This window comes from Acidocella aquatica, assembly GCF_030160635.1.
Taxonomy (GTDB): Bacteria; Pseudomonadota; Alphaproteobacteria; order Acetobacterales; family Acetobacteraceae; genus Acidocella; species Acidocella aquatica.
In genome coordinates, this window is the sequence record NZ_BSOS01000065.1 from 225075 (window position 1) to 273929 (window position 48855).

At 64.8% G+C, this 48855-nt stretch carries 42 protein-coding genes (1 of these 42 cut by a window edge); 31 read left to right on the forward strand and 11 right to left on the reverse strand.

All coding sequences use genetic code 11. From position 1 onward, the window contains the following. Window positions 1–383, reverse strand: partial view of a circularly permuted type 2 ATP-grasp protein gene (locus QQJ84_RS10450; RefSeq protein WP_284258121.1) — the 5' end (the start) only. It extends 1828 nt beyond the left edge of the window; only the first 383 of its 2211 coding nucleotides appear in the window; it begins with the start codon at window positions 381–383; the stop codon falls past the left edge of the window. A 333-nt stretch (window positions 384–716) separates the two neighbouring features. Here QQJ84_RS10450 and QQJ84_RS10455 point away from each other — a divergent pair, with 333 nt between their 5' ends. Genes QQJ84_RS10455 through QQJ84_RS10465 form a run of 3 tightly spaced genes read left to right on the forward strand, consistent with a single transcriptional unit; the run spans window position 717 to window position 4743 of the window. Then, on the forward strand, window positions 717–2192 hold the full coding sequence (locus QQJ84_RS10455) for a circularly permuted type 2 ATP-grasp protein (protein WP_284258122.1): 1476 nt from the start codon (window positions 717–719) through the stop codon (window positions 2190–2192). Continuing rightward, a complete protein-coding gene (locus QQJ84_RS10460) occupies window positions 2189–3223 on the forward strand; it encodes an alpha-E domain-containing protein (RefSeq protein ID WP_284258123.1) in 1035 nt (344 codons plus the stop codon). Before QQJ84_RS10455 ends, QQJ84_RS10460 begins: the two co-directional genes overlap by 4 nt. Then, window positions 3220–4743, forward strand: a complete 1524-nt coding sequence (locus tag QQJ84_RS10465) for a glycosyltransferase family 39 protein (RefSeq protein ID WP_284258124.1) — start codon at window positions 3220–3222, stop codon at window positions 4741–4743. Before QQJ84_RS10460 ends, QQJ84_RS10465 begins: the two co-directional genes overlap by 4 nt. A 114-nt stretch (window positions 4744–4857) precedes the next feature. On the opposite strand, the gene lpxB is transcribed toward QQJ84_RS10465, so the two are convergent. From lpxB to ppk2, 6 genes are read right to left on the reverse strand one after another with little or no spacing between them, the layout of a single operon-like run. Then, a complete protein-coding gene (gene lpxB, locus QQJ84_RS10470) occupies window positions 4858–6018 on the reverse strand; it encodes a lipid-A-disaccharide synthase (RefSeq protein ID WP_284258125.1) in 1161 nt (386 codons plus the stop codon). After that, on the reverse strand, window positions 6015–6881 hold the full coding sequence (locus QQJ84_RS10475; RefSeq protein ID WP_284258126.1) for a carbon-nitrogen hydrolase family protein: 867 nt from the start codon (window positions 6879–6881) through the stop codon (window positions 6015–6017). Before QQJ84_RS10475 ends, lpxB begins: the two co-directional genes overlap by 4 nt. Further along, window positions 6878–7399, reverse strand: coding sequence for a GNAT family N-acetyltransferase (locus QQJ84_RS10480; RefSeq protein WP_284258127.1), 522 nt, complete (start codon window positions 7397–7399; stop codon window positions 6878–6880). Before QQJ84_RS10480 ends, QQJ84_RS10475 begins: the two co-directional genes overlap by 4 nt. 55 nt (window positions 7400–7454) lie before the next feature. After that, entirely contained in the window at window positions 7455–9113 is a 1659-nt protein-coding gene (locus QQJ84_RS10485) for a c-type cytochrome (RefSeq protein ID WP_284258128.1), read from the reverse strand. 60 nt (window positions 9114–9173) lie between these two features. Beyond that, the gene (gene hisI, locus QQJ84_RS10490; protein WP_284258129.1) at window positions 9174–9554 is read right to left on the reverse strand and encodes a phosphoribosyl-AMP cyclohydrolase; all 381 of its coding nucleotides are present in this window, start codon (window positions 9552–9554) and stop codon (window positions 9174–9176) included. After that, window positions 9551–10306, reverse strand: coding sequence for a polyphosphate kinase 2 (gene ppk2 / locus QQJ84_RS10495; RefSeq protein ID WP_284258130.1), 756 nt, complete (start codon window positions 10304–10306; stop codon window positions 9551–9553). Before ppk2 ends, hisI begins: the two co-directional genes overlap by 4 nt. A gap of 107 nt (window positions 10307–10413) precedes the next feature. Here ppk2 and QQJ84_RS10500 point away from each other — a divergent pair, with 107 nt between their 5' ends. Continuing rightward, entirely contained in the window at window positions 10414–11841 is a 1428-nt protein-coding gene (locus QQJ84_RS10500) for an FMN-binding glutamate synthase family protein (protein WP_284258131.1), read from the forward strand. Beyond that, complete coding sequence (locus QQJ84_RS10505; protein WP_284258133.1) at window positions 11838–13574, forward strand: hypothetical protein; 1737 nt, start codon at window positions 11838–11840, stop codon at window positions 13572–13574. The genes QQJ84_RS10500 and QQJ84_RS10505 overlap by 4 nt, the downstream gene beginning before the upstream one ends. On the opposite strand, the gene QQJ84_RS10510 is transcribed toward QQJ84_RS10505, so the two are convergent. After that, complete coding sequence (locus QQJ84_RS10510) at window positions 13556–14623, reverse strand: anhydro-N-acetylmuramic acid kinase (RefSeq protein ID WP_284258163.1); 1068 nt, start codon at window positions 14621–14623, stop codon at window positions 13556–13558. The two genes, QQJ84_RS10505 and QQJ84_RS10510, sit on opposite strands and share 19 nt — an antisense overlap. A 59-nt stretch (window positions 14624–14682) precedes the next feature. On the opposite strand from QQJ84_RS10510, the gene QQJ84_RS10515 reads away from it, so the two are divergent. From QQJ84_RS10515 to QQJ84_RS10535, 5 genes are all read left to right on the forward strand, one after another. After that, window positions 14683–15918 (forward strand): glycosyltransferase family 87 protein, encoded by a 1236-nt coding sequence (locus tag QQJ84_RS10515; RefSeq protein ID WP_284258134.1) that lies wholly within the window; start codon window positions 14683–14685, stop codon window positions 15916–15918. Then, complete coding sequence (locus QQJ84_RS10520) at window positions 15918–16139, forward strand: hypothetical protein (protein ID WP_284258135.1); 222 nt, start codon at window positions 15918–15920, stop codon at window positions 16137–16139. Before QQJ84_RS10515 ends, QQJ84_RS10520 begins: the two co-directional genes overlap by 1 nt. Before the next feature lie 15 nt (window positions 16140–16154). Beyond that, on the forward strand, window positions 16155–17387 hold the full coding sequence (gene tyrS, locus QQJ84_RS10525; RefSeq protein ID WP_284258164.1) for a tyrosine--tRNA ligase: 1233 nt from the start codon (window positions 16155–16157) through the stop codon (window positions 17385–17387). A 163-nt stretch (window positions 17388–17550) separates the two neighbouring features. Further along, the gene (locus QQJ84_RS10530; protein ID WP_284258136.1) at window positions 17551–20871 is read left to right on the forward strand and encodes a transglutaminase family protein; all 3321 of its coding nucleotides are present in this window, start codon (window positions 17551–17553) and stop codon (window positions 20869–20871) included. After that, window positions 20864–21046 carry a hypothetical protein gene (locus QQJ84_RS10535; protein ID WP_284258137.1) on the forward strand — a complete coding sequence of 61 codons (183 nt, stop codon included), beginning with the start codon at window positions 20864–20866 and terminating at the stop codon, window positions 21044–21046. Before QQJ84_RS10530 ends, QQJ84_RS10535 begins: the two co-directional genes overlap by 8 nt. On the opposite strand, the gene QQJ84_RS10540 is transcribed toward QQJ84_RS10535, so the two are convergent. Continuing rightward, entirely contained in the window at window positions 21007–23154 is a 2148-nt protein-coding gene (locus tag QQJ84_RS10540; protein WP_284258138.1) for a glycosyltransferase, read from the reverse strand. The genes QQJ84_RS10535 and QQJ84_RS10540 overlap by 40 nt on opposite strands. A gap of 36 nt (window positions 23155–23190) precedes the next feature. On the opposite strand from QQJ84_RS10540, the gene QQJ84_RS10545 reads away from it, so the two are divergent. After that, window positions 23191–24777, forward strand: a complete 1587-nt coding sequence (locus tag QQJ84_RS10545) for an NAD(P)/FAD-dependent oxidoreductase (protein ID WP_284258139.1) — start codon at window positions 23191–23193, stop codon at window positions 24775–24777. Window positions 24778–24848: 71 nt separating this feature from the next. Then, the gene (locus QQJ84_RS10550) at window positions 24849–25289 is read left to right on the forward strand and encodes an RrF2 family transcriptional regulator (RefSeq protein WP_284258140.1); all 441 of its coding nucleotides are present in this window, start codon (window positions 24849–24851) and stop codon (window positions 25287–25289) included. Window positions 25290–25302: 13 nt separating this feature from the next. Here QQJ84_RS10550 and QQJ84_RS10555 read toward each other — a convergent pair whose 3' ends face one another. Next, entirely contained in the window at window positions 25303–26082 is a 780-nt protein-coding gene (locus tag QQJ84_RS10555) for an exodeoxyribonuclease III (RefSeq protein ID WP_284258165.1), read from the reverse strand. Beyond that, window positions 26078–26419 carry a HesB/IscA family protein gene (locus tag QQJ84_RS10560; protein ID WP_284258141.1) on the reverse strand — a complete coding sequence of 114 codons (342 nt, stop codon included), beginning with the start codon at window positions 26417–26419 and terminating at the stop codon, window positions 26078–26080. Before QQJ84_RS10560 ends, QQJ84_RS10555 begins: the two co-directional genes overlap by 5 nt. A 63-nt stretch (window positions 26420–26482) precedes the next feature. Here QQJ84_RS10560 and QQJ84_RS10565 point away from each other — a divergent pair, with 63 nt between their 5' ends. The 19 genes from QQJ84_RS10565 to QQJ84_RS10655 all read left to right on the forward strand — a co-directional run. Then, on the forward strand, window positions 26483–27625 hold the full coding sequence (locus QQJ84_RS10565; RefSeq protein WP_284258142.1) for a deoxyguanosinetriphosphate triphosphohydrolase: 1143 nt from the start codon (window positions 26483–26485) through the stop codon (window positions 27623–27625). Window positions 27626–27635: 10 nt separating this feature from the next. Next, the gene (gene argS, locus QQJ84_RS10570; protein ID WP_284258166.1) at window positions 27636–29369 is read left to right on the forward strand and encodes an arginine--tRNA ligase; all 1734 of its coding nucleotides are present in this window, start codon (window positions 27636–27638) and stop codon (window positions 29367–29369) included. 2 nt (window positions 29370–29371) lie between these two features. Continuing rightward, on the forward strand, window positions 29372–30061 hold the full coding sequence (locus QQJ84_RS10575) for an SPOR domain-containing protein (RefSeq protein ID WP_284258143.1): 690 nt from the start codon (window positions 29372–29374) through the stop codon (window positions 30059–30061). Between the two features lie 5 nt (window positions 30062–30066). Further along, window positions 30067–30912, forward strand: a complete 846-nt coding sequence (nagZ, locus tag QQJ84_RS10580; RefSeq protein WP_284258167.1) for a beta-N-acetylhexosaminidase — start codon at window positions 30067–30069, stop codon at window positions 30910–30912. Further along, window positions 30909–31595, forward strand: coding sequence for a site-2 protease family protein (locus QQJ84_RS10585; protein WP_284258144.1), 687 nt, complete (start codon window positions 30909–30911; stop codon window positions 31593–31595). The genes nagZ and QQJ84_RS10585 overlap by 4 nt, the downstream gene beginning before the upstream one ends. Beyond that, on the forward strand, window positions 31585–32334 hold the full coding sequence (locus QQJ84_RS10590; RefSeq protein WP_284258145.1) for a segregation and condensation protein A: 750 nt from the start codon (window positions 31585–31587) through the stop codon (window positions 32332–32334). Before QQJ84_RS10585 ends, QQJ84_RS10590 begins: the two co-directional genes overlap by 11 nt. Next, on the forward strand, window positions 32327–32899 hold the full coding sequence (gene scpB, locus QQJ84_RS10595) for an SMC-Scp complex subunit ScpB (protein ID WP_284258146.1): 573 nt from the start codon (window positions 32327–32329) through the stop codon (window positions 32897–32899). The genes QQJ84_RS10590 and scpB overlap by 8 nt, the downstream gene beginning before the upstream one ends. Next, window positions 32896–33567 carry a gamma-glutamylcyclotransferase gene (locus QQJ84_RS10600; RefSeq protein WP_284258147.1) on the forward strand — a complete coding sequence of 224 codons (672 nt, stop codon included), beginning with the start codon at window positions 32896–32898 and terminating at the stop codon, window positions 33565–33567. Before scpB ends, QQJ84_RS10600 begins: the two co-directional genes overlap by 4 nt. A gap of 21 nt (window positions 33568–33588) precedes the next feature. Beyond that, window positions 33589–34023: a Sec-independent protein translocase protein TatB gene (gene tatB / locus QQJ84_RS10605; RefSeq protein WP_284258148.1), complete on the forward strand. Its 435-nt coding sequence runs from the start codon at window positions 33589–33591 to the stop codon at window positions 34021–34023. 57 nt (window positions 34024–34080) lie between these two features. Beyond that, window positions 34081–34833, forward strand: a complete 753-nt coding sequence (gene tatC / locus QQJ84_RS10610) for a twin-arginine translocase subunit TatC (RefSeq protein WP_284258168.1) — start codon at window positions 34081–34083, stop codon at window positions 34831–34833. Next, window positions 34826–36121, forward strand: a complete 1296-nt coding sequence (gene serS, locus QQJ84_RS10615; RefSeq protein ID WP_284258149.1) for a serine--tRNA ligase — start codon at window positions 34826–34828, stop codon at window positions 36119–36121. Before tatC ends, serS begins: the two co-directional genes overlap by 8 nt. A 97-nt stretch (window positions 36122–36218) precedes the next feature. Next, the gene (locus QQJ84_RS10620) at window positions 36219–37367 is read left to right on the forward strand and encodes an efflux RND transporter periplasmic adaptor subunit (RefSeq protein ID WP_284258150.1); all 1149 of its coding nucleotides are present in this window, start codon (window positions 36219–36221) and stop codon (window positions 37365–37367) included. Beyond that, window positions 37364–40441 carry an efflux RND transporter permease subunit gene (locus QQJ84_RS10625; RefSeq protein WP_284258151.1) on the forward strand — a complete coding sequence of 1026 codons (3078 nt, stop codon included), beginning with the start codon at window positions 37364–37366 and terminating at the stop codon, window positions 40439–40441. Before QQJ84_RS10620 ends, QQJ84_RS10625 begins: the two co-directional genes overlap by 4 nt. Continuing rightward, window positions 40438–43734 (forward strand): efflux RND transporter permease subunit, encoded by a 3297-nt coding sequence (locus QQJ84_RS10630; RefSeq protein WP_284258152.1) that lies wholly within the window; start codon window positions 40438–40440, stop codon window positions 43732–43734. The genes QQJ84_RS10625 and QQJ84_RS10630 overlap by 4 nt, the downstream gene beginning before the upstream one ends. Beyond that, the gene (locus QQJ84_RS10635; protein WP_284258153.1) at window positions 43731–45176 is read left to right on the forward strand and encodes an efflux transporter outer membrane subunit; all 1446 of its coding nucleotides are present in this window, start codon (window positions 43731–43733) and stop codon (window positions 45174–45176) included. Before QQJ84_RS10630 ends, QQJ84_RS10635 begins: the two co-directional genes overlap by 4 nt. Before the next feature lie 166 nt (window positions 45177–45342). Beyond that, window positions 45343–45549 (forward strand): cold-shock protein, encoded by a 207-nt coding sequence (locus QQJ84_RS10640; protein WP_284258154.1) that lies wholly within the window; start codon window positions 45343–45345, stop codon window positions 45547–45549. A 250-nt stretch (window positions 45550–45799) separates the two neighbouring features. Next, window positions 45800–47005, forward strand: a complete 1206-nt coding sequence (locus QQJ84_RS10645) for an AAA family ATPase (RefSeq protein WP_284258155.1) — start codon at window positions 45800–45802, stop codon at window positions 47003–47005. Window positions 47006–47144: 139 nt separating this feature from the next. Continuing rightward, complete coding sequence (locus tag QQJ84_RS10650) at window positions 47145–47546, forward strand: bacteriohemerythrin (protein WP_284258156.1); 402 nt, start codon at window positions 47145–47147, stop codon at window positions 47544–47546. Between the two features lie 245 nt (window positions 47547–47791). Beyond that, window positions 47792–48855, forward strand: a 1064-nt coding sequence (locus QQJ84_RS10655) for a methyl-accepting chemotaxis protein (RefSeq protein ID WP_284258157.1), incomplete at its 3' end; no start/stop codon positions are given.

A 48855-nucleotide genomic window follows, 5' to 3' on the forward strand; every position in this document is an offset into this window, starting at 1 on the left:
CCGAGCTTCTCCCTGGTGTGCAAACTGCGCAGGAAATGCGGGTTGGCGAACACCAGGGCGGGCGGGAGGCTGCCATCGCGCAGCAGGGTCTGCGGGCCGTAGAGGTCCTCCAGCGCGGCGCTGAGGAGCTGGGCGCGTTGTATGAGGCCAGCCTCCAGCCAGGAGAATTCGAGCGGGGTGAGCGGCGCGGGCAACGGGTCGTAATGGCGGGTCGGCGCCGCGCCGAACGGGGCGGCGAGGCGCATCTGGCGGTTGAGCGCGGCCGAGCGGCGGGCCAGCTCGTCATGGCCGATATCGCGCACAGCCTCCATCACCGGCACCCAGGCGGTGCGGATCCGGCCGGACCGGTCGATCATTTCATCGCTGGAAGCCAACGCGCTCATTCGCCCTGGTTAACAGACTGCTCGGCGGCGGGCTATGGTGAATTCCGTTGCGCCGCAACATGAGCCACACGATCATGCGATTAGGCCGCCGGTGCGGGTGGCTTGGTCCGGGGCTTGCATGGTTTGCAATAGGGACTTGCGGCGATACCGATTTTGGATGCAGCCTGTGAGGGACCATAGCGGGAAGGTAGTGTTGGATGGTTGGCAACTGATGAATTCCTTCGCGGTTTTTTATGCTTTGGCGCCGATTTGCGCTGTTTGTGACCATGATTTGACCGTTCCGGGGGCGGCACTGTCCGCCGTCCAGGACAATTTCCGATCGGAGCCGCGGGTTTGAACGAGATATTTCGCACCACCTGGCCGGATTACGATCCGGGCCGTTATTTTTGTGAACTCACACACAAGCGCTCCGGCGCCGGCCCGGTGCCGGACTGGCTGATCCAGCGACTCGGGACGATCGGGCTGGACGCGCTGCGCGCGCGCGCCTCGGCCGCCGAGACCGAGCTGATCGACCTTGGCGTGACCTTCACCGTGTATTCCGATGCCACCGCGATCGACCGGATTTTACCGTTTGACTGTATTCCCCGCGTGCTCACGGCGGCGGAATGGAGCCTGCTGGAGCGGGCGTGCATCCAGCGGGTGGCGGCGCTGAATGCGTTTCTGGGCGACATCTATGGGCCGGGGCATATCGTGCGCGATGGGGTGATCCCCGCCGAGCTGGTCTACGGCAACGCCAACTACCGGCCGGAGATGAAGGATTTTCCGGTGCCGCACGGCACTTATGTGCATGTCTGCGGCATCGACATCATCCGCGACGAGTTCGGCGATTTCCGCGTGCTGGAGGATAATGCGCGTACGCCCTCGGGGGTGAGCTATGTCATCGAGAACCGGCATCTGATGCTGCGCACTTTCCCCGACCTGATGGCGGGAATTCGGCTGAAGCCGGTGGATGATTATGGGCGGCGGCTGCGCGCGGCGATGAGCGAGATCGCGCCGGGCGGACCGGATGATCCGCAGGTCGTGCTACTCTCGCCGGGCATTTATAATTCCGCCTATTTCGAGCATGTGTTCCTGGCGCGCGAAATGGGCGTGCCGCTGGTGGTCGGCGCGGATCTGGTGGTGGAGGATGAGCGCGTCTACATGCGCACAACCAGCGGGTTGCGCCGGGTGCATACGATTTATCGCCGTCTGAACGATGATTTTCTGGACCCGGCGGTGTTCCGGCCGGATTCCATGCTGGGCGTGCGCGGGTTGATCGGCGCGTGGAAGGCGGGGAATGTCGCGATCGCCAATGCCGTGGGCACCGGCGTTGCGGATGACAAGGCGGTGTATGCCTATATGCCGCGCATCATCAAATATTACCTCGGGCAGGAGGAGCTGGTGAAGAATGTGGAGACCCATATCTGCCGCGAGCCGGAGGGGCTGCAATATACGCTGGATAATCTGCACAAGCTCGTGACCAAGCCGGTGGGCGAGTCCGGCGGATATGGCATCACCATCGGGCCGCGCGCCAGCCAGGAGGAACTGGCGGTGGCGCGGGCCTCCATCCTGGCTGACCCGGGCAACTGGATCAGCCAGCCGATGATCGGCCTCTCCGTCGCGCCAACGCTGGCGGCCGAGGGGGTCGGGCCGCGGCATCTGGATTTGCGGCCGTTCATCATCACCGGAAAGGAAAGCTGGGTGCTGCCCGGCGGGCTGACGCGCGTGGCGATGAAGCGCGGCAGTTTGATTGTGAATTCCAGCCAGGGCGGCGGCTCCAAGGATACCTGGGTTCTGGCGGATGATTTTGCCGAAGGGGGCGGAAAATGAGCACGATGCGTTTTGATGCCGTGCTGCTCTCGCGCGATGCCGAGGGGCTGTTCTGGATGGCGCGCTACCTGGAGCGGGTGGAGAATCTGGCGCGGCTGATTGATGTGACGCAGAGTTTCGAGAGTCCGGGGTTTGAGACGGATGCCTGGTTCGGGCTGATCCGCATCAACGCGGATGAGAAGAATTTCGCGGCGCGCGGGTTCTCGCCTGATGCGGCGCATGTGAAACGGTTTTATCTGCTGGATCGCGGCAACCCGACCTCGGTGCCGGGCAATCTGGAGGACGCGCGCACCAACGCGCGCACGCTGCGCCCGCTCATGAGCACCGAGATGTGGCGCCAGATCAACATGTTTCACCGCTTTGTCGGGCAGATCACGCCCGAGGACCTGGAGGGCGACGCGCTCTCGCGGCTGTGCACCAGGCTGAAGGACGGGGTGCAGGCGCATACCGGCATCACCGAGGGGACGTTGTATCGTGACCAGGGCTGGTATTTTTATGAATTGGGCCGCCTGCTGGAACGCGCCGACCAGACCACGCGCATGCTCGATATCAAATACACCGCCATCTTGCCGCAGGGGCGCGAGGAAAAGCGGGTGGCCGAGCTGACGCAGTGGAACGCGATTTTGCGCGCCGCCGCTGGGTATCATGCCTTCAAGCGCCGCTCGCGCGCCAGCTTCTCGGCGGAGGATGTCGTGCATTTTTTGCTGCGCGATCCATCCTCGCCGCGCTCGGCCTTGTTATGCGTGCGGCGGGCGGAATCGCATCTGGACGATTTGCGGCGGATTTATGGGCTTACCGCGGCCGGAGAGGCGATCGAACTGGCGGAATATTTGCGCGAGTTGCTTCTGGAAAAGCCAATTGGCCATATTCTCGCCACGGGGCTGCACGAATATCTGGACATGGTGCAGATCCATATTCAGGCGCTTGCGGGCGCCATCGGCCGCGCCTTTTTCCGTGACTGGCAACCAGCCAGCCCCGCGCCGGTTGCCGCGCAAAGCCAGACACAGGGACCGGCGGAGGCGCTTGCGTGAACAGATTGCGTGACATCCGCTGGCCGTTTTCGGTGTTCGTGCTGGCGCTGCTGCCCCGGTTGAGCGGCCTGGGCAGCAGGCCGTTCTGGCTTGACGAGGCGTTCACCTTCCAGCGTGCGTCGCTGGCGCCGGCGGCGCTGGTGAACGACTCCTTCATCAACCACCACATGCCGAGCTTCTTCCTCATGCTCTCGCCGCTGGTGGGGCTGGGCGACCCGCAATATTGGCTGCGGCTGCCCTCGGCGGTGTTCGGCGCGCTGGCGGTGATGCTTGTGTATATGATCGCCTACCGGATCGCCGGGCGCACCGCGGGGGTTATCGCGGCGCTCATCATCGGCCTCTCGCCCACGGCGCTGGCCTTCAGCCAGGAAGCACGCTCCTACACGCTGGAAATGTGTCTCATCCTGGTGGCACTTTACGGGCTTACGCGGCTTGCCATGGATATTCCGGCCGCCTCAAAGCCGATCCGCTGGAATGGAACGGGCGCTTTCTGGGCGGCGTTTATCATTGGTTCGGCGGTGGCGCTCGATGTGCTGGGCGATGGGCTGCCCTGGCTGGTGGTCGGCAATGTGATCGGCGCCGCGCTACTCGTGCAGTCACCTGACCGCGGGCAGCTCCTGCGCAATTTCATCATCGCCGATCTGATCGTCGCGGCATGCTGCGCGCCGTTTTATTATCTGATGACGCTGCACCAGGGCCAGGGCTACATCAACAGCGTGATGTGGATTCCGCCGCTGAATTTCTCCCGCCTCTGGTATAATCTGGGCTCGGTTTATTTCATGCGGATCGCCGATTCCGTGACTTTCAGCTTCATGGATGTGCCAACGCCGGTCGCGCTGATTTGGCTGATCGATGCGACCCTGGCCCTGGCCGTGGCCAGTGCCGCCTGGGCGTTGCGCCGCCGCCCCGCGATGCTGGCCGTGCTCGGTATATCCTTTGTGTTTCTGCCGTTGATGTTCACGATTGTCTCGCTCTGGCGGCCGATTTTGCTGCCGCGCTATATTTTGTGGAGTGCCGCGCCCTTTGCCATTCTCGCCGGAATTGGCGGCGCCGCGCTGCTGGACCTCGCCGCGCCGCGCGCGCGCGCTTTGGTGGTGGCGGGCGGGGCTTTGTTGCTGCTCGTGAACCTCGCGCCCTATTACCATGCCGAGACCAAGCCGCGCTGGGATATCGCGGCGAAATTGCTGGCGCAGGATGTCAGCCCGGGGGATGTGGTGTATCTCTACGACACCGGGGCGTTGCCGATTTTGCGCATGTATCTGCCGCCGGGCGCGCGGACCGTGGTGTTGCAAGACTCTGCCGGCGACCTGAACCATGCCGAGCTGGCGATGAGCCAGGGCAAGCGCGTATGGGCCGTGTATGGCCATGCCGGGCAGAGCGCGGATAAAGTGGCGTTTTCGAAGTTTTTCGCCGGGGCGGACGCGCTGGGCAGGCCCAGCCTGACACAGGTGGCGGGCGAGCGGATTATGATCGCGCTCTATGACCCGGCAAACCCGAATGGTTCCGGCGCCGCTGAATGAGCTGACGAGGCTAGAGCGTGATTACCTCACGTCAATCACGCTCTAGATTATGTTTTACGGTCAATTTCATTGGTTTAGCTTGAGTCAGGTGATTCAAGCTAAACCAATATTGATCTAGGGAGCCTGATTGCCGGATGTTCCAAGTCTGGCGAGGACCCTGGCGGCGGCGGCGGCGGAAGGCGTTCCGGCGGGTGCGTGCAGGCTTTCCAGCGCGGCGGCGAAACCGGCGCGCTGCGTTGCGGCAGCGGCTTGGTTGGTGATGAGCCCGTGCAATGTCTCGCTCAGTTTTGCCGGTGTGCAATCCTGTTGCAGCAGCTCGGGCACCAGCTCGCCGCCGGCCAGCAGGTTGATCATGGCGACGTGTTTCACCTTTATCATGCGCCGCGCCAGCATCGCGCTGACCGGGTTGACCCGGTAGGTCACCGCCATCGGCACGCCGGCCATGGCGAGTTCCAGCGTCGAGGTGCCCGATTTGGTCAGCGCCGCCTGGGCGGCGGCAAAGGCGTCATAACGGGTGGCGACATCGCGCACGATGATGGGGGGCACCGGCCAGTCCTTGGTCTGCGCGGCCACGGCCTCGGCGACGCCGGCGGCGGCCGCGAGCACGGGTTGAAGCTTCGGGATGCGCGCGGAGAGCCGCACCATGGTCTGGCGGAACACCGGGAGCAGGCGCGAGGTTTCGGTGACGCGCGAGCCCGGCATGAGCACCACCGGCACCGCGTCCGCGCTGATGTTATGCTGGGCGCGAAACCGCGCGGCATCGCCCTTATTGGCGCCCGATTCCAGCACCGGATGGCCAACGAACACCGGATTTAGCCCGTGCGGGGCAAAAAACGCGGGCTCGAAGGGGAGCAGGCAGAGCAGCTCATCCCATAGGCCGGGGTAGTGCTTCACCCGCTCCTGCCGCCAGGCCCAGACCTGCGGCGCGACGTAGTGGATGCGCGTAATGCCCGTGCCGGAGATGCCTTTGAGCACGCGCAGGCAAAAACCGGGGCTGTCGATGGTGACGACGATATCGGGCCGGATGGCCTTGATTGTCTCGATCGTCTGGTTGATGCGCCGTTTCAGCGCGAAAATCCGGGGGAGGATTTCCGCCAGCCCCATCACCGCCAGCTCCTGCATGGGGAAGATTGATTCCAGCCCGGCTTCGGCCATGCGCGCGCCGCCGATACCTGAGAATTCCAGCCCCTCGCGTTGCGCCCGCAGTGCGGCGATCAGCCGCGCGCCCAGCACATCACCGCTGGCTTCGCCGGCGATGAGAAAAACCTTGGTCATGCCAGAGGCACCACCGGGCAGGGGGGGATTTGGTCCGGCCAGTCGCGATGGTTCAATACGGCGCCCTGGGTGCGCAGGGTATCAATGGCGCCGAAATTCACCGTGGCGAAAACCAGCCCGGTTGCGTTCATATGGCCGGCCGCCGCCACCCCGTCTTCGGGGAAACCGGCGTCGCAGGGGGTGAACAGGGCGGCCTGGCCGTGGTTTTCGTCAATGGAGGCGGACCAGGGCGCCTGGCCGGTGAGCGGGATGACGGCGCTATAGCACTGGTTCTCAATGGCGCGGGCGCGGGCGGAAAGGCGCACGCGGTTGAAGCCGGCCGGGCTGTCGGTGCAGCTGGGGATGAGGATGAGTTTGGCCCCCGCGGTCACCTGGGCGCGCACATGCAGGGGGAATTCGCTATCGTAGCAGATGGAGACGCCGATGCGCCCGAAGCTGGTCTCAAACACCTGAGGCGGGTTGCCGCCGCTGATGCCCCACCACTCGGCCTCGAAGCGGGTCATGCATTGTTTGTCCTGAAAGGCCAGCGCGCCGGAAGGCGCGATGAAGGCGGCGCGATTGTTGAGCACGGCGCCAACCCGCATGGGGATGGAGCCCGCCAGCAGGTAGATTTTATGGCGCGCGGCGGTCTCGCGCAGGGCGGCGATCAGCTCATCGGCCTGGGCGGTGACGGTTGCGAGTTCCGCCGCGAGATCAGGCGTGGTGACGCTGGCGCCGGCCAGGACCATGGAGAAATATTCGGGCAGTGCCAGCAGGTCAGCCCCGCCGAGTGCTGCTTGCGCGGCCAGGCGCTCGATGCGGGTGATGAAGGATTCGAAGCTCGGCGGCGGCGAGACGCCGAATTGCGCCAGCGCGAGTTTCATAGGGTTTTGGTCCAGAAGGTCATGGTTTTTTCACTCTCCACCGCCGCGCCGACATCCCGCCAGGACATGACGCAGGTGAGGTCAGGGCGTTTGGTGTAGCCGCGATGGTGCCAGAATTCATCCAGCGGGACATAACCCGCCGGGCGCAGCGGGTGGTCCGCAGGCCGCTGCACGGCGCAGAAGGTGGTGATGGCATGGCCGGTGGCGCGGGCCTGGGCCTCGCGCGCGTCGAAAAATTTCACGCCGATGCCCTGGCCCCGATAGGCCCGCTCCAGCACGCTCTCGCCAAAATAGAACACTTTGGAGATATCCACCCCGGCATCGAGGAAGGGTTTTTGCACGTTCGGCGTTTCAGCGGCCAGCGGCAGGCAGGTGGAGGCACCGGCGACGTGCTCGCCATCCCACGCCACCACGACTGCGGCGCCCGGGGCCTGGGCATAGGTGCGCAGATAGGTTTGCTCATAGGCGGTGTTCCCATCGTAGAGATAGGGAAACTCCCGGAAGACGCAAACCCGCAAACGGGCGAGTTCGGGCAGGAGCGGCAGAATGGCCGCTCCTTCGAGGGTCAGGATTTTAATTGGCGGCCGCGTTGATGAGCGGTTGCGCGCTGGCGATGAAGTTGATCATCGCCTGATGCTTGGCATCCTGGCTCAACCCGGCCTGGTTGGCGACCACGGGGCAATAGGCCGCGATGAGGTCGTTGGTCAGGTCGGCGTTGCTGATGGTGGCGTTACCGGCGCGGATCGCGCTGATCAGCGTGCGGGTGCGGTTGGGCATGGTTGCCGGGGTGGCATCCGCGTAGCTGTTCAAAAGATCGCTGCCCGGGTCGGCGATGGAGGTGGCGCCACCAGCGGGCGAGACACGCGGGCAGCCGAACAGGTCGGCGGCCTTGTTCGCGCTGGGCGGCACCACGGCGATGTCGCGCAGTTCCATCACATCATGCGGGGTGGCATCGGCGGTGGCGTTATTGCCCATGCTGGTGCGCACATAGTTGGTGACGGCGGCGATCTGCTCATCCGACAGGCTGGCCGCGAAGGCCGGCATGGCCGGGCCGTTGGTCCTCCAGGCGTCCAGCCCGCTCAACACGGCGCCGATGACGTTGGTGGGTTCAGAGGCGGTGACGGAGTCATTGCCCGCGAGGTTGGGAATGATCGGGGCCATGCCGCCGCCGGTCTTGCCGTGGCATCCGGCGCAGTTGGCGGTGTAGACGGTGGCGCCCAGGGCGATGGAGGCGGGCGCGTTGGCCACGGCGGGCGTGGGCGGCACATGCTGCGGCTTGGTTACGTTCTGCAGGTAGTTGGCAATGTCCACATCGTCAGACACGGGGATCTGACTGGTGGAATTGTCCACAACCTCGCCCATGGCTGCATAGGGCGAGCCTTTGACCATGTTGCCGTCGTCATGCAGGTAGGCCACGAGGTCAGACTGCGCCCAGCCGCCGACGCCGTATTGTTTGTCGGACGAGATGTTCGGGGCGAAATAGGCATCGATCGGCGCGCCGGCATAGGCTTTGTCCAGCATCATGGCGCTGAGCAGGTTGCGCGGGGTGTGGCATTCGCCGCAATGGCCGAGCGCCTCGGTGAGGTAGGCGCCGTTCTTCATGCTGTCATCCCAGCTCGGGTCCATATGCAGCGGGCCGGCGCGGAAGAACATGATGCGCCAGCCGAGCAGCACCGGGCGCTGGTTGAAGGGGAAGGCCATGGAGCTTGGCGTCGGCGCCACGCTCACCGGCGGCAGCGAGAACAGATAGGCCTTGATCGCCATCACATCCGCGTAGGAGAGCTTGGTGTAGGAGGTGTAGGGCATCGCCGGGTAGAGGAATTTGGGGAACACCAGATAGGAGCGGCCCGGCGCGTCGCCGTAATGCACGGCGTTGTAGAAATCGGCATCCGACCAGTTGCCGATGCCGGTTGCTTTGTCAGGCGTGATATTGGGGGTGGCAAGGCCGCCGAAAGGCGTGGCCATGACCAAGCCGCCGGAGAAGGGCGCGTGGTTGGGGCCGGTGTGGCAGGGCATGCAGTCCGCCGCCGCGGTGAGGTATTTGCCGCGCGCGATCAGCGCCGCCGGGTCGGTTGGCGCGGAGAGGCTGGCCGCCGGGTAATCGGCGGTGTCATCCGCGCTGGCGAAGCGGCTGAAGGCGGCGCCGCCGAGCAGCAGCGCAAGGGCCGCCAGGGCGATAACCGGGCGGGCGGGGCGGAATTTCGGCAGAGCAAGCGGCATGATCGGACCCATCAGAATTTTGCTCCTCTTCTTTCGCCAAAATTGAGAATCTATCAAGTGGAGGGGGCGTGGTTACTTGTAGAGCTGCTCCGGGGCGACGAGCGGCTTGGCGATTTCCACCAGCTCTCCGCCGCGCCAGGCAAGAAAAAAGCAGTTTCGCCGCCCGGTGTGGCAGGCAACGCCTTTTTGGTCGACCAGGAGCAACAGAGTGTCGCCGTCGCAGTCGAGTCTCAGCTCCACCAGCCTCTGTTCCTGGCCGGAGGATTCGCCCTTGCGCCAGAGTTTCCGCCGCGAGCGCGACCAATAGCAGACCTGGCCGGTCTTCAGGGTTTCCTCGATCGAGTCGCGGTTCATCCAGGCCATCATCAGCACCTCGCCCGTGTCATGCTGCTGGGCGATGGCGGGGATCAGGCCGTTGGCATCGAAGGTGAGCTTGCCGAGCAGCGTGTTCATGACGCGAGCATGCCGTTGGTGAGGCAGGTTTCATCGAACCGGCAGACGATCTCGGTATGGGTATCGTGCGGGGTGGCGTCGGCATAATCCACCCGGGTGATGAGATCGGCGATAACGGCCAGGCGGGCGGTCTTTTTGTCATTGGCGCGGACCACCATCCACGGCGCGGTGGCGCTGTCGGTCGCGCGCAGCATGATGTTGCGGGCCTTGGTGTAGTCATCAAAATGTTTCAGCGCCTTTTCGTCGATTGGGCTGATTTTCCATTGTTTCAGCGGATCGTCATGGCGGGCCTCAAGGCGCTTTTTCTGCTCCTTGCGGTCGATGTCGAGGTAATATTTGATCACCGTGATGCCGGAATCGGTCAACATGGACTCAAACACCGGCACGTTGCGCAAAAACGTATGGTAGTCATGGTCCGAGCAGAAGCCCATGACATGCTCCACCCCGGCGCGGTTGTACCAGGAGCGGTTGAACAGCACGATCTCGCCGGCGGCGGGCAGGTGGTTCACATAACGCTGGAAATACCATTGGGTGGCTTCAACGTCGGATGGTTTGGAGAGCGCCACGACGCGGATGTCCCGCGGGGAGAGATGCTCGATGATGCGCTTGATGGTGCCGTCCTTGCCCGCACCGTCGCGGCCTTCGAGGATGATGAGCACCTTCTGGCCGCGCGCGATGACATGGCGCTGCAGCTTGACCAGCTCGACTTGCAGGTGGTGCAGGGTTTTGTCGTAGCTCTTATCTTTTGTCATGCGTAATCATAAGCCCAAGCGGGTTCGGATGCCAGATCGTATCAGAACAGAGACATGCGCGCGATTCAAGGCTATGACTCCCAGGCAAAGACGCGGGGAGAGAAGGCATGGTTCTGGGATTATTGCTGGCCGGCGCCGCGGCGGGGCTGGCGGCGGTATATTGGCGCGACACGCATCAGCAAAAACATACCGTGCTGCGCAATTTCCCCGTCATCGGGCATTTCCGCTACTTTGCCGAGACCTGGGGCGAGTATATGCGCCAGTATCAATATCTGCCGGACTGGGCGGAGCGGCCGTTCAACCGGCTGGAGCGCAGCTGGGTGTATCGCTCGGCGAAAGGGGTTTCCAATCTGGTGAGCTTCGGCTCTGAGAATGTGCCAAGCTTTGTGTTCCGCAATGCCGCGTTTCCGGTGCTCGATGAAGAGGAGCGGCATTTTCCCGGCAAGCTGATCGGCATCGCGAGCGGGCCGGGGGCGTGCGCGCAGCCTTATATGGGGCAGCATTTCTTCAATATTTCCGGGATGAGCTACGGCGCGCTGAGCCATGCCGCGGTGAGCGCGCTCTCGCGCGGGGCGAAGCTTGCGGGCATATGGATGAGCACCGGCGAGGGCGGGCTCTCGAAATTCCATCTGGAGGGCGGGGCGGATATCGTCATGCAGATCGGCACCGCCAAATACGGCGTGCGCGATGCCAACGGCGCGCTTTCCGAGGCGCGGCTGCGCGAGATCGCGGCGATACCGCAGGTGAAGATGTTCGAGGTGAAACTGGCCCAGGGCGCCAAGCCGGGCAAGGGCGGCGTGCTGCCGGGCGTTAAGGTGACGGCGGAAATTGCCGCGATTCGCGGCATCCCCGAAGGGCGCGACAGCATCTCCCCCAACCGCCACCGCGACATCGCCAATATCGCCGAGCTGGGCGCGTTCATCGCGCGGGTGCGGGGGATCACCGGCAAGCCGGTGGGGGTGAAATTCGTCGTCGGCGATCCGCGCTTCCTTGATGAGTGGTTCAGCGACTGTGTGGAGAACCCCGGGCATTGCCCTGATTATATTCAGGTGGACGGCGGCGAGGGCGGCACCGGCGCGGCGCCGGAGCCGCTGGCGGATTATATGGGACTGCCGATTACCCAGGCGCTGCCCTATGCCGTGGCGCTGCGCGATGAACACGGGCTGACCGGGCGGATACGCATCATCGCGGCGGGTAAATTGATCACGCCGGACAAGGTGGCCTGGGCGCTGTGCATGGGGGCTGATTTCGTTTCCTCCGCGCGGGGCTTCATGTTTTCGCTCGGGTGCATCCAGGCGATGAAATGCGGCTCCGGGCGCTGCCCCACGGGGGTGACCGCCGCCGGCCCGCGTTTGATCGCGGGGCTGGACCCGGCGGACAAGGCGGTGCGGGTGAGCCGCTATGCGGGGCGCTTGATCGAGGAGGTGGAGATGATCGCGCATTCCTGCGGGCTGACTGACGCCAGCGGCTTGCGGCCGCGCCATGTCACCGAGATCGAGCGCGGTGTCGGCGGTTTCAGGGCGCATGCGGGATGATGTATCCGCTGCTTTTTCTCCTCGCCGCCGCGCTCAACATCGTGGCCGGGGCGCATCAATGGCCCGGTGTGCTCGCGGGCAGTTTGAACGATCCTGACAGCTACATGCGCCTGCTGCGGCTGGAGGATGGCATCCGCGCCGGGCATCTGGTGATAACGGTGGCGCGCGATGATTCCGGCGCGGGGGTGATGGTGGAGTGGTCGCGCCTGCTGGATATGGTGCTGTGGCTGCTGGCGGCACCCTTCGCGCCGTTTATCGGCTGGCACCGGGCGCTTTATGTGGCGGGGGTGGCGCTGGGGCCGCTGGGGGTTGGCGCGCTGGGGGTTGTCTGCGCCTGGGTGGCGGAACCCTTCGCCGCGCGGCGCTTTTTATGGGCGGCGGCGGTGGCGGCGGCGCTGTTGCCGGGGCTTCAGGCCTTCGCCATTCCGGGTGTCGTGCATTATCATATTTTGCTGCTGGTGCTGATCGTGCTGACGGTGGGCTGCGTGGCGCGCGCCTGGCACGATAATATCACCTACGGGCTGCTCGCCGGGGTGAGCGGCGGTTTCGCCATATGGCTTACACCCGAGACCATGCCCTTTGTGCTGATGGCGTTCGCGGTGCTGCTGCTGCGCTGGCTATATGTGCCCCTGGGCAAGACGATCACCGCCTGCGCGGCCGGATTTTTCGATGTGTTGAGCATCGCGCTGATGATCGACCCGCCCCAGGGGGGCTGGGGCGTGCCGGAGATTGACCGGCTGTCGCTGGTTTATGTGGTGCTGGGCATGTTGTTGCTGGCGGGCGCCGGGGGGTTGTGGCTGCTGGAGGCGCGCTGGCGGCTAAAACACGCCCGTCCGCTGGGGGTGGCGCTGATGGTGCTGGCGGTGGCGGCCTGGGTGGCGATGTTCCCGAAGGTGGCGATGGGGCCTTATGGCATCATGCCGGCAGCGGATGCGCGTAAGTTTTTTGGCGTTATCGCGCAGCAGCAGCCCGTGCGCGGGTTGGATCTGCTGGTGTATCTGGGGCCCGGCGCGCTGGCGCTGGCCTATGCGCTATGGCGCGTGGCGGCCCGGCCGGATGGCGGCATCGTGGCGGGCCGTGCGCGCTGGCTGTGGCTCTATATCGCGGTGTGCGATGCCGTGGCGCTGGTCCTGGGCGTTCAATTCATGCTGTTCGTCGAATTCGCGCCCGCGGCGGCTGCGGTGCTGCTCCCGGTGGCGTTGAGCGAGATGAGCCTGCGGTTCGAGGCGCGGCCAGCGCTGGCGATGGTCTCGCGCCTGGGCCTGTTGCTGGCCGTGCTGCTGGTGCCGGTGGCGGCGGCGGGGCTGAACAAGCCTCCCGCGGCGCAGGGGGCGGCCGGGGCAGATTATCCCTCCTGCAACCTGCGTGAAATTGCGCCCTTGCTGGTTCCGGCGGCTGGTCAGCCCGTGCTGGCCGGAGCGGATGCCGCGCCAGAGCTGCTCTACCGCACGCAGGTGGAGACAGTCGGCTCGCTCTACCACCATGGCCTGCAGGGCTATTTGCGTGATCGCGCGGCATGGCGCGCAACGCCGGGCGCGCAGGTGCCGGCGGCGGTGTTGGCGACCGGCGCGCGGTTCGTGCTGTTCTGCCCCACCGCGGCACGCTACCCGCTGGTCGCGGATTTGCCAAAGGTTACGCTATGGGACGTGTTGGAGGCAGGCAACCCGCCGGCCTGGCTGCAGCCTCTGGGTAGCAACGCGCAGGGCTGGCGGCTTTATAAAATAACCTTCTGAAGCCGCCCGCCGGTGAGCGGGTGCGCAACGCCGGTGGTGCCGGGCAGCGAGAGCGGCAGGCCCTTTAGCGAGCGCACGGCCAGATAGGCGAAGCATTGTGCCTCCAGCGCGTCGCCATCCCATCCGGCAGCCTCCACCGGCTGCACCGGCACGGCGAATTGCGCTTGCAGCCCGGCCATGAGCACCGGGTTTTTGCGCCCCCCGCCGCCCACGAGCACGCGCAGCGGTGACGCGGGCAACGGCGCCGCCGCGATGGCGCGGGTGCAAAAGGCGGCGAGGGTGGCGGCGGCGTTTGCGGGCGGGAGCGCCGCCGTGGCCTGGGCGATGAGGGCGGAGAAGGTGAGGCGGTCCAACGATTTTGGCGCGGTTTTGGCGAAATATGGGTGCGCCAGCAGCGTGGCCAGCCGCGCTTCATCCACCGTCCCGGAGGCGGCCAGGGCGCCGTCTTTGTCATAAGGCAGGCCAAGATGCGCCTGCGCCAGATCATCCAGCGGGCCGTTGCCGGGGCCGGTGTCGCAGGCGAGGATTTCGCCCTCCGCGCCAAGCCAGGTGATGTTGGCGACGCCGCCGATGTTCACAATCAGCAATGGTTTGGGCAGATCGCGCGCCATGGCGGCGTGGAAGACCGGCGCCAGCGGCGCGCCCTGGCCCCCGGCGGCGACATCGGCGGAACGGAAATCATGCACCACCGGAATGCGCGCGAGCCGCGCCAGCTGGGCCGCATCGCCGATCTGCCAGGTGCGATGCTGTTCGGGCGCATGCAAGATGGTCTGGCCGTGAAAGCCGATGACATCGGCCGAGCGCCCGGCCAGGGCAATGGCGATGGCGTGGTCATATGTGAGGCGCTGCTCCACGTCTTTCAGGAAGGCATCGTCCGGCGTGAGGGTGGGTGCGAGGTCGAGCAGGCGGCGCAGATCGGCGCGCAGCGAGTCCTCATAAGCCAGCATGGCGGTGGGGCCGAAATGGGTGATGCGCTCGCCATCGGTTTCCAGCCAGGCAACATCCACGCCATCAAGCGAGGTGCCGGACATCAGGCCGATGGCGCGGATTGATTTATTGGGCATAACGGCTGTGCTACGCGTTGTTGTGAAAATAGTTAAGAGGCGGCATGGGCGGGGTTTGGCAACGGTTGCGGGCGTATCTTGTTCTGTCCTGGCGCATGGGAGCTTATGGCCTTCTCGTAGCGTTCTGGATGGTGCTGTTGCAGGCGGCGGGCACGCACATGGCGCCCCGGCTGAGCTATTTGACCGCGCACCGGCCAATTGCCAACGATGCGCCGTGCGGCCGGCCCGAATGTGATTTTTCGGTTTTTTGGCCCGCAGGCCGTCTGGCGCGCGAACATGCTTACGCGACACTCTACACGCCGCAGCCTTTCAGCCGGGCCGCAGCCACAATGCTGCTCCCTGGCAGCCAGATCGAGACGTTTTTCTACCCCCCGCCCATGCTGCTGCCGGTGGCACTGATCTCGTATTTGCCGTTTGAATGGGGGTTTTTTGTCTGGACTTTCGGGATGCTTCTGCTTGCCGCCGCCGTGCTGCGCCGGGCGCGGTTGCCATGGGGGGTGATTTTGGCCGGGCTGCTCAGTCCGGCGGCGCTGCTGGACATTCAGCTCGGGCAGGTGAACATATTGGGTTATGCGCTGTTTCTGGCCGGACTGCTGCTCTCAAGCGAGCGCCGGGGGGCGGCTGGCGGGTTGCTGGGTTTCCTCGCCTGCAAACCCCAGATCGGGCTTTTGGCGCCCGTCGTGCTGCTGGCGCAACGCAACGGGCGGGCGTTAGGGGGATTTTTGCTTGTCGTGGGGCTTTTGGTGGCGATGGTTGTGGCAATTTTTGGGTTGGATGCCATCAGTGCTTACCTCACGATTGGCCGCGCGGAAGATGCCCGTGTTCTGGACTTGCCGTTCCACCCATTATCAAATGAGGGCTGGGGCCTCTCGGTATTCTGGATGTTGCGTAGTCTTCACGCCGGCGTGCCACTTGCCGGTGCGGTCCAGGCTGGCGTGAGTCTTTGCGCCGCGGGAGTTTGTTATTGGCTTTGGCGCCAGGCGAATATTTTGCATGCTGTTAAGGTCGAAATGACGGTATTTTTGGCGCTGCTGGCAACACCTTTTGGTTACACGGGCGAGATGGTGGCCTATTCTCTTGTGCTGGCAGCCGCAGCGCAGTCGCGCGGCTGGCGGATTGATTTGTTGGATGCCCTGTTCTGGTTGTGGCCTGGGATATGTCTGTTTGTCTCGGTGCAGACGGGCGTACTGCTCACCCCGTTGGTCGTGCTGCTGACGTTGGTGCGAAGCTGGGTGCGGGCTGGCATAGGAGCGCCATATTTGTTGCGGGCAACGGAATAATGCTGTTCGGGCATGTGCGAAATTGTCTGGCCGTGACAATCGATGGCATCCGTGCTGCGCCCCGCCAGTGCATTGGCGGCCTTTGCCCAATGGTGGTGTCGAGAACCGGCTTTCTGCTCACCCCACTCGTCGTGACCCTGGCGCTCGCGCGCACCTGGTATCGGGCGGGTTTGCCGCTGCCGCATTTGCCGCGGCGGGCGGCTGTGCTACCCCGCGCCTGAGAGGGTATGAAAAACATGGCGAAGAGTGAGTTTCTGGCCGAGGCGAAGGCGCGCGGCTTTGTGTTTCAATGCACCGACGAGGAGGCGCTCGATGCCGCCTGCGCTGCGGGGAGCATCGCGGGCTATGCCGGGTTCGATCTGACAGCCGAAAGCCTGCACGTGGGTCATATGATCCCCATCATGCTGCTGCGCCTGTTCCAGAAGCATGGGCACCGCCCCGTGGCGCTCATGGGCGGGGGGACGACGCGGATCGGCGATCCATCCTTCCGCGAGGAGGCGCGGCAGTTGCTCTCCGACGAGCAGATCGCCAAAAATCTCATCGGCATCCGCGCGAACATCGAGGCGTTCATCAGCTTTGGCGATGGCCCGAATGATGCCGTGCTGGTCAATAATGCCGACTGGCTTGACCGTTTGAGCTATATTGAGCTGCTGCGCGAAGTGGGGGTGCATTTCTCGGTCAACCGCATGCTCTCGTTTGATTCAGTGCGCTCACGGCTTGAACGCGAGCAGGGGCTCACCTTCCTGGAGTTCAACTACTCCATTTTGCAAAGCTATGATTTCCGCGCGCTGAGCCGCCAATACGGCGTTGTTTTGCAGATGGGCGGCTCCGACCAGTGGGGCAATATCGTCTCCGGCGTCGACCTGGTGCGCCGCACCGACCAGAAGGGCGTGTTTGGCCTCACGACGCCGCTGATCACCACGGCATCGGGCGCGAAAATGGGCAAGTCGGCGGCCGGCGCGGTGTGGCTCTCGGCCGAAAAGCTCAGCCCGTATCATTACTGGCAGTTCTGGCGCAACACCGAGGATGCGGATGTTGGCCGGTTCCTGAAACTGTTCACGGATCTACCTCTGGATGAAATCGCGCGGCTGGAAGCGCTGGGCGGGGCGGAGCTGAACGGCGCCAAGGTGATTTTGGCAACCGAGGCAACCGCGCTGGCGCATGGCCGCGCGGCGGCGGCGGATGCGGCGGCAACGGCGCATAAAATCTTCAGCCAGGGCGGCGTCGCCGAAGGGTTGCCGCGCGTGGAGATTCCGGCGGCGGAGTTTGGCGCCGGGCTGGCGGCCTTCGCACTGTTCGCCCGCGCGGGGCTGGCCGCCAGCAACGGCGAGGCGCGGCGGCTGATACGCGGCGGCGGCGCGCGGCTGAATGATGAGGTGGTGGGTGATGAGGCGCAGGTGATCGCGCCGGCGGCCGAGATGAAGCTCTCCGCCGGCAAGAAGCACCATGTTCTGGTGAAATTAACCTGACCTGCTGATTTTTCCGGCATCCTGCCGCGTGGGGTGCCGGAACTGTCCATCAAAAATTCAACTTCGTCTGCGCGCGTCTGATTGAACGATTCAGGCGGCATCTCCCACATTGCAAAATTCTCCTTTGCGTGGTGTGTGAGATGCATCAGCCGGAGGAGATCGCATGTCCGTCCATGCCGCGATTACACATCGTACGTCCTACAAATACGACCGCCCCGTTGCTCTGGGCCCGCAGACGATCCGCCTGCGCCCGGCCCCGCATGCGCGCACGCCGATCCTCTCGTATTCGCTGAAGGTCTCGCCGCAGCCGCATTTTCTCAACTGGCAGCAGGACCCGCAGGGCAATTTCATGGCCCGCGTGGTGTTCCCCGAGCGGGTGACGAGCTTTGAGGTGGTGGTGGACGTGGTGGCCGACATGGCGACCATCAACCCGTTCGATTTTTTCCTGGAGCCGGAAGCGGAGACTTATCCGTTTACTTATGATGACATTTTGGCCGAGGAGCTGGCGCCGTTCCGCGTACTGCGCAATCCGGGCAAAAAACTCCAGGCGCTCATCGGCGAGGTCCACGCCGAACATGGCAACAAAGAGCTGCGCATGGTGGACATGCTGGTGCTCATCAACCGGATGATCGCCGAGCGCATCTCCTATGTGGTGCGCATGGAGCCTGGCGTGTGGAGCCCTGAGCAGACCTTGACCAAGGCGAAAGGCTCATGCCGGGATTCGGCCTGGCTGCTGGTGAACCTGCTGCGCCACCTGGGGTTCGCGGCGCGGTTTGTTTCGGGTTATCTCATCCAGCTGGTCGCTGATGTGAAACCGGTGGATGGCGGCGCCGAGGGCCCCGCCGCTGACTTCACTGATCTGCACGCATGGGCGGAGGTATATCTGCCGGGAGCCGGGTGGATCGGGCTGGACGCGACATCGGGCCTGATGGCGGGCGAGGGGCATATTCCACTGGCGGCCACACCCTCGCCCAGCTCGGCGGCGGCGATTTCCGGGCTGGTGGGCGAGTGCGAGACGGAATTTGAGTTCGACATGAAGGTGACGCGCGTGGCCGAGACGCCGCGCGTGACCAAGCCTTACACCCCGCGCGTGTGGCAGGATATTCTGGCGCAGGGCCGGGCGGTGGATGCCGCGCTGGCCAAGGGCGATGTGCGCCTCACCATGGGCGGCGAGCCGACATTTGTGGCGGCCTCCGATTTTGAGGCGCCGGAGTGGAATATTGATGCTTTGGGGCCCACAAAGAGACAATTCGCCGGGCGGTTGATCCGCAAGCTCACCCCGCTGTGGAGCAAGGGCGCGGCGCTCACCTATAATATGGGCAAGCATTATCCGGGCGAGCAGCTGCCGCGCTGGGCGATCCATGCGCATTGGCGCGCCGATGGCGAGCCGGTGTGGAAGAACCCTGAACTGCTGGCGAGCGATGACGATAAGGATGACGCGGCGGCGGCGGATGCGGCGGCCTTCGCGGGCGCGCTGGCTGAGCGCCTGCAGGTGAATCCGGCGCTGGTGAACCCGGCGTATGAGGACATCCATTATTATCTGTGGCGCGAGAAACGCCTGCCCGCGAATGTGGTGGCGATGGATGCCAAACTGGGCGATGAGCTGGAGCGGGCGCGGCTGGCAAAGGTGTTCGGCCAGGGGCTGGCCGCGCCGGTTGGCAGCGTGCTGCCGTTGCGGCGCGTAGTTATGGAGGGTGAGCGCGCATGGCAGAGCGGCAAATGGTTTTTCCGCGATGATGTAATGTTCCTGATCCCCGGTGATTCGCCCGTGGGGCTGCGCCTGCCGCTGGAGAGCCTGCCCTGGGCGGACCCGGCGCATATGGAGGTTGCCTTCGAGACCGACCCGTTCGCCCCGCGCAAGCCGTTGCCCAAACGTGATTCGATGCAGCTGACGCGCGAGGGTTATGGCGGCAGCGGCATCGAGGGTTTCCGCCCCGTGCCGCAGGATGCGCCGGTGGTGGGACGCGAGGAGCCGGGGCTGGTGCGTACCGCGCTGGCGGTGGAGGCGCGCGATGGGATTCTGCATGTTTTCTACCCGCCGCTTTATGATGTGAGTGACTGGCTGGAGCTGACCGCCGCGGTTGAGGAAACCGCCGCCAGCATGGGCCGCAAGGTGGTGCTGGAAGGCTATCTGCCGCCGGAGGATGATCGGGTGATCAATTTCTCCGTCACACCGGACCCTGGCGTGATCGAGACGAATATTCACCCCGCCGCCAACTGGGGCGAGATCGTGGAGCGTACTGAGCAGCTCTACGAGGTGGCGCGCGAAGTGGGGCTGATGACCGAGAAGTTCATGCTCGATGGCAGGCATGTCGGCACGGGCGGCGGCAACCATGTGGTGATGGGCGGCGCCACGCCCGATGACAGCCCATTTTTGCGCAGGCCCGATCTGCTGAAATCCATGCTGGGATTTTGGCATAACCACCCCTCGCTCAGCTTCCTGTTCAGCGGCCTGTTCATCGGGCCTTCGAGCCAGCATCCGCGCATCGACGAGGCGCGTGAGGATTCGCTCAACGAGCTGGAGATCGCGTTTCAGCAGGTGAACAGCGGAACTTATACGCCGCCCTGGCTGGTGGACCGGCTGTTTCGCAACATTCTCGCGGATATGACCGGCAACGGCCATCGCACGGAATTTTGCATCGACAAGATGTATGCCCCCAATGGCGGCTCCGGCCGGCGCGGGCTGGTGGAGTTCCGCGCGTTCGAGATGCCGCCGCACGCGCAGATGTCAGCCGCGCAGGTGCTGCTGATGCGCTCGGCGATCGCGGCATTCTGGAACAAACCCTATGAGCGGCGGCTGGTTCGCTGGGGCACGCGGCTGCATGATGAGTTTCTGTTGCCGCATTATGCCGAAGCTGATTTCAAGGATGCGCTGGCTGAGCTTGACACTTTGGGATTCGGACTGGACCCGCAATGGTTCGCGCCGCATCTGGAGTTCCGCTTTCCGCAGGTGGGCGAAATCGCGGTGCGCGACATGCGGGTGGAACTACGCCACGCGCTGGAGCCTTGGCATGTTTTGGGCGAGGAACAAACCTCCGGCGGCACCGCGCGCTATGTCGATAGTTCCGCCGAGCGGCTGCAGGCGAAAGTCTCGGGCTGGGTGGATGAGCGTTACGCCCTGGCCTGCAACGGCGCCGCGCTGCCGCTGCAAAAAACCGAAGTGCCGGGTGAATATGTGGCGGGCGTGCGCTTCAAGGCCTGGCAGCCCTATTCGGCGCTGCACCCCACCATCCCGGCGCAGGTGCCTCTGGTGTTTGATGTGTATGATAAATGGTCCGGCCGCAGCATTGCGGGCATGAGCCACCATGTCGCGCATCCGGGCGGGCGGGCCTATGATGATTTCCCCGTGAACGCGAATGCGGCGGAAGCACGGCGGCGTTCGCGCTTCTTCCCCTTTGGCCATACGCCGGGGCCGATGGCCGAGCCGCGCGAGGTGCGCGCGGTTGAGTATCCGCGCACGCTGGATCTGCGGCGCAATGCTTAAAAACCTGATCCGCCGGCTCCAGCGCTACGCCTTTGCCGAGTTGTTCAACGAGCTGGCGGCGATCCGGCTGGAGCTGGCGCGGCGCAATGAGGTGCTGGAAGGCGCGCTGCTGGCGATCGCGCTGGAGCGCGCGACTCAGGCGAGCTCCAGCAGCTCCAGCAACGAGGCGGCATAACGCGCCATGGCGTGCGCTTCGCAATAGGCGTGGCGCTCGGCCTCGGTGTCATCATGCGCGCTCAGCCGCTCCATGAGCGCGGCGGCGATCCCGGTTGGGTCAAGCCTGTCTGAAACGGTTTTGACATAGCCGGGTGCCGCGATGTTTTCCGCGAGGTCATGGCTGGCGACGGTTGGCAGCCCGGCGGCTATGCAATCCTGCAAGGTGCCGGAGATGTTGCCGGGCTGGCCCTCGCGCAGTTGCAGCGCGCAATCAGCGGCCAGCAGATAATCACGGTAGGCGCGCTCGGGCACAAAGCTTTGGCCAAAGCCCAGCTTGGCGGAAATGCCGAGCTGGGCTGCGAGTTTCTCGAATGCCTCGGTGTCTTCGCTGGGTTCGCCAACAAATATCAGCCTGGCGCCTTGCAACTGCGCAAAGGCTTGCAGCGCGGCGGGGATGCCTTTGTTGCGGGTGATGAAGCCCAGGCTGATAATAAGTTTTTCATCCGCCGCAATGCCCAGCGCGGCGCGCGCCCGTTGCCGGGCCGCCGCCGTGCGCGGGGCAAAATCTCGCTGCAGGGCGAAGGGCAGATGCTTTGCCGCCACGCCAAAGCGCGCCGCCACCTCGGCCACCGGCTGCGGGCTGTGAAAGATCAGCGGCCGCGCGGCGCGCGCGAGTTCACCCAGAAAACTGGCTTCGCGCAGGTGTTCATCCCTGGACCAGGCGATAATCTCGCGCGGCGCCACGCTGCGCCCCAGCTCCCGGCTGGCCCAGGCGGCGGCGGGTTTGGGGCCGTTGCGGGTCGCGAGGCCCAGCAGGCGGGAGTCATGGCAGAGCACGGCGCTGCCCCATTTCACGGCCAGATCGTAAATTTCGCCATGCAGTGGCGCGTTGCCGATAACGCTGAGCACACGGTCATATTCCGGCGCGGTGTGAGCCAGTGCGGACGCCTGCGCGGTGGAAATGAGCGTGACATCAGCCAGCGGCGCCAGCGCGCGCGCCAGGGCGGCGGAATAACCGGCGATGCCGGATTTTTCCGGGGGCAGGGGGGTGAGCATGGCGATGCGGGGTTTTCCGCGCCGCAAAATGGCGGGGGCGGGCAGGGGCAGCGCACCCCAGAGCGAGGCGGCGACGGCCTGGCCGCTGAAGGGGCGCCAGATGTCTGCCTGCGCGGAAATAATTTCCGCCCGCCGCGCCGGGCCGCGCACCAGCGCCTCCAGAATCCCGGCCAGCCCCGCCGCATCCTCCGGCGCGAAAAGCTCCCCCGCCGCCACGCCCAGGGCGCGGTGGGCCGCGATATCCGAGGCGATGGAGGGCACCCCCGCGGCGGCGGCCTCGATGACGGGCAGCGAAAACCCTTCCGCCCGCGAGGGGGTGACGACGCAGAGCGCCCGCGCATAGAGCGCACGCATCTGCGCATCGCTCACCCGGCCGGGAAGCTCCACCCGCGTGATCGCGCGCAGGCGCGCCGCCGTCTCCGCCCGGCAGTTGCCGCTGATTACCAGGGGAATGTGGCGCAGCACGGGGCTGGCGGCATGGGCGCGGGCGAGTAATTCGGGGTTTTTGCGGGCATCATCGCCGCCGACCATGAGAATATGGCGCGGCGGCAGCGGCGTAATGCCCTCCGCCCAGGGCGGCAGCGCCACGCCGGTTATATGCGCGCGCACCGGGCCATAGAGGGCGCGCAGGCGCTCAGCGGTGTCCTCCGAGTTCGGGAAAAACACATCATAGCGCTTCAGCCAGGCCATCGCGGCGAAATAGTCCAGCCGGTTGAGCGGGTGGGTGAGGTAGTTCGCCTGGTCGTCATAGGGGATGAAATCATGCACGCACACCGCCTTGGTGATGCCGGGTTCGTGCAGCAGGCGCGCCAAAAAATGCTGGTCAGGGCTCATCGGCGAGGGGTTGAGCAACACCGCCCCCGGCGGGAGGTCCGGCAGGTAGGCGTGGGGTGAGAGCACCGCCGCCCGCGCGGCCATATCAGCGGGCAGCGGCGGCAGCGCGGGGGTGAACAGGCCGATGAACGGCTCCGGCGCATGGGCGATGAGATTGCGCGCGTGGTTGCCGATGCCGCGTTCGCTATAGTTGCGGTCCTGCAGGCAGCGCATGTCGATAATGAGGCGGGGCGGCATTGGCGTTGCGGGCTTTCCGGTTATAGAGCGGAGATTATGGCAATTTATCCCAAACGCATAACCGGCCTGCGCCTGCCCCTGGACCATGACGAGGCGCAACTGCGCGCCGCTGTTTGCGCGGCTTTCGGCGTGGCCGATGCGCAATTGCTGGGTATGCAGGTGTTCCGCCGCGCCTTCGATGCGCGCAAGAAGAGCGACATCACGCTGGTCTACACCATCGATGCCGAGCTTGCCGTGCCCGTCGCTCAGGGCGAGCCGGTGCCCGATGTTGCGTATAAATTCGTCACCCAGGCCAAGGTGCCGCCAGCCCGGCGCCCGGTGGTCATCGGCACCGGGCCGTGCGGCATATTCGCGGCGCTGGTGCTGGCGCAGATGGGCTTCGCGCCGATCATCCTGGAGCGCGGCAAGGTCGTCCGCCAGCGCACGAAGGACACCTGGGGCCTGTGGCGGCGCGGTGTGCTCAACCCGGAATCCAACGTGCAGTTCGGCGAGGGCGGGGCGGGCACCTTCTCTGACGGCAAGCTCTATTCGCAGATCAAGGACCCGCGCCACCTCGGCCGCAAGGTGCTCACCGAGTTCGTGAAGGCCGGCGCGCCGGAAGAGATACTCTTTGTCGCCAAACCGCATATCGGCACCTTCCGCCTGGTCGGCATGGTCGAGACGATGCGCGCGAGCATCGAGGCGCTGGGCGGTGAATACCGTTTTGGCTGCAAGGTGGCTGACATCGAGATCACCGGGGGCCAGGTGCGCGCGGTGGTGCTGGAATCGGGCGAGCGGATCGAGACCAGCCATGCCGTACTGGCGGTGGGCCATTCCGCGCGCGACACCTTCGCGATGCTGCACCAGCGCGGCGTGTTCATGGAGGCGAAGCCCTTTTCGGTCGGCTTCCGCATCGAGCATCCGCAATCGATGATCGACCAGCACCGCTTTGGCGCCTTCGCGGGCAACCCGATTCTGGGCGCGGCGGATTACAAGCTGGTGCACCACGCGGGCAACGGCCGCTCGGTCTATAGTTTTTGCATGTGCCCCGGCGGCACGGTGGTGGCCGCCACCTCCGAGCCGGGGCGCGTGGTGACCAACGGCATGAGCCAGTATTCGCGCAATGAGCGCAACGCCAATGCGGGCATCGTGGTCGGCATCACGCCCGCTGACTACCCCGGCGATGTGCTGGCCGGTGTGGAATTCCAGCGCCGCTGGGAGTCTGCCGCCTATGTCGCGGGCGGCGGCACTTATGCGGCGCCGGGGCAGCTGGTGGGGGATTTCATCGCCGGGCGGGCCTCCAAGGCGTTTGGCGAGGTGCTGCCCTCCTACAAACCGGGCGTTCACCTCACCGACCTCGCCCCCACCCTGCCTGATTACGCCATCGCCGCCATCCGCGAGGCGCTGCCCGCCTTCGAGAAGCAGATACGCGGGTTTTCCCGGCCCGATGCGGTGCTGACCGGGGTAGAAACCCGCACCTCCTCGCCGGTGCGCATCACCCGGGGGCGCGATTTCTGCTCGCTCAACACCCAGGGGCTCTATCCGGCGGGCGAGGGGGCGGGTTATGCGGGCGGCATTCTCTCCGCCGGGGTGGATGGCATCAAGGTCGCCGAGGCGGTGGGGCTGAGCCTGATGGGCGGATGAAACATATTTCCTATCGGCAAACCATGGTATAGAGAGGATATAATTGCCCGCCACGCCACAGGAGCAGGAAAATGTTGTCGCAGAAATGCAAATATGCGTTGCAGGCGTTGCTGGTGCTGGCGCGCCAGAACAGCGACGAGTTGCTGCTGGTCAGCGATATTGCCGAGCGTGAGAATCTGCCGAAAAAATTCCTTGAAGCCATCCTGCTGGAACTCAACCGTAACGGCCTGGTGCGCAGCCGCCGTGGCCGTGGCGGCGGTTACGCGCTGGCCAAACCGGCTGATCTGATCACCTTTGGCCAGGTTGTGCGGATCATGGACGGTCCGCTGGCGCCGCTTTCGTGTGTCAGTGTCAATTATTACCGCAAATGCGACGACTGCCGGGACGAACAGACCTGCGAGATCCGCAAGGTCATGCGCCGGGTGCGCGATGCGGTGGCGCATGAGCTGGATGGCACCTCGCTGGCGCAGGCGCTGGCTGAAGGCAAAGGCCGCGCCGTGCTGGAAGGCTGACGCGGCGCGGCGCTCAGGCGGTTTTGGCGAGTTTCACGGTAACGGGCACATGGTCGGAGGGCTGGGGTTTGGCGCGTTCATCCTTGTGGATGACCACATGCGTCAGCCGCTCGGCCAGGCGCGGCGAGAGCAGCTGAAAATCAATCCGCAGCCCCGCGTTACGGTCCCACGCTCCGGCCTGATAATCCCAGAAGGTATAGAGCGTCTCGCTCGGGTAGAGCGCGCGGGTGGCGTCTGTCAGCCCTGTCCAGATCAGCGCGTTGAAGGCCGCGCGGGTCTCCGGGCGGAGCAGCGCATCGCCCGCGGGCAGGGCGCGGGGGGCGAAATCAGCATCGGTTGGGCAGACGTTATAATCCCCCGCCAGGATAAAATCGGTATCGGCGTCCATGAGACTCTCCGAATGCGCGCGCAGCGCCGCCATCCAGGCCAGCTTGTAGCTGTAGCCTTCATCCCCGCCCGAATTGCCATTGGGCAGGTAGAGATTGCCCACCGTGATGCCCTGGGCGCGTACCTCGATGAAGCGCGCATGGGTGTCGGATTCAGGCATGCCCGGCAATTTGGGGTGCAGAACCTCAACCGGGGCGCGGTGCAGAACGGCGACACCGTTATAGGATTTCTGGCCGACGACCACCGCGTCATAGCCCAGGTTTTTGAAGGCCATGCGCGGAAACTGGTGTTCCTCGCATTTGATCTCCTGCAGCAGCAGCAGGTCCGGCTGCTCTCGGGCGAGAAAATCGGCGACATGCGACTCGCGCGTGCGCACCGAGTTCACATTCCAGGTCGTGACCTTAATCAACGGAAAACGACGTGCCGCAGCCGCAGGAGGATTTGGCGATCGGGTTTTTCACCGTGAAATGCGCGCCCATCAGTGAGTCTTTAAAGTCCAGCTCCGCGCCCGCCAGGAGTTCCAGGCTGCTGGAGTCGACAAACACGGTCGCGCCCTGCGCCTGGATCACCAGATCATCAGGGTGCTGCTCGGCCGTAAGGTCGAATTTATACTGAAAGCCCGAGCAGCCGCCTGCCAGCACCTCCACGCGCAGGGCCTTCTGCGCGGGCTCGCTGGCCAGAATTTGCGCCACCCTGGCGGCGGCGGACGGGGAAAGCCGGAAAGTTTCAAGTGTCTCGCTCATGGCTCAACATATAGTGCGTCCGGGCCTTGGACGTAAGGGTGGTGTTGGGTTAAGCCTTGATCCATGACGTTAGCTCCTTACGCGGTGCAGGCGGCGCGCTCGCGCGGCCGGCAATTTGCTGAAATCCACTCCGATGACCGCAGCCCCTATCAGCGCGACCGCGACCGCGTGGTGCACTGCTCGGCCTTTCGCAAGCTGCAATACAAAACCCAGGTGTTCGTCACCCGCGAGGGCGATTTCTACCGCACCCGGCTCACCCATAGCCTGGAGGTGGCGCAGATCGCGCGCAGCATCGCGCGCAAGCTGGGGCTGGATGAGGACCTGACCGAGTGCCTCGCTTTGGCGCATGATCTGGGGCATCCGCCCTTTGGCCACGCGGGCGAGCGCGGCCTGAACGAGGCGCTGGAAGCCTTTGGCGGGTTTGACCATAACGCGCAGAGTTTGCGTGTTGTAACTCTGTTGGAGCATCGCTACGCCGCGTTCGACGGGCTGAATTTAAGCTGGGAGACGCTGGAGGGCCTGGCCAAGCACAACGGGCCGCTCAGCAACCCGCCGGCCTATATCGCCGCGTTTGATGTCAAATATCCGCTGGACCTGCTGCGCCAGACCTCAGCCGAGGCGCAGGTGGCGGCCTTCGCCGACGACATCGCCTACAACACCCATGACATGGACGACGGCCTGCGCGCCGGGCTGTTCGGCTTTGCCGACATTGCCCATCTGCCGCTGATCGGCGAGGCGCTGCGCGAATCCCAGGCGGTGACTGAGCAGACCAACCGCATCCGCCATGAGCTGAGCCGCCGCATGATCAACGCCCTGGTGCATGACGTGCTGCGCGAAAGTGCCGCCCGGCTGGCGGCGCTGGCGCCGGTGGATGCCGATGCCATCCGCGATGCCGCCGCGCCGGTGATCGGCTTCTCCCCCACCCTGGCGGCGGCGAACCGGGAGATCAAAAAATTCCTGTTCGAGCGGATGTACCGCCACTGGCGTGTTAACCGCATGACACATAAGGCCCGGGTGGTGACCACCGAACTGGGCAAGCTGCTGCTGGAGCGCCCGTATCTGTTGCCTGACGACTGGCGGGTGCGCGCGGGGGAGCCTGGCAGCGCGCAGGCCGCCGTCGCGGTGCGCGACTATGTGGCGGGCATGACCGACCGCTACGCCTTGGATGAATACGCAAGACTGACCAACCCGGCAGTGCCGGCCTGAAAGAGTGATGATGACCGAGAATTTGTTTGCCCAGGCCCGCGCCTGGGTGCTGGATGAGTTGACCGCCCTGCTGCCGGGCCTGCCGGAGGAGATTTTGTCCCGCGTCGAGGTGACACCGACCAAGGACTCCGCCCATGGCGACATGGCCAGCAACGCGGCCATGGTGGCGGCCAAACCGGCGGGCAAAAACCCGCGCGACATCGCCGCCGCGCTGGCCTCCCGCCTCGCCGCGCGCCCTGGCGTCGCCAAGGCGGAACCGGCCGGGCCGGGGTTTCTCAACCTCACGCTCGAACCTGCTTTGTTGCTGGCGCAGGTGCCTGTGATCCTGGCCGCGGGCGAGGCTTATGGCCAAGGCGCCGGGCGCGGGCGCGTCAATGTGGAATATGTCTCCGCCAACCCCACCGGGCCGCTGCATGTGGGCCATTGCCGCGGCGCCGTGGTGGGTGACGCACTGGCCAATCTGCTCGCCAAGGCCGGGTATGCGGTGACGAAGGAATTCTATGTCAACGACGCGGGGGCGCAGGTCATCGCGCTCGGGCGCTCGGTCTATGTGCGCTATCTGGAGGCGCTGGGGCTCTCGCCGGAGGCCTATATCGATACCGTGACCGGCGGCATGCAATACGGCGGCGCGTATCTCATTCCCATCGGCGCCGCGCTGGCGGAAAAATATGGCGATGAGTTCGCCGAGACGCCCGAGGCGCATTGGCTCGATACCTTCCGTGACTTCGCCGTGGCGCAAATGCTGCAGCTTATCCGGGATGATCTGGCGGCGCTGGGTGTCGTGCATGATGTGTTCTCCTCCGAACGCGCGCTCATCGCGGCCGGCGGCGTGGAACGCGCGCTGCGCCAGTTGAGCGAACGCGGGCTGATCTATGAGGGCGTGCTGGAGCCGCCCAAGGGCAAAACGCCGGAAGACTGGGAGCCGCGCGAACAAACTCTGTTCCGCTCCACCGATTTTGGCGACGACGTTGACCGCCCGGTGAGGAAATCCGACGGCAGCAACACCTATTTCGCTAATGATGTCGCCTACCACGCCGACAAGATGGCGCGTGGCTTCACCGCGATGATCGATGTGTGGGGCGCCGACCACGGCGGCTATGTGAAGCGCATGCAGGCGGCGGTGAAGGCGCTGGCGGGAGACACCCCGGCGCGGCTGGATGTGCTGCTGTGCCAGATCGTGCGCGTGATGAAGGACGGCGCCCCGGTGCGCATGAGCAAGCGGGCGGGCACCTTCGTCGAACTGCGCGACCTTATCGACGAGGTGGGCCCGGATGCGGTGCGCTTCATCATGCTGATGCGCAAATCGGACGCGCAGATGGATTTCGACCTCAACGCCGCGGTGGCGCAGACGCGCGATAATCCGGTGTTCTACGTGCAATACGCGCATGCGCGTTGCCGCTCGGTGCTTCGCGCGGCTGGCATCGTGGATGCGGGGGCGGATTTGTCCTCACTCGCCGCACCCGAGGAGCTGGCGTTGATCCGCCGGCTCATCAACTGGCCTCGCATGGTCGAGCAGGCGGCCGAAGCCCGCGAGCCGCACCGAATCGCGTTTTATCTGTATGAGCTGGCGGGAGATTTCCACGCGCTGTGGAACGCCGGGCGCGGCGACGCGGCGTTGCGCTTCATCCAGGCCGAGCGCCCGGTGGAAACGGCGGCGCGGATCGCGCTTGTCGCGGCCACGGCCACTGTGCTGCGCTCCGGCTTCGCGGTGCTGGGCGTCACCCCTGTTGAGGAGATGAGATAGGTTTGAGCGACCCCGGCGACGACGAATTCATCTACCAGACCCACCGGCCCGCGCAGCCGATGGACCAGGCCGTCCGCAAGATGGTGCTGGGCGCGGGCGGTGTTTCCGTTCTGGTGATTCTGGTGGCCTTGCTGTGGAGCGGCGTGCGGGCCACGGGGTTTGGCCCGCCGCCGGTCATCGAGCCGCCGCCGGGGCCGTTGCGCACCGCCCCGGCTGACCCTGGCGGCCTCACGGTGCCGGGCGCCGACCAGCAGATTATGTCCGGCGATGCCACCACCGCCCCGCTGCAACTGGCACCAGCGCCCCCGCCGCCCGCCGTGGCGCAGTTGGACCAGGCCGCCGGCGTTAACCAGCCGCCCCCGGCGGCTCCCGCGCCCGCAACCCCAGCGCCCGCCGCCGCGCCGCCCGCCGCCGCGCCCGCGCCAGCCCCCGCCGCGCAGGCAACCGGCCCGGCGCAGGTGCAGCTTGCCGCCACGGCCGATGAACCTGGCGCGCAAAGCGTGTGGGACGGGCTGAAGCGCAAAATGCCCGATCTTCTGGCGGGCAAATCGCCGGTTATTCTCCCAGCCGTGGTCAACGGCAAAAGCATCTGGCGCCTGCGGGTGGATGGGTTTGCTACCCCCGCCGCCGCGCAGGCGTTCTGTGCGTCGGTTATAGCAAAAGGGGCGGCCTGCACCGTCGCGTCGTTTTGAAGCCGGTGATCCTCGGCATTTCGGGCTTGCGTCTGCTGGCCGAAGAGCGGGCATTGTTGCGCGCGCATCGCCCAAGGGGCGTCATTTTGTTCAGCCGCAACATTCAAGATAGACATCAATTATCTGAACTTACAGCAGAATTACGTGAAGTGCTGCCCTCCGGCGCGGTGCTGATGGTCGACCAGGAGGGCGGCCGCGTCGCCCGGCTGCGCCCACCCCACTGGCCGGCACTGTCCGCCGCGGGGACGCTGACAACCCCCGAGGCCGCCTATGCCCATGGCCTTGCGCTTGGCCACATGGTGCGCGAGGCCGGTTTCGATATCGCCGCCGCCCCGGTGCTGGACCTGCGCCACCCCGGCGCCAGCGATATCATCGGCGACCGCGCCTTCTCGCACGACCCGCAGGTGGTGGCGCGGCTCGGCGCGGAAATGGCGCGCGGCATTATCGCGGCGGGGGTTATCCCGGTGATGAAGCACATCCCCGGCCATGGCCGCGCAATGGTGGACAGCCATCTGGCCCTGCCACGGGTCGGCGCGGCGGATCTGAGCGCCGATTTTTATCCTTTCGCGCAGAATAAAAACCTGCCCTGGGCGATGACGGCGCATGTCATCTACGAGCATCTCGACCCGCAAAACCCGGCCACGATTTCCCCCAGAGTGATCCGTGACATCATTCGCGGCGAAATTGGCTTCTCCGGCACGCTGGTGAGCGATGATCTCGCCATGCACGCACTCTCCGGCACCCCGGCCGAGCGCGCGCTGGCGGCGCTGGCGGCGGGGTGCGACATTGCTCTGTATTGCCCTGGCGGCATGGCGGGCAACACCCAGATTCTGGAAGCCCTGCGCGCATGAGCACTGGCACCCTGGAAGTCATCCTCGCGCTGGTCATCTCCGTGGTGCTGCACGAGCTGGCGCATGGCGCGGTGGCGCGGCTGCTGGGCGACACCACGGCGCAACAGGCCGGGCGGCTCACGCTCAACCCGTTGAAACACATCGACCCGTTCGGCAGCATCCTCTTTCCGTTGATCCTGGCGGTGGGCCAGCTCACCACTCTTGGCCATGTCGCCTTCATGTATGGCTGGGCGAAGCCCGTGCCGGTCAACCCCATGGAATTGCGGCTAAATGGCGCGCGCCATCCGCGCCAGTTGATGGCGGTGGTGGCCGCCGCCGGGCCGCTGATGAACTTCGCCCTGGCGGTGCTCGGCGGGTTTTTGTTAAATACCGGGCAAGCCATTGATTTTCTGGTTTATTTTATTGAAATAAACCTTGTGCTGGGGCTTTTTAACCTCTTCCCCATGCCGCCGATGGATGGCGGGCGCATTGCCGTTGGCGTGCTGCCGCTGCCTGCGGCGCGCTGGCTTTCCGGGTTCGAGCAACGCGGCATTGTGCTGGTTCTGCTGGTTATTTTCATCCTGCCCCTGGTGCTCGCCCAGTTCGGCGTGCGGTTTGACCCGTTCCAGGAGGCGATGGGCAGGCTTCTGCCCTGGGCGGAGCAGATCATCCTGCAAATAACGGGGGCGGGCCATGGAAACTGACTCGCTCGTTCTCCAGCTCGAAGGCTTTGAAGGGCCGCTGGACCTGCTGCTGGAGCTGGCGCGGGCGCAAAAGGTCGATCTGGCGAAAATCTCCATCCTGGCGCTGGTCGAGCAGTTCCTCGCCGTCATCGAGGGTGCGCGCAAAATCCGCCTGGAGCTGGCGGCGGATTGGCTGGTGATGGCGGCCTGGCTCACCTGGCTGAAGTCGCGCCTGCTGGTTCCAGCCCTTGGCGAGCCGGAGGACGCGGAGAGCGCCGCTGAAACCCTCGCAGCCCGGCTGGTGGATTTGCAGGCCGTGCGCGCCGCCGCCGCCTGGATGGGCCAGCGCCCTCAACTCGGGTGGGATTTCTTCCATCGCGGCATTCCCGAGGAACTCACCGAGACAGACCGGAGCCGGTTGCGCCTGGATATGAGCGGGCTGCTCAGCGCCTATCTCGCCGCGCGCCGCCGCGCCGGGGCAAAATTGCAGTATAAACCCAGGCCGATGGTGTATTTCTCGGTGCAGAACGCGCTGGAGCGCCTGGCCCGGCTGGTCGGCTCGCTGCCCGACTGGTCGAGCCTGGAGCAGTTTCTGCCCGAGGGGCTGGAAGACGGGATCCCCCGCCGCGCCGCGATCTCGGCCACGTTGATCGCGGGGCTGGAAATGGCCAAGGGGGGGAGTTTGCAATTGCGCCAGGAACAAATTTTTGGCCCAATTCTGTTGCGTAATACAGGCGAGAGTGAGGCCGGCGATGAGTGAGACAGACCAAACCGAGGCGCTGCGTCTGGCCGAGGCGGTTATATTCGCGGCCACCCAGCCGGTGACCACGCGCATTCTGGCCAATCTGCTGCCCGAGGCTGCCGATGTGGACGCGGTGATGGCCGAGCTGACCGCGCTTTATGCGCCGCGCGGGGTTAATCTGGTGCAGGTGGCGGGCGGCTGGCAGTTCCGCACCGCGCCGGACATCGCGCCAGCCTTGCGCAAGGTGGTGGAGCTGCCGCGCCGCCTGCCGCGCGTGGCGATGGAGACGCTGGCCATCGTCGCCTACCACCAGCCGGTGACCCGCACCGAGATCGAGGAAATCCGCGGCGCATCGCTCTCCCAGACCACGCTGGACCTGTTGCTGGAAAACGGCCTGGTCACGCCCAAGGGCCGCCGCGAGACCCCCGGCCGCCCCACGCTCTGGGGCACCACCCCCGCCTTCCTCGCCCAGTTTGGCCTCAACGACCTGCGCGATCTGCCCCGGCGCGAGGAGCTGCTCATCGACCCCTCCGGCTCCTCGGTTGCAACCCCCGCCCCGGCGGAGGATGGACCCGGCGCATGATCCTGAAGATCACCCGCGAATCGCTGCTGGACGGCACGCTGCGGGCCTACCGGGAGGCACACGAGATGGTCTGCCCGGGCGACACGCCCCAGCGCACCGAAGCGGAGATGAACGCGCTGCTCAACGCCAGCCTCGCCGGGCATGATCCGGCCCAGGATTTATGGGTGTTTGGCTACGGCTCGCTCATCTGGAACCCGGCGTTCGAGCATGTGGAGTGCCGCCCCGCGTTGCTGCATGGCTGGCACCGGCGGTTCTGCCTTAAAATGTTCATGGGGCGCGGCACGCGCGAGACCCCGGCGCTGGTGCTGGCGCTGGACCGTGGCGGCGCCTGCAAGGGGGTGGCGTTTCGCATAAAAGCCTCCATGGTGCGCCAGGAGCTGGGGATTCTCTGGCAACGCGAGATGTATGGCGGGGCCTATAACGCCCGCTGGATCGCGCTGCGGGCCGGCGAGGAGCGTTTCCCGGCGCTTACCTTCGTCATCAACCACGCCCATCCGCGCTACATAAAAGAGCTGAGCGTGGCGGAAACGGCGGCCATGATCGCGGCCGCGAAGGGGGATATGGGCACCTGCCGGGAGTATCTGGAGAACACCCTGGCGCATCTGCGTCAGCTTGGCCTGAGCGACGCCGGGCTGGCCCGCATCGCCGCCGCTTTGCCCAACCCCTAAGGCTCTGCTAGCAAGCGGACAATGTTCGGATTTTCCTGGGGCGAGATTGGTCTGATAATGGCGGTGGCACTGGTTGCCATCGGGCCAAAGGATTTGCCTGTGGCCATCCGCACGGTCACCAGCCTGATCAAAAAAGCACGCGGCATGGCGGCTGAGTTCCAGGGCCATGTCGATGATATGATGCGCGAGGCCAATCTGGCCGATGTGAAGGGCGAGCTGAACAAGCTCCGCAATTTTGACTTCAAGAGTGCGGCGGAACAAACGGTCGACCCTGACGGCACGCTGCGCGACTCGCTCAAAAAAGCCACCGGCGAGGCCGGCGGGACTGAGTTTGTGGCGCCAGCGCCGGTTATTTTGGAGACACCGGATTCCCCGGCCTTCATCCCGCCTGACGCGGCGCGCAAAAAGCCGGTCCCGGCCTTTATTCCGCCGGGCACCAAACGCTGGGGATTTTAAGTGACGGAGCAGGAAGCACCCGAAGCCGCGGCGGCCGACGAGATCAACGACAAGGAAATGCCCCTGATGGAGCACCTGGCCGAGCTGCGTAAGCGGCTGATGTGGTCAGCGATCACCTTCATCATCGCCTTCGTGGTCTGCTACCATTTCGCCGCCCGTATCTATGAGTTCCTGGCCGCCCCGCTGGCGCACGCGCTGGAGGCAAGGGGCGAGAAGCCGGAGCTGATCTACACCGCGCTGTTCGAGGCGTTTTTCACCTATGTGAAGGTCTCGGTGTTCGCCGCCGCCTTTATCTCCTTCCCCATGATCGCGGGGCAGCTCTGGCTGTTCGTGGCGCCGGGCCTCTACAAGCGCGAGAAGCGGGCGATGCTGCCCTTCCTCATCGTCACCCCCATCCTGTTCTTCATGGGCGGCGCGCTGGCCTATTATGTATTCTTCCCTGTTGCATGGCGCTTCTTCCTCAGCTTCCAGACCAGCGGTGGCAATGGCGATGTGCAGATCGCCCTCATGGCCAAGGTAAGCGATTATCTGAACGTGGTGATGAAGCTGATCTTCGCCTTCGGCCTGAGTTTTGAGCTGCCGGTGCTGCTCACCCTGCTGGGGCGCGTGGGCATCGTGAACTCCGCCGCCTTAAAAAAATACCGCCGCTATGCCTATGTCGGCTGTTTCATCGTGGCCGCCATCATGGCGCCGCCGGATGTGCCCTCGCAGTGTTTAATGGCCGGGTTGTTGATCTTTTTGTTCGAGATTTCGCTGTTCGCCGTGAAGATGGTGGAGCCGAAAGTGCCGGTGGAGGCAGAAGATGCATGATATAAAAGCGATCACCCAGGACCCGGCGGCGTTTGACGCGGCGCTGGCCCGGCGGGGGATTTTGCCGCTCTCACGCGAGCTTGGCGAGATGGACGGCGAGCGCCGCGCGGCCGTGGCGCAGCTGCAGGTGCTCCAGGCCGGCCGCAACGCGCTGGCCAAGCGCATCGGCGAGGCCAAGCGCGCCAAGGAGGATACCAGCGCCCTGGAGGCCGAAGGCGGCGCCCTGCGCGGCCAGATGGAGGCGCTGGAAGCCGAGGTTCCGCGCCTGGAACTGCTGATCCGCGAGACGCTCGCGGCGATCCCCAATGTGCTCGACGCCGCCGTGCCGGAAGGCCGCGATGAGACCGCCAACATTGAGGTGAAAACCTGGGGCAAGAAGCCCGAGTTTGCCTTCCCCGCCAAAGAGCATTTCGAGATCGGCGAGGCCCTCGGGCTGATGGATTTCGCCGGTGCCGCCAAGCTGGCCGGCTCGCGCTTCACCGTGCTGCGCGGCGCCCTGGCCAGGCTGGAGCGCGCGCTTGGCCAGTTCATGCTCGACACCCACACGGCCGATCATGGCTATAGCGAAACCGTGGTGCCTTTGCTGGTCAACGACAGCGCGATGTTCGGCACCGGCCAGCTGCCCAAATTCGCCGATGATCTGTTCAAGACCACCGATGGCCGCTGGCTGATCCCCACCGCCGAGGTCTCGTTGACCAATCTGGTGGCAGGCGAAATTCTCCCCGCCGCGCAATTGCCGGTCCGCGTGACCGCGCTGACCCCCTGTTTCCGCTCCGAGGCAGGCTCCGCCGGGCGCGATGTGCGCGGCATGCTGCGCCAGCACCAGTTCTCCAAGGTGGAGCTGGTCAGCATCACCCGCCCCGAGGACTCCGAGGCCGAGCACGAGCGCATGACCGCCTGCGCCGAGCGCATATTGGAAGCCCTGGAGCTGCCCTATCGCCGCATGTTGCTTTGCGCCGGGGATACCGGATTTTCGGCGGTGAAAACCTACGACCTGGAAGTCTGGCTGCCGGGGCCTGTGCCCGCGGGCGGGCAACGGCAGGGGATGTACCGTGAGATTTCCTCCTGCTCCAACACCCGCGCCTTCCAGGCCCGCCGCATGAACGCCCGCTACCGCAACGCCGAGGGCAAGCCCGATTTCGTGCATACGCTCAACGGCTCGGGTGTCGCGGTGGGCCGCGCGCTCATCGCGGTGCTGGAAAACCACCAGAACGAGGACGGTTCGGTGCGCGTGCCCGCTGTCCTGCGCCCCTATATGGGCGGGCTGGAAATAATTTCCGCGCCATAACCCAGGTTACTCTTTGTCATCTTTCCGCAACCTCCCAGGCGGGACAAGCACCATGTAACTGGATATAGACCAACAGGTTAGGTGGGGAGAATGTAGCGTGGTTGACCCTGTGGCAGTGCCCAAGCGCGGCAAGAAGCGGTGGATATTTGGCGGGCTCGCGCTCCTCCTCATAGGCTTCATCTGGTATCGCCACTCTGGCACCGGCCCCGGCGCGCATAAGCCCGCGCCCCAGGCCGTGGGCGTTGCCAAGGCTGTCAGCGGGCCGATGCCCGTGGTGCTCGATGAACTCGGCACCGTCACCCCTACCGCCACCGTCACCATATTGCCGCAGCTCAGCGGCTATCTCACCCAGGTTGCCTTCACCGAGGGCGAGAGCGTCACCCAGGGCCAGTTCCTCGCCGAGATCGACCCGCGCCCTTATCAGATCCAGCTTGAGCAATATCAGGCCGCGCTGGCGAAGGACACGGCGGCCCTCGGCCAGGCGAAATCAGACCTCGCGCGCTACCAGATTCTCGCCCGTCAGGACTCCATCTCCGCCCAGCAGGTGGCCGACCAGACCTTTCTCGTCGCGCAGGACACCGCCGCCACCAAATCCGACCAGGCGAACATCGACCAGGCCAGGCTCAACCTCGCCTATTGCCACATCACCTCGCCGGTGGCGGGCAAGGTCGGCCTGCGGCTGGTGGACCCCGGCAATTACGTCACCCCGGGCAGCAGCACCGGCATCGCCGTGGTCACCACCATGTCGCCGACCACGGTGATCTTCTCCGTGGCGCAGGCCGATCTGGCGCCAGTGCTGGTGCGGCTGGGGCAGGGGGCCACACTCCCCGCCACCGCCTACGCCAGCGATGATACCACCAGGCTGGAAGACGGCACCCTGAGTGCCGTGGACAATCAGGTGGACACCGCCACCGGCATGGTGAAGCTGCGCGCCAAATTCGCCAATGCGGATGGCGCGCTCTTTCCCAATGAGTTCGTCAACATCCATTTGCTGGTGAACACCCTGCAAAGCGCCACGCTGGTGCCCTCACAGGCCGTGCAGACCGGCGCCCCGGGGACTTATGTTTATGTCCTCAACGCCGATAACACTGTGCGCGTGCAGCCGGTCACCACCGGCCCCACCGATGGCACCAACACCGTCATCACCAAGGGCATCACCCCCGGCGACGTGGTGGTGACCGATGGTGTGGACCGCCTGAGCGATGGCGCCAAGGTCAGCGTGGCCGCGCCCGCCGCCACCCCGTGAATCCCTCCAGGGTTTTTATCCTGCGGCCGGTGGCGACCTCGCTGCTGATGCTCGCCTTTGTTCTGGTCGGGCTGGTCGCGTTCAAATATTTGCCCGTCTCGGCGCTGCCTGATGTCACCTACCCCACCATCCAGGTGCAGACCTTCTACCCCGGCGCCTCGCCGCAGGTGATGACATCTTCCATCACCGCGCCGCTGGAGCGCCAGCTTGGCCAGATGGAAGGGCTGAACCAGATGTCCTCGGCCAGCTCCGCCGGGGCTTCGGTCATCACCTTGCAGTTCAACCTCTCGCTGAGCCTGGATATCGCGGAGCAGGAGGTGCAGGCGGCGATCAACGCGGCGGGCAACCTGCTGCCCGCTGATCTTCCCGCGCCGCCGGTCTACGCCAAGGTGAACCCCGCCGACGCGCCGGTGCTCACGCTGGCGATCACTTCCAAAACCATGAACCTGACCGATGTGGAATCGCTTGCCAACTCCCGCCTGGCGGCGCGCATCTCGGAGGTTCCCGGTGTCGGCCTGGTGACGGTGAGCGGCGGCAACACGCCTTCGGTGCGTGTCGAGGTGAACCCGCAGGCGCTCGCCGCCTATGGCCTCAGCCTGGACAATATCCGCACGCTCATCGGCAATCTCAACGTCAACACGCCCAAAGGCAGCTTCTCCGGCCCCACGCAGAGCTACACCATCAACGATAACGACCAGATCACCCGCGCCGCCGAATATGAGAAGATCGTGGTGGCGTATAAAAACGGCACGCCGGTTTATCTGGGCGATGTCGCCAGGATCATCGCCGCCCCCGAGAACGCCGAGCTGGGCGCCTGGGCCAACCGCACGCCGGCCATCATCCTCAACGTGCAGCGCCAGCCCAACGCCAATGTCATCGCCACGGTGGACGCGATAAAGCGTGAGCTGCCCAGCCTCACCGCGGGCCTTCCGGCGGCGATGGTGGTCAGCGTCATGAGCGACGGCACAACCTCCATCCGCGCCTCGGTCAGCGATGCCGAGTTCGAGCTGGCCCTGAGCATCGGCCTCGTCATCGCCGTCATCTTCGTGTTTCTGCGCAACATGCGGGCCACTATCATCCCCAGCATCTCCGTGCCGGTCTCGCTCATCGGCACGCTGGCGTTCATGTATCTGAGCCATTTCTCCATCGACAATCTCTCCCTGATGGCGCTGATCGTGGCGACCGGCTTCGTGGTGGATGACTCCATCGTGATGATCGAGAATATCTCCCGCTACATTGAAATGGGTGAGCCTCCGCTGCAGGCGGCGCTGAAGGGCGCTGGCCAGATCGGCTTCACCATCATCTCGCTCACCGTCTCGCTCATCGCGGTGCTCATCCCGCTGCTGTTCATGGGCGATGTCGTGGGGCGGCTGTTCTCCGAATTCGCGGTGACTTTGGCGATCACCATCATCATCTCCGCCGTGGTCTCGCTCACCCTGGTGCCGATGCTCTGCGCGCGCCTGCTGCACAAAAAAGGCGAGGATACACCTTCACGTTTCGAGGCGTGGAACGAGCGCCAGTTCAACCGCCTGCTCGCCGCCTACGGGCGCGGGCTGGAGCGCGTGCTGGCCCATGCGCGCCTCACCCTCGCGGTGGCCGTCGGCACGCTGGTGCTCACGATCGCGCTCTATGCGTTCATCCCCAAGGGGTTTTTCCCGGTGCAGGATACCGGCGTCATCGCGGGCATTTCCCAGGGGGCGCAAACCACCTCCTACGCCGCCATGGCCCAGCACCAGCAGGCACTGGCCGATGCGCTCTTGAAAGACAAAGATGTTGTCAGCCTGACTTCCTACATCGGCGTTGACGGCAGCAACACCACGCTCAATCAGGGGCGCTTTCTCATCAACCTGAAGCCCCGGGGCGCGCGCAGCTCCAGCGCTGCCCAGATCATCCCGCGCCTGCTTCAGGAAAGTGCCGGCGTGCCGGGCATTTCGCTCTATCTGCAACCGGTGCAGAGCCTCACGCTCAACACCACCGTCAGCCCGGCGCAATATCAGTTCGTGCTGCAAAGCCCATCGCAGAGCGCTTTCACCACCTACGTTCCAGCCCTCATGGCCAAACTGCGCGCGCTGCCGCAGCTCACCGATGTCGCGAGCCAGCTGCAGGCCGCGGGCAACTCCGTTTTCATCAACATAGACCGCACCAACGCCGCCCGCTTTGGCATCACCCCCGCCACCGTGGACAGCGCCTTGTATGACGCGTTCGGCCAGCGGATCATCTCCACCATCTTTACCCAGACTGACCAATACCGTGTGATTCTCACGGTGGACCCAGCGAAAATGACGAGCCTCGCCTCGCTGGGCAACATCTATCTGCCCTCCTCCTCGGCCACCGGCGGGCAGGTGCCGCTCTCGGCCATCGCCACGTTCACCCGCCAGCCTGAGCCCTTGGTGCTGGAGCATCTCGGCCAGTTTCCCGCCAGCACCATCTCCTTCAACCTCGCCCCCGGCGCCTCGCTCGGCGGCGCGGTGAACGCGATCACGCGGGCGGAAAAATCCCTCAACTTCCCGCCCGCGGTGACAACAAATTTCGCGGGCGCCGCGCAGGCTTTCCAGAACTCGCTGGATAATGAGGTCTTCCTGCTGCTGGCGGCCCTCATCGCCGTTTATATCGTGCTTGGCGTGCTCTATGAGAGTTTCATCCACCCGGTCACCATCATCTCCACGCTGCCTTCGGCGGGCGTGGGCGCGCTGGTGTTTCTCTGGCTGGCCGGTGATGGCCTCGATGTCATCGGTATCATCGGCATCGTGCTGCTCATCGGCATCGTGAAGAAAAACGCGATCATGATGATCGATTTCGCCCTGCATGCCGAGCGCAATGAGGGTAAATCCCCTCGCGATGCGATTTATGAAGCCTGTATGCTGCGCCTGCGCCCTATTCTGATGACCACGCTGGCGGCCATGTTCTCCGGCCTCCCCCTCATCCTTGCCGGTGGCATGGGCTCCGAGCTGCGCCAGCCGCTCGGCCTCGCGATCATCGGCGGGCTGGCGGTCAGCCAGGTGCTTACATTGTTCACCACGCCGGTCATCTATCTGGCGTTTGACAATCTCTCCCGCCGCCTGAAACCGGCATGAACCTCTCGTCGATCTTCATCCGCCGCCCGGTCGCCACCACGCTGCTGACGCTCGGCATCGCCCTCTCCGGCGCGCTGGCCTTCTTCAAGCTTCCCGTGGCGCCGCTGCCGCAGATTTCCTTCCCCACCATCCAGGTCCAGGCCAACATGGCCGGCGCCAGCCCGGACACCATGGCCGCCACCGTGGCCGAACCGCTGGAACGCCACCTCGGCACCATCGCCGATGTCACCGAGATGACCTCGCAATCAGGCATCGGCGTCACGCGCATCGTCCTGCAATTCGGGCTGGACCGCAGCATAGACGGCGCGGCGCGCGACGTGGAGGCGGCCATCCAGGCCTCGCGGGCAGACCTGCCGAGCACCCTGCGCGCCAACCCGCAATACGAGAAATTCAATCCCGCCGACGCGCCGATCATGGTGCTGGCGCTCACCTCCAAAACCATGACCCCCGGCCAGCTCTACGACGCGGCTGATACCGTGTTGCAGCAGCAGTTCTCGCAGATTGACGGCGTGGGCAATGTCGAACTCGGCGGCTCCGCGCTGCCCGCCGTGCGGGTGGAGCTGCAGCCGGGGCCGCTCGCCAAATACGGCATCGGGCTGGAGGATGTGCGCGCGGCCCTGGCGGCCGCGAACGCGAACGCGCCAAAGGGATATTTCAACGCCGGCGGCATGCGCTACCAAATCTACACCAACGACCAGGCCAGCGTGGCCGCGCAATACCGCGATCTGGTGGTCGCCTACCGCAACGGCCAGGCGGTGAAACTCTCCGATGTCGCCCAGGTCACCAACGCGGTGGAAAACCTGCACAATGCGGGGCTCTACAACGGCCAGCACGCGGTGCTGGTCATCATCCACCCCAGCCCGGATGCCAATGTCATCCGCACCGTGGACCAGCTGCGCGCGATGCTCCCCACCCTGCGCGCCGCCCTGCCGCCCGCGATCAATTTCAGTATCGCGATGGACCGCTCGCAATCCATCCGTGCCGCGCTCGCCGACACTGAGCGCACCCTCTTCATCGCGGTGCTGCTGGTGGTGGCTGTGGTGTTCGTGTTTCTGCGCTCGCCGCGCGCGACACTCATCCCTGGCATCGCGGTGCCCATCTCGATCATCGGCACTTTCGGGCCGATGTATCTGCTCGGCTTTTCCGTGGACAATCTCTCCCTCATGGCGCTCACCATCGCCACCGGCTTCGTGGTGGACGACGCGGTGGTGGTGGTGGAGAACACCATGCGCCACCTGGAGGACGGCATGGAGCCGTTTGAGGCCGCCCTGCGCGGCAGCGCCGAGGTGAGCTTTACTGTGCTGTCCATGAGCCTTTCGCTCATCGCGGTGTTCACGCCCATTCTGCTGATGCCCGGCCTGCTTGGCCGATTGTTTCAGGAATTCGCCGAGACCCTCTCGATCACCATCCTCATCTCGCTGCTCGTCTCGCTCACCGTCACACCCATGCTCTGCGCGAAGTTCCTCCGCCTGGAGCCGCCGGGCAAAAGGCCAAACCGCCTGGTGCGCTGGCTGGAGAGCGCCTTCAACGCCACGCTGGAGGGTTACGCCCGCTCGCTGCGCTGGGCCCTGCGCCACGCCAGGCTGGTCGGCGCCGCCCTGGTGTTCACCATTTTCCTCAACGTGTTCCTCTTCATCGTGGTGCCAAAAGGGTTTTTCCCCGAGCAGGACACGGGGCTGGTGATCGGCACCGTGCAGGCCGACCAGAGCATCTCCTTCCCGCTGATGAAGCAGAAACTCACCGAGCTGGAAGCCATCGTGCAGCACGACCCCGGCGTTGCCTCGGCCGCCGGGTTCACCGGCGGGCGCGCCACCAACAGCGGGTTTCTCTTCATCACCCTCAAGCCCATCGCGCAGCGCCATGTTTCGGCCACCGCCATCGTCGCGCGGCTGCGCCAACCGCTGGCGCGCATCGCGGGCGTGCAGACCTTCCTCGTCCCGGCGCAGGATCTGCGGGTCGGCGGACGCTCCAGCAATGCCGAATATCAGTACACGCTCAAAAGCGACGATCCCGATGCGCTGAACATCTGGATTCCCAAAATCATCGCGGCGCTGAAACAACAGAAAAGCCTCGTTGATGTCAGCTCCGACCTGCAACAAGGCGGGCTGGAGACCAACATCGTCATCAACCGCGCGCAGGCGGCGCGCATGAGCATCACCCCCAGCCAGATTGACAACACGCTCTACGACGCCTTCGGCCAGCGCGCCGTCTCCACCATTTATAACGAGCTGAACCAGTATCAGGTGGTGATGGAGCTGGCGCCGCAATACCAAAGCACCCCGGCCGATCTCTCGCGCATCTATATCTCCACCTCCGGCGGCGTGGCGAGCGGCACATCGCAGACCAACGCCCCCGCCGGCACCGTGCTCGCCAGCACAAAGGCCGCCAGCGCCAGCGGCACGGTGGCCAGCGTGGCGCTCGATTCGGCGACCAACGCCGCGATCAACGCCATTGCCGCCAGCGGCAAATCCGGTGCCTCCTCGGGCAGCGCCGTGAGCACCCATGCCGAAACCATGGTGCCGCTCTCCGCCATCGCCAGCTATGCGCCCGGCTCCACGCCCATCGCCGTGAACCATGACGGCGGGCGCGTCGCCGCCACCATCTCCTTCAACCTGCCCGCTGGAGTCGCACTCGGCACCGCGGCCGCCACCATCACCCGCACCATGAGCGATCTGGACGTGCCGCTCACCATCACCGGCAGTTTCGCGGGCACCGCCGCCGCCTTCCAGTCCACCGCCAGCGCCGAGCCGCTGATCATCCTGGCGGCCCTGGCCGCGGTTTATATCGTGCTGGGCATTCTCTACGAGAGCACGATGCACCCGCTCACCATCCTCTCCACCATCCCCTCCGCCGGGGTGGGCGCCACGCTTTTTCTGCTGGTGCTCAACGTGCCGCTCACCATCATCGCGCTCATCGGCGTCATCCTGCTCATCGGCATCGTGAAGAAAAACGCCATCCTGATGATCGACTTCGCCCTGCAGCTTGAGCGCGGCCAGGGCCTCTCGCCCGAGGATGCGATCTATCAGGCCGCCACCTTGCGCTTCCGCCCGATCATGATGACCACCTTCGCCGCCGCGCTGGGCGCGCTGCCGCTGGCCATCGGCCTTGGCCAGGGCGCCTCGCTGCGCCAGCCGCTGGGCCTTACCATCATCGGCGGCCTCATCGTCAGCCAGGCGCTCACCCTTTATACCACCCCCGTTATTTATTTATGGCTGGACCGGCTCGCCACCCGCCTGCGCGGCCGGCCAGACACCGCCGTGCCGCGCGCGGGCAGTATTGTGGAGGCACGATGAAACCGATGACCAAATGGGCGTTCAGCCTCCTCGGCCTTCTTGGCCTCACGGGCTGCATGGTGGGGCCTGACTACCACCGCCCGCAGCTGGCCATGCCCGCCGGCTACAAGGCGGCGGCTGGCTGGGTGCGGGCCACACCTGCCGACTCCGCACCCAAGGGCGATTGGTGGCAGGCGTTCGGCGATGCGCAGCTTGACCAGCTGGAGCCCCAGGTGGCGGTGAACAATGCGACCCTGCTGGCCGATTATGACGCCTATCAACAATCGTTGGAGATTGTGCAGGAGGCACGCGGCGGGTTGTTCCCGAGCCTCGGCCTCACCGGCAGCGCGACGCGGGCCAAGCAGGGCACCAGCGGCCTCACCACCGGGCCGCGCACCTCCGGCACGTTTGAGGGCAGCGCCGGTTGGACACCTGACATATGGGGCAAGATCCGCCGCCAGGTGCAGGGGGATGTGGCGGCGGCGCAGGTCAGCGCCGCCGACCTCGCCAACGCCACCTTGAGCGCCCAGGCCGCGCTGGCGGCTGATTATGTAGACCTGCGCGCCGCTGACGCCGCAATCGCGCTCTACCAGGCCACCGTCGCGGCCGACACGCGCAGCCTGCAGATCACTCAAAACCAGGCGGCGGCAGGCGTTGCCGCTCCCTCCGATGTCATCACCGCACGGGCCCAGCTTGACGCCGCGCAGGCCCAGCTCATCAATGCCGGGGTGGCGCGCGCGCAATATGAACACGCCATCGCCGTATTGGCCGGGCAGATGCCCGAGACCTTCAGCCTGCCTCCCGCGCCGCAGATCACCATGGTGCCGCTCGCCCCGCCCGGCGTGCCCAGCGCCTTGCTGCAACGCCGGCCCGACATCGCCGCCGCCGAGCGCGCCATGGCGGAGGCCAACGCCAAAATCGGCATCGCGGAGGGGGCCTATTACCCTGATTTAAGCCTCACGGCGCTGGGCGGCTACGCGGCGGACCCTATTGGCGGGCTGTTTTCGGTAAGCAACAGCCTGTGGTCGCTGGGGGCCAGCGTCTCGGCCACCCTGTTCGAGGGCGGCACCCGCAGCGCCAGCGTGCGCGCGGCGGAATTCGCCTATGACCAAAGCGTGCAGACCTACCGCCAAACCGTGCTGAGCGCCTTCCAGGGCGTGGAGAACGACCTCTCGAACCTGCGGATTTTGGCGGCACAGGCCGATGTGGAGGCCCGCGCCGTGGCCGACGCGCAAAGCGCGCTGCGGATTGCGCTCAACCAGTATCAGGCCGGCACCGTTAATTACACCACGGTGGTGAGCGCCCAGGTCATCCTGCTGGGCGACCAGCAGGCTGAGCTTGCCGTGCAACAAAACCGCCTGCTGGCCAGTGTTGCCCTGTTTCAGGACCTGGGCGGCGGATTTCAGGCATCTGCCCTGCCTTCGGCGGGGGTGATCCAGGCCAAACTGCCCTTTGCGCCTTAATTCATTGTTTGTGGTCCAGGCAAAACTGGCGTATAGGGTGGCCACGGCGCTTTTCGTTTCTTGTTGTTGCGTGTTTTCTCTGCTTTTGCGGTTCGACGCTTCCCCAACAATCTGAAGAGTATTTTGGCCTGCATGTTGCGGGTCGCTGTTTGTTAGGAGATGCGACATGGCATCAGGTACAGTGAAGTGGTTTAACGCAACCAAGGGTTATGGTTTCATCCAGCCCGACGACGGCTCCAAGGATGTGTTCGTGCATATCTCGGCTGTTGAGCGTTCCAGCCTTGGCACCCTGAACGAGGGCCAGAAGATTCGTTACGAGATTCAGGCTGGCCAGCAGGGCAAGCTCTCGGCGGAAAATCTGCAGGCCGGCTAATCGCCGCTTGCTAAAGGGAAGGGCGGTGCAATTTGCACCGCCCTTTTTTTTGCCTGCGGCCCAGGCGTCGCAACCCGTAGGCTTCTCAACCCCAGGTATCCTTATTATAGTGGTTACGGGTGCCTTAATTGTTAAAGGCTTCCGGTTATGTCTTGGTGTCGCCGAATTAACCGATTGATCCATGTCAATGCGGCAAAAGCATGCGTAGCTGACGCTTCAAGCCGGAATCCAGGTGCAGGAGAATGAATATATGAGCGAAGCCGTTGAGCGTAATGAGCCCGTCCGCGCGCTGGAACTGGTTGCTTTCCTCACCGATCCCGATAGCCGCGATCTCGTGCAGTCGCTGGTCTTCGACCTGGAGTTGAAAAATGTCGTGGTCCGCCAAGGCGGTATCGATGACGCGCTCAACTTCGTGCAAACCCTCCCGTCCTGGCCGCATCAACTGCTGCTCGATATTGCCCAATCACCTTTGCCGCTGAGCGATATGAACCGCGTGGCTGATATTGCCGAACCCGGCACGCGGATCATCGTCGTGGGCGACCGCAATGATGTCGGCCTGTTCCGCGACCTTATGCAGCTTGGCGTTGCGGATTATCTGCTCAAACCCTTCACCCCGGCCATGCTGCGCCGTGGCCTCAACTTTGGGGCGCTGGCCAGCGAACCCGTCCGCGCGCCGCGCGCCGGCAAAACCCTTGCCGTCATTGGCGCGCGTGGCGGTGCTGGCACCTCGACCCTGGCCTGCAGCCTCGCCTGGCAGCTGGCGCATGGCTTTTCACGCCGCACCGTGGTGGTCGATCTGGATGTTTACAACGGCGCGGTGAACCTGGTGTTCAACCTGCCGCCCAGCCAGGGGCTCGTGAGCGCGTTGCAAAACACCGCCGGGCTGGACCATCTGGCGCTGGAGAAAATCCTCACCCTCAGGGGGCCTCGCCTGTTCACGCTGACCGCGGATGTCGACCCCAGGGCCGCCGACCCGCTCACCCCGGACAGTTTGAAGGAGCTGCTTGCCGTCCTGGTCGACCATTTTCACTTCGTGGTGCTCGATGTGCCCGCCCGCAGCGGCGCCGTGGTGAACACCCTGCTGGAACAGAGCGACTTCGTTGTCATGCTGGCAGACCCCACGATCCTCGCGGTGCGCAACGTCGCCCGGATATTGCGCGGCCGCGAAGCCGCGAACACGGCCCAACGGACCATATTGGTGGTCAACAATCTCGCGCCAAAAACACCGGAGACCCTTACCAATGCGGCGATGGAAGCCGCGCTTGGCCGCGGCATCGACTATACGCTGCCCTACACCACCGGCCTGACCAAGAGCCAGAACCTGGGCCGGCCGCAGGAATTTCTGCCCGCCGCCTACAGCAAGGCCGTGCTCGAGATCGCCACCGGCATCACCGGCGGCGGCGAAAAACAGGAGGAACAAACACCCTCCGTATGGAAGCGCATGTTCAGCAACTGACCCGTGCCGGGTTGAAGTCCAATCATCGCCATTACGGGACAAAACTTGAAGGATTGCATGCAATGGAGCGGCAGGGCGGACAAAAAAACGGCGCCATGCGCGTAAGGGGCCACAATACCGGAGGACCGCGGCTGTGACGATGTCCTGGAAGAATGAGTTCTCCGTTGGCATTCAGGCGCTCGACGGCGAGCATAAAAAGATCATCAACATGATCAACGCCCTCGATGGGGCCATCGGGCGCCCGGAGGAGCAGCGCATCGTGCAGCAATCCCTGAGCGCGATGGCCGATTATGTCGGAAGGCATTTCCGCGCCGAGGAGGATGCGATGCATCTCGCGGGCTACAAGCTTCTGGAACCCCACCGCAAGACGCATAATGATTTCACCGCCGTGGTCATGGGCCTCGCCCGCCGCAAAAACCTCGAAGCGGTGGAACTGCAGCAAATCCTTGTGAACTGGCTGACCGAGCATATCCTCAAGATCGACAAGGATTATGCCGAGTCAGTTTCCACCTGGATGAACGCGCTCAAGCGCCAGCACTGAATCATCCACCCTGATTAACAAGCACCGGGCTTGCCACGGCAACGTGGCAGGCCCGCTTCGCGTTGGCCCCGCGGGGAGGCATGTCTGCGCCCCGCTCACCTGCGCGAATCTCAAAGGCGCGCGCCAAAATATCAGCTTGGATACGAATCATTAAACCTCCCCGTTCATAGTCAGCCGCACAGCATGAAGCGGCTCGCGGCGGTGGCGCTAATTCGGGTTGCGCGAAATCAGTAAGGAGCCAGCGCGTGAAACATTTACCAATTATTGCAAAATTCCTGATAATTTTAGGAATTTTTGGCGTTTTTGGTGTCGGCGGGGCAGTTTATACAACCGGGCAGGTGCGCGACATCGTGTCCGGCTACCAGCATGTGATCCGAAAAACCGAGGCCGCCGCGGGGCTGATCACACAGGCCAGCCAAGAGATGAGCGGCGTTCAGGCGGATATTGGCATTCTGCTCGTAGCCATCACACCCGAGGACAATAAAGCCGCGGCCACGCGGCTCGCCGCGGACCGCTCCGCCTTCGATACGAACATGGCAAGCGCCGCGCGCCTGCTGCCAATGCGGGCCGCTGAAATTCTGGAACTGAAAAAACAGGGCGATGACCTGATCGATTCGAGTTGCAGCGCAACCATCAGCGACGCCAGTGTCGCAACCACGACCTATCAGGATCTGGCCGCGCAGCAGGAATTTCTCGCCTCCTGCATGCCGTTATTTCCGCCCATGGCCGCGGGCATGACTGCCGAGCGGGCGAAAGTGCAAATCGAGTCCAGCGCCGCTTCAACCGCGTTGGACCAGAGCTCAAGCACGGCCATTTTGCTGACATTTCTCATCATCATTGGCGGCCTGGCCCAGGCGGTCGTGGCATCGTTCTTTGCCATCAACGCATGGGTCATCAACCCGCTGAAGAAATTGCAGAGCGCCATGGAGCGTCTGGCCGGTGGAAATTTGCAGGTGAATGTCGAGGGGGGCGACCGCAAGGACGAAGTCGGGAGCATGGCCCGCACGGTGCAAATCTTCAAGGACTCCGCCTTGCAGAAAATAAACCTTGAGGAAAAAGCCAAGGAAGCCTCCGAGAAGGCCGAGCGCGAGCGCGCCACGGCGGAACAAGCCAAGGCCGCCTTTATCGGCCAGCAGAAATTCGTTGTGGACTCATTGGCTTCCGGCTTGGACCGTCTCGCCCAAGGGCAGCTGCAATTCCGGCTGACGGCGAATTTCGCATCCGAATATGAAAAACTGCGCGGTGACTTCAACAACGCGATGGAGAAGTTGCAGCAAACCCTTGGCTCCATTTCGCGCAACACCCATGG

What these genes read in the sequence shown, in the direction of transcription:
- tatC (WP_284258168.1), top strand. Translation starts at nt 34,081, where the DNA reads ATGCCCCTGATGGAGCACCTGGCCGAGCTGCGTAAGCGGCTGATGTGG.
- QQJ84_RS10560 (WP_284258141.1), bottom strand. Translation starts at nt 26,419, where the DNA reads ATGAGCGAGACACTTGAAACTTTCCGGCTTTCCCCGTCCGCCGCCGCC.
- QQJ84_RS10500 (WP_284258131.1), top strand. Translation starts at nt 10,414, where the DNA reads ATGGTTCTGGGATTATTGCTGGCCGGCGCCGCGGCGGGGCTGGCGGCG.
- QQJ84_RS10530 (WP_284258136.1), top strand. Translation starts at nt 17,551, where the DNA reads ATGTCCGTCCATGCCGCGATTACACATCGTACGTCCTACAAATACGAC.
- scpB (WP_284258146.1), top strand. Translation starts at nt 32,327, where the DNA reads ATGAGTGAGACAGACCAAACCGAGGCGCTGCGTCTGGCCGAGGCGGTT.
- QQJ84_RS10650 (WP_284258156.1), top strand. Translation starts at nt 47,145, where the DNA reads ATGTCCTGGAAGAATGAGTTCTCCGTTGGCATTCAGGCGCTCGACGGC.
- QQJ84_RS10540 (WP_284258138.1), bottom strand. Translation starts at nt 23,154, where the DNA reads ATGCCGCCCCGCCTCATTATCGACATGCGCTGCCTGCAGGACCGCAAC.
- hisI (WP_284258129.1), bottom strand. Translation starts at nt 9,554, where the DNA reads ATGAACACGCTGCTCGGCAAGCTCACCTTCGATGCCAACGGCCTGATC.
- QQJ84_RS10535 (WP_284258137.1), top strand. Translation starts at nt 20,864, where the DNA reads ATGCTTAAAAACCTGATCCGCCGGCTCCAGCGCTACGCCTTTGCCGAG.
- tyrS (WP_284258164.1), top strand. Translation starts at nt 16,155, where the DNA reads ATGGCGAAGAGTGAGTTTCTGGCCGAGGCGAAGGCGCGCGGCTTTGTG.
- QQJ84_RS10485 (WP_284258128.1), bottom strand. Translation starts at nt 9,113, where the DNA reads ATGGGTCCGATCATGCCGCTTGCTCTGCCGAAATTCCGCCCCGCCCGC.
- argS (WP_284258166.1), top strand. Translation starts at nt 27,636, where the DNA reads ATGACCGAGAATTTGTTTGCCCAGGCCCGCGCCTGGGTGCTGGATGAG.
- serS (WP_284258149.1), top strand. Translation starts at nt 34,826, where the DNA reads ATGCATGATATAAAAGCGATCACCCAGGACCCGGCGGCGTTTGACGCG.
- QQJ84_RS10590 (WP_284258145.1), top strand. Translation starts at nt 31,585, where the DNA reads ATGGAAACTGACTCGCTCGTTCTCCAGCTCGAAGGCTTTGAAGGGCCG.
- QQJ84_RS10460 (WP_284258123.1), top strand. Translation starts at nt 2,189, where the DNA reads ATGAGCACGATGCGTTTTGATGCCGTGCTGCTCTCGCGCGATGCCGAG.
- QQJ84_RS10505 (WP_284258133.1), top strand. Translation starts at nt 11,838, where the DNA reads ATGATGTATCCGCTGCTTTTTCTCCTCGCCGCCGCGCTCAACATCGTG.
- lpxB (WP_284258125.1), bottom strand. Translation starts at nt 6,018, where the DNA reads ATGACCAAGGTTTTTCTCATCGCCGGCGAAGCCAGCGGTGATGTGCTG.
- QQJ84_RS10545 (WP_284258139.1), top strand. Translation starts at nt 23,191, where the DNA reads ATGGCAATTTATCCCAAACGCATAACCGGCCTGCGCCTGCCCCTGGAC.
- QQJ84_RS10635 (WP_284258153.1), top strand. Translation starts at nt 43,731, where the DNA reads ATGAAACCGATGACCAAATGGGCGTTCAGCCTCCTCGGCCTTCTTGGC.
- QQJ84_RS10600 (WP_284258147.1), top strand. Translation starts at nt 32,896, where the DNA reads ATGATCCTGAAGATCACCCGCGAATCGCTGCTGGACGGCACGCTGCGG.
- QQJ84_RS10645 (WP_284258155.1), top strand. Translation starts at nt 45,800, where the DNA reads ATGAGCGAAGCCGTTGAGCGTAATGAGCCCGTCCGCGCGCTGGAACTG.
- QQJ84_RS10565 (WP_284258142.1), top strand. Translation starts at nt 26,483, where the DNA reads ATGACGTTAGCTCCTTACGCGGTGCAGGCGGCGCGCTCGCGCGGCCGG.
- QQJ84_RS10640 (WP_284258154.1), top strand. Translation starts at nt 45,343, where the DNA reads ATGGCATCAGGTACAGTGAAGTGGTTTAACGCAACCAAGGGTTATGGT.
- QQJ84_RS10475 (WP_284258126.1), bottom strand. Translation starts at nt 6,881, where the DNA reads ATGAAACTCGCGCTGGCGCAATTCGGCGTCTCGCCGCCGCCGAGCTTC.
- QQJ84_RS10520 (WP_284258135.1), top strand. Translation starts at nt 15,918, where the DNA reads ATGCTGTTCGGGCATGTGCGAAATTGTCTGGCCGTGACAATCGATGGC.
- QQJ84_RS10515 (WP_284258134.1), top strand. Translation starts at nt 14,683, where the DNA reads ATGGGCGGGGTTTGGCAACGGTTGCGGGCGTATCTTGTTCTGTCCTGG.
- QQJ84_RS10550 (WP_284258140.1), top strand. Translation starts at nt 24,849, where the DNA reads ATGTTGTCGCAGAAATGCAAATATGCGTTGCAGGCGTTGCTGGTGCTG.
- QQJ84_RS10630 (WP_284258152.1), top strand. Translation starts at nt 40,438, where the DNA reads ATGAACCTCTCGTCGATCTTCATCCGCCGCCCGGTCGCCACCACGCTG.
- QQJ84_RS10585 (WP_284258144.1), top strand. Translation starts at nt 30,909, where the DNA reads ATGAGCACTGGCACCCTGGAAGTCATCCTCGCGCTGGTCATCTCCGTG.
- ppk2 (WP_284258130.1), bottom strand. Translation starts at nt 10,306, where the DNA reads ATGACAAAAGATAAGAGCTACGACAAAACCCTGCACCACCTGCAAGTC.
- tatB (WP_284258148.1), top strand. Translation starts at nt 33,589, where the DNA reads ATGTTCGGATTTTCCTGGGGCGAGATTGGTCTGATAATGGCGGTGGCA.